Genomic DNA, 54,914 nt, shown 5'->3' with positions numbered 1-54,914 from the left:
ACCAGGAGTACAAGCAGGACATCGAGTTCACGAAGGTGCGGCTGGGCGGTGCCTTCGAGTTGCAGGCGGGGAGCGCGCACACCGTGCCGTTCGGTCTGGAGATCCCCTGGGAGACGCCGGTCACGATGATCGACGGTCAGGCGCTGCGCGGGATGCACATCGGGGTGAGCACCGAGCTGGCGATCGCGCGGGCCGTGGACTCCAGTGACCTGGACCCGGTCAACGTGCACCCGTTGCCCGCGCAGAAGGCGATTCTGGACGCCTTCATCCAGCTGGGTTTCCGGTTCAAGACCGCGGACATGGAGCGGGGTCACATCCGGGGGACGCGGCAGAAGCTGCCGTTCTACCAGGAGATCGAGTTCCAGCCGCCGTCGCAGTACCGGGGGCTGAACCAGGTCGAGCTGACGTTCGTCGCCGATGAGAACGCGATGGACGTCATCCTGGAGATGGACAAGAAGCCGGGCCTCTTCAGTGAGGGCAGTGACACCTTCCGCTCCTTCCAGGTGGGCCAGCACGACTTCCACGGGACCGACTGGGCCGCGTACCTCAACCAGTGGATCTCCGAGGTCGGCAGCAAGCGCAACTGGTTCTAGGCTCGGGACGTACTGAAGATTCCGATCAGGAGGTACCAAGGTGACCGAGCTGAAGCGGCGACCCCTCCCCCATGACTTCCATCCGCCCGTGCCGTCGTTCACGGTGACGAGCGATGACGTCGAGCCGGGGGCGACGCTCAAGGACGCTCAGGTCTACGCGGCCGGCAACACCTCGCCCCAGCTGCGCTGGGAGGGCTTCCCGGCCGAGACCAAGAGTTTCGCCGTGACCTGCTACGACCCGGACGCCCCTACGGGGAGCGGGTTCTGGCACTGGACGGTGTTCGACATCCCGGCCTCGGTGACCGAGCTGCCGACGGGTGCGGGCAGCGGCAAGTTCGAGGGGCTGCCGGAGGGCGCCGTACAGGTGCGGAACGACTACGGGTCGAAGGACTTCGGTGGGGCCGCTCCGCCGCCCGGGGACGGGTCGCACCGTTATGTGTTCACGGTGTACGCCGTGGACTCGGAGAAGCTGGGTCCGGACTCGGACGTGTCTCCGGCGGTCGTCGGTTTCAACCTGCGGTTTCACGCGCTGGCACGTGCCCAGCTGATCGGTGAGTACGAAGCGCCCACGGAAGACTGACGTTCATTGAACGTTTGCCCGCCTCTGGTCTTGGAATTGATCAGGGGCGGGCAGTTTTTATTGCGTTGTCCATCTCGGCGTGCCCGGCCAGAGTTGATCCAAGCCCGCCAGGCGGTGGGCCGATTGCACACGGGAGGTGGGCTGGATGCGGGACACGCTGGTGCTGAACGCGAGCTTCGAGCCGCTGTCGACGGTGTCGTTGAATCGAGCCGTCGTTCTGGTGCTCCAGGACAAGGCTGTCGTCGAGCAGGCCCACCCCGAACTGCGCATGCGCGGAGCCGCGGTTGATATACCGGCTCCCCGGGTGATCCGGTTGTGCAGGTATGTGAGGGTGCCGTTCCGAAGACAAGCTCCGTGGTCGAGGCGGGGTGTGCTGGTCCGGGACCGGCACCGGTGCGCGTACTGCGGCAGGCGGGCGACGACGGTGGACCACGTGGTGCCCAGGGCGCAGGGTGGTCAGGACTCCTGGCTGAACACGGTGGCCTCGTGCGCGGAGGACAACCACCGCAAGGCGGCGCGGACTCCGGAGCAGGCCGGAATGCCGCTGCTGCGGCGGCCGTTCGAGCCGACGCCCGCGGACGCGATGCTGTTGGCGCTGGGGACCGAGGACTTCGACGCGCTGCCGGAGTGGCTGGTGCAGCCGGCGGCGTAGGGCACGTGAACAGAACTGGGGCCCATCTCCCGCGGGAGGTGGGCCCCAGTGTCGTAGAACAGGCCGGTCAGTCGATGGACGGCTTCTCTCGGCGTTCCGAATTGCCGCCCGAGTTGCCGGAGTTGCCTCCGTCGTTGCTCGAACCGCCGCCGAACGGGCCGACGTTGCCCATGGCGCCGGAGAGGCCCTTGAGGGCGTCGCCGATCTCGCTGGGCACGATCCAGAGCTTGTTGGCGTCGCCTGCGGCGATCTTCGGGAGCATCTGGAGGTACTGGTAGGAGAGGAGCTTCTGGTCGGCGTCGCCCGCGTGGATGGCCTCGAAGACCGTACGGACGGCCTGGGCCTCGCCCTCGGCGCGCAGGGCGGCTGCCTTGGCCTCACCTTCGGCGCGCAGGATCTGGGACTGCTTCTCGCCCTCCGCGGTGAGGATGGCCGCCTGGCGCGTGCCCTCCGCGGTGAGGATCGCGGCGCGCTTGTCACGGTCGGCGCGCATCTGCTTCTCCATCGAGTCCTGGATGGAGGTGGGGGGCTCGATTGCCTTGAGTTCGACGCGGTTTACGCGGATGCCCCACTTGCCCGTCGCCTCGTCGAGGACTCCGCGCAGGGCCGCGTTGATCTCCTCGCGGGAGGTCAGCGTGCGCTCCAGGTCCATGCCGCCGATGATGTTGCGGAGCGTGGTGACCGTGAGCTGCTCAATTGCCTGGATGTAGCTGGCCACTTCGTAGGTCGCGGCCCGCGCGTCCGTCACCTGGTAGTAGATGACCGTGTCGATGTTGACGACCAGGTTGTCCTGGGTGATCACCGGCTGCGGCGGGAACGGTACGACCTGTTCGCGCAGGTCGATGCGGTTACGGATGGTGTCGATGAACGGGACGACGATGTTGAGTCCCGCGTTGAGTGTCCGTGTGTAGCGGCCAAATCGCTCCACGATCGCGGCACTTGCCTGCGGGATGACCTGGATCGTCTTGATCAAAGCGATGAAGACCAACACCACCAGGATGATCAAGACGATGATGACCGGTTCCATCGTGCTCCCCGTACCCTTCTCCGCCTCGGCGCTTTCGGAAGATCTTATGGTTGTTGAAGATCTTGCTGGTCGAGTCTGTCAGACCGTCATGCAACTCGTGTGCTGTTCGGTTCAGTTGAGTCCTGCGAGGTCAGATGACGATCGCGGTGGCTCCCTCGATCTCCACGACGTCCACCTCCTGGCCCGGTTCGTAGGCGCGATCGGTGTCGAGTGCGCGGGCCGACCAGACCTCGCCTGCGAGCTTGATCCGGCCGCTGCCGGAGCCGTCGACGCGTTCCAGGACGACGGCCTGTTTGCCCTTCAACGCGTCCACGCCCGTGGCGAGTTGGGGTCGTTGGGAGCGGTGCCGGTTCGCGATCGGCCGTACGACGGCGATGAGGGCGACCGACACGACGGCGAAGACCAGGACCTGGAGGACTACGTCCGCGCCGAGCCCGGCGGTGGCAGCGGCGGCGCCCGCGCCCACGGCGAGCATGCCGAACTCCGGCATCGCGGTCACCACGAGCGGGATCCCGAGTGCTGCCGCGCCGACGAGCCACCACACCCATGCGCCGATGTCGTTCACAAGGTCATGGTAGGGCGGTGGGTCGGGTCGCGGACAGGGCGCATATGCCCGTACGACCCGTATTTTTCAGGGGAGTTCGGTCAGGACATGGGGAGACCGTGTGCGGTCCAGCGGTCGCCGACCTGCTCGACGATCAGCGGGAGGCCGAAGCAGAGGGAGAGGTTGCGCGCGGTGAGTTCGAGCTCCAGCGGACCCGCGGCGAGGACCTTGCCCTGACGGATCATCAGGACGTGGGTGAAGCCGGGGGCGATCTCCTCGACATGGTGGGTGACCATGATCATGGAGGGGGCGATCGGGTCGCGGGCGAGGCGGCCGAGACGGCGTACGAGGTCCTCGCGTCCGCCGAGGTCGAGGCCGGCGGCGGGCTCGTCGAGGAGGAGCAGCTCGGGGTCGGTCATCAGGGCGCGGGCGATGAGGGTGCGCTTGCGCTCCCCCTCGGAGAGGGTGCCGAACTTGCGGTCCAGGTAGTCGCTCATGCCGAGGCGGTCGAGGAAGGCGCGGGCGCGCTGCTCGTCGACGTCCTCGTAGTCCTCGTGCCAGCCGGCGGTCATGCCGTAGGCGGCGGTCAGCACGGTCTGGAGGACGGTCTGGCGCTTGGGGAGCTTCTCGGCCATGGCGATGCCGGCGACGCCGATGCGGGGGCGGAGTTCGAAGACGTCGACCTTGCCGAGGGTCTCGCCGAGGATGGTGGCGGTGCCGCTGCTGGGGAACAGGTAGCTGGACGCGACGTTCAGGAGGGTGGTCTTGCCGGCGCCGTTCGGGCCGAGGATGACCCAGCGCTCGCCCTCCTTGACCGACCAGGAGACCTGGTCCACCAGAGCCCGGCCCTCCCGGACCACGGTTACGTCCTCCAGCTCCAGAACATCGCTCATGAGCGCGCTGTCTCCCATTGCATCGTCGGCCTGTCTCGGCTGTCGCGTGCGCCGGTAGGCGCAGCCCTCGAAGAAATCTACGCCACCGGCCGGGCGGTCCATCCCATCGGTCCGGTCCTTAGGGTGGGGGGCATGCTTTCGGAACCACGTTCAGGGCGGCTCGCCGCCTGGGGAAACGCCCTTTTGGCCGGGCTTGTCTCACCGGACGACGCCGTACTCGCCATCGTGGGCGAGGACGCCGTGCACCGGGTGGAAGGGCTGCCGGGCGAGTCGGCGCCCGTCGGACTCACACTCGCGCTGGGGCGGCTGCGCACCCTCGGGGTGACCGGACTTCGGGTGGCGCTGCCCACCTCGGGACACCCGCTGGGGCTCAGCGGCCCGCCCGCGTTCAACGCGCGGGCCCTGGAGGCCGAGGAGGCGGTGATCTGCTACGGCGCCGCGCTCGGCCTCATTCCCGAGGTGTACGAGGCCGGTCCCCCCGGTGACGTACATGTCGAGGTCGTCTGGCACTGCCTGCCGGTGCGGGAGGCGCCGCCCGCCGATGTGCCCTCGCTCGGGGAGGCCGAGCGGGAGCTCGCGGAGGCGCTGCGGGACGCGACGGCGGTGTTGTCGCGGCTGGACGTGGCCGGGTCGGGGCCGGTCGCGGAGGCCGCGCTCGACGCGTATCGCGCGCGGGCCGAGCGGGGGCGGGAGGTGTTGGCGCCGGGGTATCCGCCGCGCGCGGTGCGGGTGTTGGAGCTGGCGCAGCGGGTGGGGTTGCTGGTGTCCCTGGCTCGTGAGAGTGGGCACGGGGGTGCGGTGAGCGCGTCCGAGATGGCGGTGCGGGCGGAGGCGTTGCGGCCTGTGGAGCGGACGGCTCGGCGGGCGCAGGTCGCGGCGTACAACTCCGTTGTGGAGGAGCGGGAGAAGGGGGTGCGGTGAGCGTCGGTCTGTGTGGTGACCGGTGTTGGTGTGGGCGTCTCTGGGGGCTCCGCCCCCAGGCCCCCGGTCGGCCCTGAGGGGGCCTCGTCCTCAAACGCCGGACGGGCTGATTTTGCGGGCCCGCGTTGAAAGGCACCGGACGGGCTGAAGACACAGAAGAGGCCCCGGGAGTCGTCGTTGACTCTCGGGGCCCTTTCTTACGGCTGTGGGTGTCAGCCGTTGATGCCCTTGTTGCCGAACGCGGGGTTCAGCAGGCCGATGACGTTGATGCTGTCACCGACGACGTTGACGGGGACGTGGACCGGGACCTGGACGACGTTGCCGGAACCGACACCCGGCGACTTCACGGCCGCGCCGTCGGCACCCGCGTCGGCGACAGCGGCACCGGCGGAGGCGCCAGCGGCGATACCAGCGACGGTGAGGGCCACGGCGGCCTTCTTGGCGATGTTCATGAGAAGCGTTCCTCCTGCGATTGCGTGACCGACCCGGCCGCGGGTCGTGCGCTGAACAACGCGGGTGGTGCCGGAAACGGCACGGGAATGCGCGTTTGACTGCCCGATCGGATCATTGGCGCGACAAGCCGACCGAATGACCAGGTGACGAGCGGACCGGCCTCCCAGGGAGCGCCCTGGGAGGCCGGAGGTCACTGTCGCGGAGCGACGTGCGTCAGTGGTTGACGCCCAGGTTGCCGAAGGCGGGGTTCAGGACGCCGATGACGTTGACGCTATTGCCGACGACGTTCACCGGGACGTGCACCGGGACCTGGACGACGTTGCCCGAGCCGACGCCGGGCGAGCCGGCGGCCTGGCCGTTCGCCAGGCTGTCGGCGGAGGCCAGCCCGGCACCGGCGGCTACCAGCCCGCCGGCCACCATCGTCACGGCCGCTGCCTTCTTCAGGTTCTTCACTTCTGAGCCCTCCTAGCGATCACCGCGGCAGGCGCCGCGGCACGCATGGGAGAACGGCGGAGATCCACGAAGGATGCGCCATCCGGGGGACATTCCCACGACGGTATGAATCTCGGCCCGGAACAGGACGCTCCGGGTTGCCGCCGCGCCCCTCCCACCTCGCCGATCCCTATCGCGTCAGGCCGTGACGTACCGCGAACAGTGCGGCCTGCGTGCGGTCCGCCAGGTCGAGTTTCATCAGGATGTTCGAGACATGGGTCTTGACCGTCTTCTCGGAGAGCACCAGGGCGCGGGCTATCTCGCGGTTGGAGCGGCCGTCCGCGATCAGGCCGAGCACCTCGCGCTCCCGCTCCGTGAGCGAACCGCCTCTCCCCTGGCCCGAGTTGGACTCCTCCTGGGACAACAGGACGCCGGCGACCTCGGGTTGGAGCAGGATGTGGCCGGCGTGGACGGAGCGGATGGCGCCGGCCAGGGCGTCCGGGTCCACGTCCTTGTAGACGTAACCGGCGGCGCCCGCGCGCAGGGCGGGTATCACCGTGCGCTGCTCGGTGAAGCTGGTGACGATCAACACACGCGCGGGGTGGTCGAGTTCGCGGAGTCTGCGCAGCGCGTCGATGCCGTCCATGCCCGGCATCTTGATGTCCATGAGGACGACGTCGGGCTTCAACTCCTCGGTGCGGGCGACCCCTTCGGCGCCGTCGGCCGCCTCTCCGACGACCTCGATGTCGTCCTGCACCTCCAGGAAGGTGCGCAGGCCCCGGCGGACGACCTGGTGGTCGTCGACGATCAGTACCTTGATTGCGTCAGCCACCGGGGACCTCCATCTCGATCGTGGTGCCCTTTCCGGGCGCCGATTCCACGGTGAGCGTGCCGCCGACGCCGTTGGTCCGGTCCCGCATGGAGACCAGGCCGAGATGGCGTCCCGCGCGGCGGATCGACTGGGGTTCGAAGCCTCGGCCGTCGTCGGTGATCCGTAGGACCGCGCCGCAGCCGCTGCGCTCCAGGGTCACGGCGACGTGCTCCGCGCCGGAGTGCCGTAGCGCGTTGTGCAGGGCCTCCTGGGCGACGCGGAGCATGGCCTCCTCCTGGGCCGCGGGCAGGGCACGGAAGCCGCGGCCGGTGAAGGTCACGCGCGCGGTGTGGGCGCGGTCGAGGACCTGGATCTGGGTGCGCAGGGTGGCGCTCAGTCCGTCCTCGTCCAGGGCGGCGGGGCGCAACTCGACCACTGCGGCGCGCAGTTCGTCGGCTGCCTCGGCGGCGAGCGCGGCGACCTGCTGGAGTTCGCCCTTGGCGCGGGAGGGGTCGCGGTCGACGAGGGTGGCGGCGGCCTGTGCGGTGAGGCGGAGGGAGAACAGCTTCTGGGCCACCGCGTCGTGCAGCTCGTGGGCGAGCCGGGAGCGCTCCTCGGCGATGGTCAGCTCGCGGCTGCGCTCGTAGAGGCGGGCGTTGGTGAGGGCGATGGCCGCGTGCTGGGCGAGGATCGAGAGGAGTTCCTCGTCCTCCTCGGTGAAGCCGCAACCGCCGTCCGGCTTCGGGCAGTTCTTGTTGGCGAGGAACAGGGCGCCGATGACCTCGTCGTCGTCGCGGATGGGCAGGCCCAGGAAGTCGGACATGTCGGGGTGGGCCGAGGGCCAGCCCTCGAAGCGCGGGTCCTTGCGCACGTCCGCGAGGCGTTCGGCCTTGGCCTCGTGCAGCATCGCGGCGAGGATGCCGTGCTGGCGCGGGAGCGGGCCGATGGCCTTCCACTGGGCGTCGCTGACGCCGTCGACCACGAACTGGGCGAAGCCGCCGTGGTCGTCGGGGACGCCCAGGGCGGCGTACTGGGCGTCGAGCAGCTCGCGGGCCGAGGCGACGATCGTCTTGAGGACGTCGCGCACCTCCAGGTGCCTGCTCATGGCCAGCAGCGCTGAGCTCACCGCCGCGAGGCCGGACCGTGGACCTTGACTCATGTCCTCACGGTACCGGCGGGGTGTGACAACGCGGATCGGGCTGATGGCCGCAGCGTCTGGTCCGGAAGGCCTAGGGCGAAGGACCCCGGTGGACTGCGGCCGACGTCCGACGCGGCGGGGGCGGTCCCGTTCCTACGTTGGGGGCACGCCGACGGAGGCGTAGTGGACGAGGGGACGTGTGTCATGTCGGTAGCGATCATCACGGGGGCGTCGAAGGGGCTGGGGCGGGCGCTCGCCGAGGCGCTGGCCGCGCGGGGCTGGGACCTGGTGCTGGACGCCAGGACCGAGGGGGTGTTGAGGGGGACCGCGGGGGCTGTCGGCGCGTACGGCACGCGTGTGGCGGCCGTCCCGGGGGATGTCACGGACGCGGTGCACAGGGCCGAGCTGGTGGCCGCGGCGGAGAAGCTGGGCGGCCTCGACCTGGTCGTGAGCAACGCGAGCGCACTGGGTGCCGAGCCACTCGTACGGCTCGACGAGCTGCCCCTGGACGGGTTGCGGCGGGCGCTGGAGGTGAACGTGGTGGCCGCGCTGGGGCTGGTCCAGGAGGCGCTGCCGTTGCTGCGGGCCTCGCGGGCCGGTGCGGTGATCGCGGTCAGTTCGGACGCGGCGGCCGAGGCGTACGAGACGTGGGGCGGCTACGGGGCGTCCAAGGCGGCCCTCGACCAGCTCGCGGCGGTGCTCGGCGCGGAGGAACCCGGGCTGCGGGTGTGGGCGGTGGACCCCGGGGACATGGGCACGGACCTGTACGCGGCGGCCGTACCGGACGACGACGATCCGCGGCCGGAACCGGTCGCCGTGGTCCCGGCCTTCCTGCGACTGCTGGACGAACGTCCGGCGAGCGGGCGCTACGGCGCCCCGGCCCTGCTGGAGGAGCGATGACGGTGGCCGTGCGGGTGCCCGAGGAGCTGTCCGCGCGCGTGCCGGTCGAGCAGCGCGGGCCGGGGCTCGACCGGGATGCCGTACGACTGCTCGTGTCGCGGGGTACCGAGGTGTCGCATCACGGGTTCGGGGAGTTGCCGCGGTTGCTGCGGGCCGGGGATCTGCTGGTCGTGAACACGTCGCCGACGCTGGCCGCCGCGGTGGACGGGTGGATCGGGCACGCGCGCGTGGTGGTGCATTTCTCGACCCGGGGCGATGACGGGCGGTGGGCGGTCGAGCTGCGGGAGCCGGACGGGAAGGGCACCTCACGCGCGCGTGCGGGCGGCCCGGCGGGGACGGAGGTGCGGCTGCCCGGGGGCGCGCGGCTGACCCTGGAGGACCCGCTGAGCGCGCGGGGTGAGCGGTTGTGGTGGGCGCGGGTGTCCGGGGTGGAACGGGTAGGGGTGGGCAGGCCCGGGATCGGGCTGCCGGCGGCCGGAGGGGCGGGCCCGGGAACGCCCGAGGCCTCGGCACCGGGGCCGGGGGTCACGCGGCCGGGAGCACCGAGGCCCGTGCCCGGGACGGGAGCCCTGGAGCCGGACGTGTCGCGTCCAAAGGTGTCGGAACCGGAGACATCGGACGCGGCGGAGGTCTCGGGAGCGGGTGTGCTCGCGCTGCTGCGTGAGTACGGGCGGCCCATTCGCTACTCCTATACGGAGCGGGATCAGCCGTTGTCCGTCTATCAGACGGTGTTCTCCTTGCCGTCGGAGGACGGGACGGGCAGTGCGGAGATGCCGAGTGCCGCGCGGCCCTTCACCGCGCGGATGGTGGCGGAGCTGGTGAGTCGGGGGGTGCAGTTCGCGCCGATCACTCTGCACACGGGGGTGGCGTCGGCCGAGGTGCACGAGCCGCCGTATCCGGAGCGGTTCGCGGTGTCGGAGGCGTCGGCCCGGTTGATCAACGCGGTCGGGGCCGGGGACGGGCGGGTGATCGCCGTGGGGACCACCGCGGTGCGGGCGGTGGAGTCCGCGGCCGGGGACGACGGGGTCGTACGCGCGCGTGCCGGGTGGACGGATCTCGTCGTCACGCCGGAGCGGGGGGTGCGGGTGGTGGACGGGCTGCTGACGGGGCTGCACGAGCCGGAGGCCTCGCATCTGCTGATGCTGGAGGCGGTCGCCGGGCGGGCCGCCGTCGACCGCGGTTATGAGGAGGCGCTGCGCGGGCTCTACCTGTGGCACGAGTTCGGGGACGTGCACCTCATCCTCCCGGAGGAGGATCCTCACGCAGCGCGTTGCGCAAGCAACTGCAAGTGAGGTTGCCGTGCCGCCGGTGTGAGCCCGCACATAGGGCGCAGATCACGTACTAGGGCACATAGGAGATAAACCCGACCCGCTTGAGCGGGACAGACGGTCCTGTCTGTCCCGTTTTGCCCTTCCCTGCTCCACTACCGGGGATCGTACGTCACACCTTTGCCACAGGTTTTTGCGACCGCTAAGAATTGCAGCCGTCGCTCAGCGCCGCGGATCCCGTCCGCGGCGTTTGTGCCGGAAGCACCCGCGTCCCCGCCGGACGGTGAGCGACCTCCGCGCCATTCGAAGAGGTCCATCCGCCATGCCCGAGAACACGAACACTCCCGGTCGTAGTCGCCTGACCAAGCTCAACAAGCTGACGAAGCAGCACAGGATCGCGCTCGCCGGTGTCGCCACGCTCGGCGCCGCCGCCCTCGCCTTCTCCGCGGTGCCCAGCGACGCGGGGACGACCACCACGGACGCCGCGTCCACGGCGAAGGTGGCGTACAGCACGGAGCCCATCAAGGGCGTCAGGGCCAGCGTCACCGACCAGCTCGCCGGTGCCAGCCTCAAGACCGAGGCGATCCAGGCGAAGGCCGACGCCAAGGCGAAGGCGGCGAAGGCCAAGGCGGACGCCGCCGCGAAGAAGAAGGCCGCCGAAGCCGCCGCCGCGAAGAAGGCGGAGGCCGCCCGCAAGGCGAAGAAGGCCGCGAGCCGCTCCAGCCAGCGCGTCAAGCTCCAGCCCGTCGCCGCGACGACCTACGCCAACAACCTCAACGGCTGGATCAACCACGCCCTGGCGATCATGAAGCAGAAGGGCATACCGGGCTCGTACTACGGCCTGTACAAGAACATCATGCGGGAGTCCTCGGGCAACCCGAGCGCCGTCAACGGCTGGGACGTCAACGCGGTCAACGGCACCCCGTCGATCGGTCTGCTCCAGGTCATCCAGCCGACGTTCAACGCGTACCACGTCTCCGGTACCTCGATGAGCATCTACGACCCGGTCGCCAACATTACCGCCGCGGCGAACTACGCGGCCGACCGGTACGGCTCGATCGACAACGTCAACAGCGCGTACTGAGACGCGTATCGAGGCCTCCGGCGGACCTCTGGGTCTCGGTATCGACGGCGAAGGGCGGCACCCGTGTGAGGGGTGCCGCCCTTCGGTGTCGTACGGGAACTGCTACTTGCGCATGACCTCGGGCTCGTGGCGGCGCAGGAAGCGGGCCACGAAGATGCCGCAGATGATGCCGAGGGCGATCAGGGCGGCCATGTCCATGCCCCAGGCGCCGACGGTGTGCTCCCACAGCGGGTCGTTGCTGTCGCCGGGCTTGGGCGGGCTGATCTTGTTGAAGTCCAGCGTGGCGCCCGCGGCACCGACCGCCCAGCGCGAGGGCATCAGGTACGAGAACTGGTTGACGCCGATCGCGCCGTTCAGCGTGAACAGGCAGCCGGTGAACACGACTTGGATGATCGCGAACATCACCAGCAGCGGCATGGTCTTCTCGGCCGTCTTCACCAGCGAGGAGATGATCAGGCCGAACATCATCGCGGTGAAGCCGAGGCCCATGATCGGGATGCAGAGTTCGAACATGGTCTGGCTGCCGAGGACCAGGCCCTGCTTCGGGATCTCCCGGCTGGAGAAGCCGATGACACCGACCATCAGCCCTTGCAGCGCGGTGATCACGCCGAGCACGAACACCTTGGACATCAGGTACGCGGACCGGGACAGGCCCGTCGCGCGCTCCCGTTCGTAGATGACCCGTTCCTTGATCAGCTCACGGACCGAGTTGGCCGCGCCGGCGAAGCAGGCGCCGACCGCGAGGATCAGCAGGACCGTGGTCGCCGTGCCGTTCGGGATGATGGTGCCGTTCGCCCTGGCCGGGTTGGGCAGCAGGCTGTTGCCCGAGTCGATGAGCAGGCTCACCGCGCCCAGCACGCCCGGCAGGATCACCATCAGGGCCAGGAAGCCCTTGTCGGAGGCGATCACCGTGACGTAGCGGCGGACCAGCGTGACGAACTGCGACATCCAGCCCTGTGGCTTCGGCGGTTTCATCGCCTGCATGGGCGGCATCTGTACGGACTGCGGTGCGATCGCGTCGATGTCGGCGGCGTACATCTGGTAGTGCTGCGAGCCCTTCCAGCGGCCCGCCCAGTCGTAGTCGCGGTAGTTCTCGAAGGCGGAGAAGACATCGGCCCAGGTGTCGTAGCCGAAGAAGTTCAACGCCTCCTCGGGCGGCCCGAAGTAGGCGACGGCACCGCCCGGAGCCATCACCAACAGCTTGTCGCAGATCGCCAGTTCGGCCACGGAGTGGGTGACGACGAGGACCGTGCGGCCGTCGTCGGCGAGGCCGCGCAGCAGCTGCATGACATCGCGGTCCATGCCCGGGTCGAGGCCCGAGGTGGGCTCGTCCAGGAAGATCAGCGAGGGCTTGGTGAGGAGTTCCAGAGCCACCGAGACACGCTTGCGCTGCCCACCGGAGAGAGAAGTGATCTTCTTCTCCTTGTGGATGTCGAGCTTCAGCTCGCGCAGCACCTCGTCGATGCGGGCCTCGCGCTCGTCGCCGGTGGTGTCGGCGGGAAAGCGCAGCTTGGCCGCGTACTTGAGGGCCTTCTTGACGGTCAGTTCCTTGTGCAGGATGTCGTCCTGCGGGACCAGACCGATGCGCTGGCGCAGCTCGGCGAACTGCTTGTACAGGTTGCGGTTGTCGTAGAGGACGTCGCCCTGGTTGGCGGGCCGGTAGCCGGTGAGCGCCTTGAGGAGGGTCGACTTGCCGGAGCCCGACGGGCCGATGACCGCGATCAGCGACTTCTCCGGTACGCCGAAGGAGACGTCCTTGAGGATCTGCTTGCCGCCGTCGACCTCGACCGTCAAGTGCCGGGCGGAGAAGGAGACTTCACCGGTGTCGACGAACTCTTCGAGCCGGTCCCCGACCAGGCGGAACGTGGAGTGGCCGACGCCGACGATGTCGTTCGGGCCGAGCAGCGCCGAGCCGCCCTTGGTGATCGGCTGGCCGTTGACGTACGTGCCGTTGTGCGAGCCGAGGTCACGGATCTCGAAGCGGCCGTCGAGTGTCGCGTGGAACTCGGCGTGGTGGCGCGACACTTGGAGGTCGGAGACCACCAACTCGTTCTCCAGCGCACGGCCGATGCGCATCACACGGTCCAGCGAGAACTGGTGGAACGTGGTCGGGCTGCGGTCGCCGTAGACCGGCGGCGCCCCCGCGCCGACACCGGCTCCCGGCTGCTGCGGAATCTGCGCGGCGGCCGACGGCTGGAAACGCTGCTGCTCAGGCGTCTGCTGCGGCGGCGCCTGCTGGGCCCAGCCGGGGCCCACGCCCTGTGCCGCGTACGGCTGTTGCCGCGGCTGGGCCTGCGGGCTCGCCACCGCGGCGGCGGCGCCGGACAGGCTCAGGCTCGGGCCGTCGGTCGCGTTGCCCAGATACACGGACGAGCCGGGGCCGATCTCCATCTGATGGATGCGCTGGCCCTGCACGAACGTGCCATTGGTGCTGCCGTGGTCGTCGATGACCCAACTCCGGCCGCTCCAGCTGATCGTGGCGTGCCGCCAGGAGACCCTGGCGTCGTCGACCACGATGTCCCCCTGCGGATCACGTCCGAGGGTGTAGGTCCTGGACGCGTCTAGCGTCCAGGACCGTCCATTCAATTCCAGTACGAGTTCCGGCACTCCATGCCCCACTGAGTAGTCCCCCGAGTTACCCCCATCACAGGGAGTCTAGGGATGTCGAACATCGTCGGGAACTATTTCAGGCTGCACCCCCTGACCGAAAGTCGGGCCTTGTGAAGAGCACGCCGTTACACGTTCGGCGGTTCCGTTGACGGGGTTGAAACCGACCCGGAGAGTGGTAATCCACGCGAGGGGGACATGCGTGGTGTCCGCACCACGCCGTGCCGCGGATCGGGGGGTCTGCCATGAACTCAGCGACGAGTGTCAGGACGGCGCACTACGACACGAGGGTGCCCTGGGGTGACGTCCTGCTGTCCGCGATCGCCGCGGTGAGTTGGGCGTTGATCGGCATGGCGGGCACGGCCGCGCTCGGCCTGCACCTGCTGGGCGCCGACGCGACGGGCTCGCTCGGGCCCATGACCGCGGCGGTGGTGGCGCTCGGCGCGGGCGGTTCGGTCACCCCGACCGGCGACGTCTCCGCCTTCGGCCTCACTGGCGCCCAGGCGACCACGGCCGTCACGATCACCCCGCTGGGCGTGAGCCTGGCAGGAGCACTGCTTCTGTCGTACTTCTTCCTACGGTCCCTGCGGTCGGGGGCAGTTGTGATCGCGCCGGCCGAACTCCTCGCGCGCGCGGGCTCGGTGGTCGCGCTCTTCGTGGCGATGCTCGGCGGCCTGGCCTGGGCCGGGCACGACGTCATCACGATCGACGGCGGCAAGCTGGGCCTCGACAAGATCACGGGCGGCGGCGGTAGCGGCGGCGGGGTGAACATCCCCGGTATCGGCGACATCGGTGACATCGGCGGGCTGTTGCCCGGCAAGATCAGCGACCTGGTCAAGGCGAAGGCCGCGGTCGGCTTCACCGTCGACACGGCACCGACCCTGCTGGGCGGCCTGGCCTGGTCGGCCGGCATCCTGCTCATCGCCCTGCTGGCCTCCCGCCGTACGCCCCTCCCCCGTGGCTGGGAGGCCGTCCACCGTGTCGTACGACCGGCCGTGTCCGCGCTCGTCGCGGTGCTGCTGGTCGCGGTGGCGGCGGGGCTCGCGGCGGCGGCGTACGCGGCGATCGGCGACGACCACCCCAAGCGGATCGCGGGCGCCGCGCTGCTCGGCGCGCCCAACGGGGTCTGGCTCGGCATCCCGATCGGCCTCTTCGTCCCCTGGGACGGCAAGGCGACGGGTGAACTGGCGAAGCTGCTCCCCCATCCCCTCGACGACCTCCTGAGCGCGAAGTCCGACCAGCCGGTGACACTGGGACGACTGGCCGAACTGGACAACCGCGTATGGCTGTTGGGGGTCGCCGCGGCCCTGATGATGCTGCTGGCGGGGGTACTCACCGCGGCACGGACACCACTGGGCGCGAAGGGCCTCGGTGGTGGTCCGGGGGCGCTCGGTTTCGCCGGGCGGTGCACCTTACGACTCGGGGTCGTGACCGCGCTGACGCTGCCGCTGCTGGCCTGGCTGACGGATGTGTCGGTGGACGCCTCGCTGTCGGTGCTGGGATTCGACGCGTTCGGCGCCGGGATCGAGTTGCACGGGCATCTGGGCATGGCGCTGCTGCTGGGCGCGGTGTGGGGCGCGGGCGCGGGAGGCGTCGGCGGGCTGCTCGCGTACGCGACGGGAGCGGCGGGACGACGTGCCGCGCCGCTGGCACTGGGTGACTTGGGGGCGCCGGTTCCGGGGGTGGGGTCGGCGCCGGACGCCGGGGCGCCCGGATACGAAGGCCATCCGGAGCACGCGCGGCCCGCGGGGAGCACGGGACACACCGGCCGCACCGGCTCCACCGGCCCCTACGTGCCGAGCGCGCCGTACCGCGCGCCCAACCCCGCGACCAACCCGTATCTCCAACTGCCCGATGAGCTACGGCAACCCGAGGTCGGCGGGCCGCCGGGGGGTGCGGGGGCGGGAGGCGGGCGGCCCGGTGCCGGTGCTCAGCCTCCTGGCCCTGGGTGGTCGCCGGACTCGGGCCCACCCCAGGAAGGCGCGTGGCCGCCGGGTGCGCGGTCGTCGCACGGCGGCGGTCGGTCGCCCGCCGGAGACTCACGGCCGTCCGGTGCGCCGGGCGGCGCGGGGCGGTCCGGGGCCGTCCCGGCGAACGACGGCACTCGTCCCTACGGCGACCGTCCTTACGGCGACCCGCAGTCCTACGGCGAGCCTCCGTCCTACGGCGACCCGCAGTCGCCCGGCACCCCTGTGCCGCCCGTCGACCTGTACGGCGCTCCGACCATGGCCCAGCCCTACGAGCCGCCGTCCCGGCCACCCCGGCGTCGGCCCGGGGCGCCCTCGCGGGACTGGCCGGGCGACGACTCGGACGACGGACAGCAGCCGCCCCCGCCACCGCCACCGCCTCCTCCGGGGAGGCCCAAGGGGCGCCGATGATCCAGTGGGGACGTCGGTGATCCGCTGCGGTGTCACGCGAACCGTCGCGCCCCACCCTTCGCGCCCCACCCGTCCGGCCGTATCCCCCGCGCCCCGCGCCCGGCGCCGTACCGGTCGCCCGCTGCCCGGCGCCGTACCGGTCGCCCGCTGCCCGGCGCCGTACCGGTCGCCCTCTGCCCGACGCCCCGCCAGCCAGCTCCTGATCGGCAGCGCACCCCACCGCGACCGCCTCGGCGCGTCTCCTGACCGTCCTCGTACCGGCTCGTGACCGCCCACCGGCGCCTTCGTGATCGGCCCGTAAGATTCCCGCCACCGATCCGACACCCACTGTTCCGTGTCCGCTAGGCGGACCTCTGCGGCATAAGGCACTCCGTGCCGGATACGGTGGGTACACCATGAGCGCTTCGCAGACCTCTGACGTACCCACTCTCCTCGTCAAGATCTTCGGCAAGGACAGGCCGGGCATCACGGCCGGACTCTTCGACACCCTCGCCGCCTACTCCGTCGACGTGGTCGACATCGAGCAGGTCGTCACCCGTGGCCGGATGGTGCTGTGCGCACTCGTGACGCCGCCGCCCGCCGGGCTCGAAGGGGATCTGCGGGCCACCGTGCACAGCTGGGCCGAGTCGATGAAGATGCAGGCGGAGATCATCTCCGGCCTCGGCGACAACCGGCCGCGCGGGCTCGGGCGTTCGCTCGTGACCGTGCTCGGCCACCCCCTCACCGCGGAGTCCACCGCCGCGATCGCCGCCCGTATCACCAAGGCGGGCGGCAACATCGACCGTATCTTCCGGCTCGCCAAGTACCCCGTGACAGCGGTCGAGTTCGCGGTGTCCGGGGTGGAGACCGAGCCCCTGCGCACCGCCCTCGCCACCCACGCGGCGGCGCTCGGCGTCGATGTCGCCGTCGTGGCGGCGGGGCTGCACCGGCGGGCCCAGCGACTCGTCGTCATGGACGTCGACTCCACGCTCATCCAGGACGAGGTCATCGAGCTCTTCGCCGCGCACGCCGGCTGCGAGGACGAGGTCGCCGAGGTGACCGCCGCCGCGATGCGCGGGGAGTTGGACTTCGAGCAGTCCCTGCACGCGCGCGTGGCGCTGCTCGCGGGGCTGGACGAGTCGGTCGTCGACAAGGTGCGCAGCGAGGTGCGGCTGACGCCCGGCGCCCGCACCCTGATCCGTACGCTCAAGCGGCTCGGCTATCAAGTCGGCGTCGTGTCGGGCGGGTTCACCCAGGTCACCGACGACCTCAAGGACCGGCTCGGGCTCGACTTCGCCCAGGCGAACACGCTGGAGATCGTCGACGGGAAGCTGACCGGCAGGGTCACCGGCGAGATCGTCGACCGCGCGGGCAAGGCGCGGCTGCTGCGCCGGTTCGCCGCCGAGGCGGGCGTACCGCTCGCGCAGACCGTGGCGATCGGCGACGGCGCCAACGACCTGGACATGCTCAACGCGGCCGGTCTCGGCGTCGCCTTCAACGCGAAGCCGGTCGTACGGCAGGCCGCGCACACGGCGGTGAACGTGCCCTTCCTCGACACCGTCCTGTATCTGCTGGGCGTCACCCGCGAAGAGGTCGAGGCGGCGGACACCCACGACGAGGACTGACCTCGGACCCTTCAGGACCTTCATCAGGACCTTCAGGGGCCCGGCACCGCTCGGTGCCGGGCCCCTTGTCGTGCGGGTCCGCGGGACTGCGGATGTATGGGTCCGCGGGTCTACTCGGACGGCGCCCAGTAGTCGGTCAGGGTCGCCGCGCCCGGCTCCAGCGACTTCCAGGAGCCGTCGAAGGTGAGGACGGCGAAAGCGGCGGTCGAGAAGCCGCGGCGGGTCAGCCGCTCGCGGGCTTCGCCGGTGTCCGGTCCGGAGAGGATCTCGGTCAGGCCCTGGACGCCCGGGTTGTGGCCGATGAGGATCAGGTTCCGCGAGTCGTCGGGCGTCTCGTTCAGTACGGCGATCAGCTCGCCGGGCGAGGCCTCGTAGAGCCTCTCCTCGTAGACGGTTTTCGGCCGGTGCGCGAGTTCGTGGACGGCCAGCTTCCAGGTCTCCCGGGTGCGGGTCGCGGTGGAGCAGAGGGCCAGATCGAAGGGGATGCCGGTGTCGGCCAGTCTGCTTCCGGCGGTGGCCGCGTCCAGGCGGCCCCGCTCGGCGAGCGGCCGCTCGTGATCGGTCACCTCGGGCCAGTCGGCCTTCGCATGCCGGAAGAGGACAATCCTGCGGGGTTCTGCGACGCTCATGGGATCCAGCTTCGCATGAAACAGGCCACGGGGCGCAGGGAGTTGACGGGCGGCTTCGCCCGTGCTCAGCGGGCTATGAGCTGCTGCGCGCGCTCGAAGAGGTGGGTGATCATCGGGTCCGAGGCCGCCGCTTGCGCGTCCGTCGGGTTGAGCATCATCACGAGCAGCACGCCGAAGGCGAGCGCCGGCAGGGCGAGGGCCCACCACGGCAGCCTGATGTCGACGCCGCCCGTGGTCGCCGAGTGGGGCGGGGTGTGCGTTGGGGCCGACATGTGTGCCTCCGCTGGTCTCCGAGTGGTCCGCGATCCGCTTCTCGCGGTCACACTTCGAAGTTACGGAACGCGCGGCCCTCAACCCATCCGGAGATCCACCCACTTGACCCTGAGCCTCGCCCCCTAGGGGATGGTGGGGAGAACCCCACCATCGACTCGGGCGCGTGTGGTCACGGGGACGCGATCGTCGCGATGATGGCGATGACGATGAAGATGGCGAAGAACGAGCCGAAGACGATGAGCATCTTCCGCTGGCCGTTCTGGGGGTTCGGGTCGAGCACTGGCATACGGCAAGTCTCGCACCCCCCGTCCGTGCGACGTCCGCCGGGGCGGGTTCAGCGGGCCGCCTCGTCCTCCACCGTACGGTCGCGGCCCGCGAGGACGCCCACGGCCATCTGCGGGACCATCAGGCCGGCCATGAGGGCGATCGGCAGTCCCCAGCCGCCGCTGTGCTGGTAGAGCACGCCGACCAGGAGCGGCCCCGGGACGGAGATGAGATACCCGGCGCTCTGCGCGAAGGCGGACAGCTGGGCGACGCCCGCGCCGGTCCTGGCCCGCATGCCGACCATCGTCAGGGCCAGCGGGAAGGCGCAGTTGGCGATGCCGAGCAGCAGGGCCCAGGCCCAGGCTCCGCCGGCCGGCGCGAGGTACAGGCCCGCGTATCCGGCGAGACCGCAGACGCCGAGCACGACGACGACCGGCCCCTGGTGGGGCAGCCTGGTGGCCACGCGCGGGATGACGAAGGCCAGGGGCACGCCCACCGCCATGGTGACGGCCAGCAGCAGCCCGGCCGTGCTCGCGGAGACGCCCGCGTCCCGGAATATCTGTGCCATCCAGCCCATCGTGATGTAGGCGGCGGTGGCCTGGAGCCCGAAGAACACGGCGAGCGCCCAGGCGGTACGGCTGCGGGTGATCCGCAGTTCGGGCCGCGCCCGCTCGGTCTCCCCCGCGCGGGAGGGCGGATCCGCGGGCGCCTCCCGGTGCCGCGCGAGAGCGATCCACGGCAGTACGGCGGCCGCGGCCAGCCCCGCCCACACGGCGAGGCCGGAGCGCCAACTGCCGCCCAGGGCATCGGTCATGGGCACGGTGACCGCGGCCGCGGCGGCCGTACCTAGGGCGAGGGCCATCGAGTACAGGCCGGTCATGGAGCCGACCCGGTCGGGGAACCAACGCTTGACGATCACCGGCATCAGGACGTTGCTCACCGCGATGCCCATGAGCGCGAGCGCGCTGCCGGCCAGGAAGCCCGCCGTACCGCCGACGTACGGCCGTATCAGCAGGCCCGCGGTGATGGCGACCATTCCGGCGCAGACCACCGTGCCCGGGCCGAAGCGGCGGGCGAGGCGCGGGGCCATGACGCCGAAGGCGGCGAAGCACAACGGGGGTACGGACGTGAGCAGTCCGGCGACGCTGCCGCTCATGCCGAGGCCGTCGCGGACCTCTTCGAGGAGGGCGCCGAGGCTGGTGATCGCGGGACGGAGGTTCAGTGCGGCCAGCACGATGCCGACGACGACCAGACGCGTCGTCCACGCGCGCGTGGACGGTCCTCCGCTTGATGTTGCAGGGTCGCTTGATGTCGCGGGGTCGCTCGCGGCCGGGCCGCCGGTGTTCGTCGTCGTGGACTTCGGTGTCCGGGTTTCCTCGCTCGCCATGCCGCCCATCATAGAATCATGGGATGATTGGTTGTCCATCCCCGGGTGGCCCGTTCCCGCCCCGCACATGCGAAGGTGTGCCATGCCCCTGAGCCACCCCCGTCGTTCGGCGCTGTCCGAGCAGGTCATCGCCGCGCTGCGGAACGAGATCACCTCGGGCGAATGGCCGGTCGGCTCCCGGATCCCGACCGAGCCGGAGCTGGTCGAGCAGCTCGGGGTCGCCCGCAACACGGTCCGCGAGGCCGTCCGCGCGCTCGCGCACAACGGTCTGCTGGACATCCGCCAGGGCTCCGGCACCTACGTCGTGGCGACCAGCGAGCTGGCGGGCGTGATGCACCGCCGGTTCGCGGACGCCGACCCCCGGCACATCGCCGAACTGCGTTCCACCCTGGAGTCGGCGGCTGCGCAGCTGGCGGCCGAGCGGCGCACCGAGAAGGACCTCAAGCAGCTGGACGCCCTGCTCGTACGGCGCGAGGAGGCGTGGGCGTCGGGGGACGCGGAGGCCTTCGTGACGTCCGACGCGACCCTGCACCTGGCCGTGGTGGCCGCCTCGCACAACGACGTCATGACGGCGATGTACGCCGACCTCGGCGAGGTGCTGCGGGACTGGCTGCGCGCGGACGTCGGCGAGGAGCTGACTCCGGAGTCGTACATGGACCACACGCGGCTCGTGGACGCGATCCGCGCGGGTGACGCGCGGGCGGCCGCCGCGGAGGCCGCGGGCTATCCGTTCCTGTGCCGCCCTGGGCGGTTGGACCCGCCCGCTCCCGAGGGGCTCAGCTCGCCCGCTTCTGGTGGCTGACCCACACCGCGCGGACGTCCTCCCAGCAGCGGCCTGCCAGCCGTACGGTCTGCGCCGGACCCGCGTCGATGCCGGTGCCGTCGCTGTCGATGTCCCACCAGCGGTCGCACTCGATGTGCAGGGCGACGCGGTCGGTCAGGGGGTACGGGTTGTGGCAGTACGCGATCACGTGCGAGCCGTGGACCGCGGTGCGGCACGCGGCGCCGAACAGTTGGGGGGCGGCGGCCGGTTTCCGGGCCTCCACGCGTGCGTGGGGCATCGCCTCGTACGCCAGGGAGATGACGAGCGCGACGGCGGCGGTCACTGAGGCCAGGCTGCGGGACAGGCGCACAAGGGGAACCTCCTCGGTGGTGCTGGGGAGGGAATCGCGTGGTGAACGCGTAATCCAGAGTGCGCAGTTGTGGCCCGACCCCGCCCGGTCTACGGGGCCGAACGGGTGACGCCCCGCTGCCCGCGCGGTGCGGGAAACGGGGCGTCGACGCGGTGGGAGAAGTCGGGCCGGGAGATCAGGCGCCGATGGCGTGCAGACCGCCGTCCACGTGGATGATCTCGCCCGTGGTCTTCGGGAACCAGTCGCTCAGCAGGGCGACGATGCCCTTGCCGGCCGGCTCCGGGTCCTTGAGGTCCCACTCCAGGGGGGAGCGGTTGTCCCACACGGCGGCCAGCTCGCCGAAGCCCGGGATGGACTTGGCGGCCATCGAACCGAGCGGGCCCGCGGAGATGAGGTTGCAGCGGATGTTCTGCTTGCCCAGATCACGGGCGAGGTAGCGGCTGGTGGCCTCCAGGGCGGCCTTGGCCGGGCCCATCCAGTCGTACTGCGGCCAGGCGAAGGACGCGTCGAAGGTGAGGCCGACGACCGAGCCGCCGTTCTGCATCAGCGGCAGGCAGGCCACGGTCAGCGACTTCAGGGAGTACGCCGAGACGTGCATGGCCGTGGCGACCGACTCGAACGGCGTGTTGAGGAAGTTGCCGCCGAGCGCGTCCGGCGGCGCGAACCCGATGGAGTGCACGACGCCGTCCAGGCCGCCCAGTTCCTCGCCGACGACGTCGGCGAGACGCGCGAGGTGCTCGGCGTTCGTCACGTCGAGCTCGATGACCTTGGTGGGCTTCGGCAGCTTCTTGGCGATGCGCTCGGTCAGCGTGGGCCGCGGGAACGCGGTCAGGATGATCTCCGCGCCCTGCTCCTGGGCCTGCTTGGCGGCGTGGAAGGCGATGGAGGACTCCAGCAGCACACCGGAGATCAGGACGCGCTTGCCCTCAAGAATTCCGCTCATGGTGATCAGTGACCCATTCCCAGTCCGCCGTCAACAGGGATGACGGCTCCAGTGATGTACGAGGCGTCGTCCGAGGCGAGGAACCGCACCGTCGCGGCGATCTCCTCGGGCTGCGCGTAACGGCCGAGCGGCACCTGCTTCACGATGCCCTCGCGCTGCTCGTCGGTGAGCACCTTGGTCATGTCGGTGTCCACGAAGCCGGGCGCGACGACGTTGAAGGTGATGTTGCGCGACCCCAGCTCACGGGCGAGCGAGCGCGCGAAGCCGACCAGGGCCGCCTTGGAGGCGGCGTAGTTCGACTGGCCGGGACCGCCCATCAGGCCGACGACCGACGAGATCAGGACGACACGGCCCTTCTTGGCGCGCAGCATGCCGCGGTTGGCACGCTTGACGACGCGGAAGGTGCCGGTGAGGTTCGTGTCGATGACCGAGGTGAAGTCCTCCTCGGACATGCGCATCAGGAGCGTGTCCTTGGTGACGCCCGCGTTGGCGACCAGGACCTCGACGGGGCCGTGCGCGGCCTCGATCTCCTTGTAGGCCTGCTCCACCTGCTCGGTGTCGGTGATGTCGCACTTCACCGCGAGGAAGCCGGCCGGCGGCTCACCCGAGCGGTACGTGATCGCGACCTTGTCGCCGGCGTCGGCGAACGCATGGGCGATGGCGAGGCCGATGCCCCGGTTGCCTCCGGTGACGAGAACCGAGCGGCTCAACGGATCACCCTTTCGATAGCTGTCCTGCGCGCCTGCCCGGTGCACCCTGGTCGACAGACGGCCTTATCGAAAACCTATCGGTCGGCCCGCGCCACGGGACAATCGGGCACCGACAGTGGCTTGGGGGACTCGCTGTCGGGTCTCTACAGAAAGTGCCGACGCCGAGCGGAAACGTGTGGTCCCCGCACCTGTCCGCGCGACATGATCGGACTCCACAGGCCACGACAGCAGGGAGACCTCCGTGCCTCATTCCATCGACGAAGCCTTCACGGCGCTTCCGCTACGCGCCCTGGCCGACGCCGCGCTGGCACGCGCGCGTGCGCTCGGTTCCGAGCACGCGGACTTCCGGTTCGAACGGGTGCGCAGCGCGTCCTGGCGGCTGCGGGACGCCCGCCCGGCCGGTACGTCGGACACCACCGACCTCGGGTACGCGGTGCGGGTCGTGCACGGCGGCACCTGGGGCTTCGCGTCGGGCGTGGACCTGAGCCTCGACGCCGCCGCGAAGGTCGCCTCGCAGGCGGTGGCGATGGCGAAGCTCTCCGCCCAGGTGATCAAGGCGGCCGGGTCCGACGAGCGCGTCGAGCTGGCCGCCGAGCCCGTGCACGAGGAGCGGACGTGGATCTCGTCGTACGAGATCGATCCGTTCTCGGTGCCCGACGACGAGAAGGCGGGGCTGCTGGCGGACTGGAGCGCGCGGCTGCTCGCGGCGGACGGCGTCAACCATGTGGACGCGTCGCTGCTCACCGTGCACGAGAACAAGTTCTACGCCGACACCGCCGGGACGGTGACCACCCAGCAGCGGGTCAGGCTGCATCCGCAGCTGAACGCGGTGTCGGTCGACGAGTCGAGCGGTGAGTTCGATTCGATGCGTACCATCGCGCCGCCCGTGGGCCGTGGCTGGGAGTACCTGACGGGTACCGGCTGGGACTGGGACGAGGAGCTGGCGCGGATCCCCGAGCTGCTCGCCGAGAAGATGCGGGCGCCGAGCGTCGAGGCGGGCCTCTACGACCTCGTCGTCGACCCGTCCAACCTCTGGCTGACGATCCATGAGTCCATCGGCCACGCCACCGAACTGGACCGCGCGCTCGGCTACGAGGCCGCCTACGCCGGCACCTCCTTCGCCACCTTCGACAAGCTCGGCAAGCTCAAGTACGGCTCCGAGCGGATGAACGTCACCGGCGACCGCACCGCCGAACACGGCCTCGCGACCATCGGCTACGACGACGAGGGCGTCGAGGGCCAGTCCTGGGACCTCGTCAAGAACGGCACCCTGGTGGGCTACCAACTCGACCGCCGCATCGCGAAGTTGACCGGCTTCGACCGCTCGAACGGCTGCGCCTACGCCGACTCCCCCGGCCATGTGCCGGTGCAGCGCATGGCCAACGTGTCGTTGCAGCCGGACCCGGCGGGGCTGTCCACGGAGGATCTGATCGGCGGGGTCGACCGCGGGATCTACGTGGTGGGCGACCGGTCGTGGTCGATCGACATGCAGCGCTACAACTTCCAGTTCACCGGACAGCGGTTCTTCAAGATCGAGAACGGGCGGATCACCGGACAGCTGCGGAACGTCGCCTACCAGGCGACGACCACCGACTTCTGGGGGTCCATGGCGGCCGTCGGCGGTCCGGGGACCTACGTCCTGGGCGGCGCCTTCAACTGCGGCAAGGCCCAGCCGGGCCAGGTCGCGGCGGTCTCGCACGGCTGCCCCTCGGCCCTCTTCACGGGCGTCAACATCCTCAATACCACGCAGGAGGCCGGTCGATGAGTCCTCGTACGAACAAGCCGCACGAGATCGTCGAGCGCGCCCTCGAACTGTCCCGGGCCGACGGCTGTGTCGTCATCGCCGACGAGCAGTCGACCGCCAACCTCCGCTGGGCGGGCAACGCGCTGACCACGAACGGTGTCACGCGCGGGCGCACGCTCACCGTCATCGCGACCGTCGACGGCAAGGAGGGCACCGCCTCGGGGGTCGTGTCCCGGTCCGCCGTCACCCCGGAGGAGCTGGAGCCGCTCGTACGGGCCGCCGAGGCAGCCGCGCGCGGGGCCGCGCCCGCCGAGGACGCACAGCCGCTCGTCACGGGCGTGACGGCGTCGCCCGACTTCACGGACGGCCCCGCCGAGACCTCGTCCTCCGTGTTCACCGACTTCGCGCCGGCGCTCGGCGAATCGTTCGCACGCGCGCGTGCGGGCGGTCGCGAGCTGTACGGCTTCGCCAACCACGAGCTGGTCTCCAGCTACCTGGGTACGTCGACGGGCCTGCGCCTGCGCCACGACCAGCCCAACGGCACGCTGGAGCTGAACGCCAAGTCCCCGGACCGTACGCGCTCGGCGTGGGCCGGCCGCTCGACCCGGGACTTCAAGGACGTCGACCCGGCCGCGCTGGACGCCGAGTTGGCCGTACGGCTGGGCTGGGCGGAGCGGAAGATCCAGCTGCCCGCGGGCCGGTACGAGACACTGCTGCCGCCTACCGCGGTCGCGGACCTGTTGATCTACCAGATGTGGTCGGCGTCGGGGCGGGACGCGGTCGAGGGGCGCACGGTGTTCTCCAAGCCGGGCGGTGGCACCCGCGTCGGCGAGAAGCTCAGCGAGCTGCCGCTGACGTTGCGCAGCGACCCGAACGAACCGGGCCTGGAATCCGCCCCGTTCGTGCTCGCGCACACCTCCGGGGGCGACCAGTCGGTGTTCGACAACGGGCTGCCGCTGACGGCCACCGACTGGGTGCGCGAGGGCGAGCTGCGGCATCTGTTGACGAGTCGGCACAGCGCGGGGCTCACCGGGCTGCCGGTGGCGCCGTCGATCGACAACCTGATCCTGAGCGGGGGCGAGGACCGCTCCCTGGAGGAGATGGTCGCGAACACCGAGCGCGGGCTGCTGCTCACCTGCCTCTGGTACATCCGCGAGGTCGACCCGGCGACCCTGCTGCTCACCGGGCTCACCCGGGACGGCGTCTACCTCGTCGAGAACGGCGAGGTGGCGGGCGAGGTGAACAACTTCCGGTTCAACGAGTCGCCGGTGGATCTGCTGGGGCGGGCGACCGAGGCCGGGCGCACGGAAAAGACGCTGCCCAGGGAGTGGAGCGACTGGTTCACCAGGGCTGCGATGCCCGCGCTGCGGGTGCCGGACTTCAATATGAGCTCTGTCAGTCAGGGCGTATAACCTCGTACCTGATTCACGTCATACGTGCATCACGAGATCGAGAGACCACTCAAGGAGATACGAGAACCGTGACGGACATCGTCGACGAGCTGAAGTGGCGCGGGCTGTTCGCCCTGTCCACCGACGAAGATGCTTTGCGCAAGGCGCTCGCGGACGGTCCCGTCACGTTCTATTGCGGTTTCGACCCCACCGCGCCCTCCCTCCACCTGGGACACCTGGTGCAGGTGCTCACCGTGCGCCGGCTGCAACAGGCCGGCCACCGGCCGCTGGCGCTGGTCGGCGGCGCCACGGGTCAGATCGGCGACCCCCGCCCGACGGCGGAGCGCACGTTGAACGACCCGGAGACGGTCGCCGGCTGGGTCCAGAAGCTGCGCCACCAGATCGAGCCGTTCCTGTCCTTCGAGGGCGAGAACGCGGCGGTCATGGTCAACAACCTGGACTGGACGGCGAACCTCTCCGCGATCGAGTTCCTGCGGGACATCGGCAAGCACTTCCGCGTCAACAAGATGCTGACCAAGGACTCCGTCGCCCGACGTCTGGAGTCCGACCAGGGCATCAGCTACACGGAGTTCAGCTACCAGATCCTCCAGGGCATGGACTTCCTCCAGCTCTACCGGAGGTACGGCTGCACCCTCCAGCAGGGCGGCAGCGACCAGTGGGGCAATCTCACGGCGGGCCTGGACCTGATCCACCGCCTGGAGCCGGACGCCACGGTGCACGCGATCGCGACCCCGCTGATGACCAAGGCGGACGGCACGAAGTTCAGCAAGTCCGAGGGCACGGCCATCTGGCTCGACCCGGAGATGACCACGCCGTACGCGTTCTACCAGTTCTGGCTGAACACGGACGACCGGGACATCACCACGTACATGCGCATCCTGTCCTTCAAGTCCCGTGCGGAGCTTGAGGAGTTGGAGCAGCAGACCGAGGAACGCCCCCAGGCCCGTGCCGCGCAGCGCGCGCTGGCCGAGGAGCTGACGACGCTGGTGCACGGCGCCGAGCAGACGGCCGCCGTGACCGCCGCGTCCAGGGCCCTCTTCGGGCAGGGCGAGCTGGCGGAGCTGGACGAGAAGACGCTGGCCGCGTCCCTCTCCGAGGTCCCGCACATCCAGGTGGCCGAACTCGGCCCGGTCGTCGACCTGTTCGCCGAGGTCGGCCTGGTGGCGAGCAAGTCCGCCGCGCGGCGGACCGTGAAGGAGGGCGGGGCCTACGTGAACAACGCGAAGGTCACCGCGGAGGACGCCGTGCCGGGCACGGAGGATCTCCTTCATGGACGGTGGCTGGTGCTGCGGCGGGGGAAGAAGAATCTGGCGGCCGTGGAGGTCACCGGCGCGTGAGCACAGGGCGAAGGGGCGGTTTCCCGGTTCGGGAGGCCGCCCCTTCGTCGTACGGATGTCAGGCTCGTTGTTTGTTCTTGCCGATGGTCGCCATGTAGGCCATGTCGACCACGAAGACGATGATGATCGCGGCGATGAGCTGGAACGCGTGGCGGCTCCAGTCGATGCCGCTGGTCGCGTCGACGCCGGCCGCTCGCGCGATCGCGTTGCCGACGATGGCTCCGAGAATCCCGCAGATGGTGGTCAGCCAGAGCGGACTGTGCTGCTTGCCCGGGATGATCGCCTTCGCGATCAGGCCCAGCACGAATCCCACGATGATCGCCCACAACCAGCCCATGGCTGCCTCCTTGTACGGCTCGACGTGAGCATTACGCCAAGTGTGGGCCCGGTCGCGGTACGCCGCATGTCGGGTGCGGCCGTACGTGGTGCGGCGCAGTCCGCTCGCCCGGACCCGGGGTGCCCCGGTCTCGAAGGCGGCGCAGGCGCGGCGTAACGTTGGAGGTGTCGGGGCCCGGTTCCCGGATCGGGTGCGAACCGGGGTCGCGGGCCGGGGAGAGTCCGATGCGGGCGGATGGTGGAATGTGATGCGGAAGCTGCACGGCGAAGGCAACGCCCAGGTGTTCCGGATCACCGGAGCCCGGACGGGACTCGCGGAGGATGTCCGCGGTCGGCAGCGCCGGTATGTCATCTCGATGTCGATCCGTACGGTGTCGGTGATTCTCGCCTGTTCGCTGTGGAACGTCGAACGGCACGTCGCGATCGTCGCGTTGGTGCTCGGTGTGCTCCTCCCCTATGTCGCCGTGGTGATCGCGAACGCCGGGCGGGAGAACGCGCCCGGTCTGCCGTCGACGTTCGTCACCGCGCCGCCGCGGCCGATGATCATGCCGCCGCGGTCGGACGAGGGGGTCGCGGAACCCGTCCCGGAAGAGGTCGTACCCGAGCCTACGCCGGGTGTCCGGGGCGAACCGCAGGGCCGGTCGTGACCATGGCGAACGTGCCACAAACGGAAGTCGGCTCCGCACCAAGCTCAAGAAAAGCTCAGATCAATCATGTTGTTCCGGTGCCGAGCGAGCGGTCACCCATGACATACTTCGTACGCGCTCCGCATCCCCCGTCGGAGCGACAGACCGACGCCGGGCAGCTCCCCCCGTGGCTGCTCGGCGTCGCCTTTTCAGCGCATCTGTGAGACGGATTCCGTGAGTTCCCGTGAGTGACGAGACGCCCATCTGCTCCGCGAAGGGCTGCCGCGCCGACGCCGTGTGGGTCCTCGCGTGGAACAACCCGAAGGTCCACACGCCGGAGCGGCGCAAGACGTGGCTCGCGTGCGAGGAGCATCGCGAGCATCTGTCCCAGTTCCTCGGTGTGCGCGGGTTCCTGAAGGACGTCGTCAAGTTCGAGGACTGGGAAGCGCCCGAGATCCCGTAGGGCTCACCTCATCGGAAGTTTCGTAGCGCTCCTTCGTCCACGACCGCTGGTCAGCCGCCGATCGCCGACATCGGTCGGTCCGGCTGGAGGAACGACGGGTCGTCCAGGCCCGAGCCCGCCTTCTTGCCCCACATCGCCAGGCGCCAGATGCGGGCTATCTCCTCGTCCGGGGCGTCGGAGCGCAGGGCGGTGCGGAGGCTGGTCTCCTCGCGGGCGAACAGGCAGCTGCGTATCTGGCCGTCGGCGGTGAGGCGGGTGCGGTCGCAGGCTCCGCAGAAGGGGCGGGTGACCGAGGCGATGACGCCCACGCGGTGCGGGCCGCCGTCCACGATCCAGCGTTCGGCCGGGGCCGAGCCGCGCTCGTCGGTGCCTTCGGGGGTCAGCTCGAAGCGGGTGCGGAGGGAGGCGAGGATGTCGCCGGCCGTGACCATGCCCTCGCGCTTCCAGCCGTGCTGGGCGTCCAGGGGCATCTGCTCGATGAAGCGCAGTTCGTAGTCATTGGCCACGGCCCAGGCCAGCAGGTCCGGGGCCTCGTCGGCGTTGAGTCCCGGCATCAGCACCGAGTTGACCTTGACCGGGGTCAGGTCGGCCTCGCGGGCGGCTTCGAGGCCGTCGAGGACGTCCTGGTGGCGGTCGCGGCGGGTGAGGGTCTTGAAGACGTCCGGGCGCAGGGTGTCCAGCGAGACGTTGACCCGGTCCAGGCCCGCCTTCTTCAGGGCGGTCGCCGTGCGCTTGAGGCCGATGCCGTTGGTGGTGAGGGACATCCGGGGGCGGGGCTCCAGGGCCGCGACCCGCTCGACGATGCCGGCCAGGCCGGGGCGCAGCAGGGGCTCGCCACCGGTGAAGCGGACCTCCTCGATGCCGAGGGAGGTGACCGCGATGTCTATCAGGCGGACGATCTCGTCGTCCGTGAGGAGGTCGGGCTTCGCCAGCCATTGCAGGCCCTCCTCGGGCATGCAGTACGTGCACCGGAGGTTGCACCGGTCGGTCAGCGAAACCCTCAGGTCGGTGGCCACTCGGCCATAGGTGTCGATGAGCACGTGGGCCTCCTCCCTCGATTCGGATCGCATGTTTTCCGACACCTGCGAGCGTACGCGACACCTCTGACAACGAGAGCGGCCCGATCCCACGAGGTACGACGAGGCCGCGTCGTAGGGATCTACGACGCGGCCGTCGGTGTGCGGGGGCTCAGTGGGCTCCGGTGCCGGTCAGGGACCGTACCTCCAGCTCCGCGAACTTGGCGGTGTCGGGCTCCTCCTTGGAGAGGATCGTGCCGAGCCAGCCCAGCAGGAAGCCGACCGGGATGGAGATGATGCCCGGGTTCTCCAGGGGGAACCAGTGGAAGTCGACGTCCGGGAACATCGAGGTGGGCTTTCCGGAGACGACCGTCGAGAACAGGACCAGGCCGACCGCGGTGACGAGGCCGCCGTAGATCGACCACAGGGCCCCGGACGTGGTGAAGCGCTTCCAGAAGAGGCTGTAGAGGATCGTCGGGAGGTTGGCGGAGGCGGCGACCGCGAAGGCGAGGGCGACCAGGCCGGCGACGTTCAGGTCGCGGGCGAGGGCGCCGAGGAGGATGGAGACGGCGCCGATGCCGATCGTGGCGTACCGGGCGGCGGCCATCTCCTGTTTCTCCGTCGCCTGTCCCCGCTTGATGACATTGGCGTAGATGTCGTGGGCGAAGGAGGAGGACGAGGCCAGGGTGAGGCCGGCGACGACCGCGAGGATCGTGGCGAAGGCGACCGCCGAGATGGTGGCCAGGAGGATGGCGCCCCAACTGGAGTCGACTCCGCCCAGATGGAGGGCCAGGAGGGGGGCCGCCGTGTTGCCCGCCTTGTTGGAGGCGATGATCTCGTCCGGTTTGATCAGTGCCGCGGCACCGAAGCCGAGGGCCAGCGTCATCAGGTAGAAGGCGCCGATGAGGCCGATGGCCCAGTTGACGGACTTACGGGCGGCCTTGGCGGTGGGCACCGTGTAGAAGCGGATCAGGATGTGCGGCAGGCCCGCGGTGCCGAGGACCAGGGCGATGCCCAGGGAGATGAAGTCCAGCTTGGTCGTGCCTGTGGCGCCGTACTTGAGGCCGGGGTTCAGGAAGGCGGAGCCCTTGCCGCTGTTGTCGGCGGCCTTGCCGAGCAGGTCGGAGATGTTGAAGTTGAACTTGAGCATCACCAGGAAGGTCAGCAGCAGGGCGCCGGCGATGAGCAGGCAGGCCTTGACCATCTGGACCCAGGTGGTGCCCTTCATGCCGCCGATGGTGACGTACACGATCATCAGGACGCCGACCAGGGCGACGATGCCGATCTTGCCCGCGTCGGATGTGATGCCCAGGAGCAGGGAGACCAGGACGCCCGCGCCTGCCATCTGGGCCAGCAGGTAGAAGATCGACACCACGATGGTGGACGTACCGGCCGCCGTGCGGACCGGGCGCTGGCGCATGCGGTAGGCGAGGACGTCGCCCATGGTGTAGCGGCCGGAGTTGCGCAGCGGTTCGGCGACCAGGAGCAGGGCGACCAGCCAGGCGACCAGGAAGCCGATCGAGTACAGGAAGCCGTCGTAGCCGAAGAGGGCGATGGCGCCGGCGATGCCGAGGAAGGACGCGGCGGACATGTAGTCGCCGGAGACGGCCAGGCCGTTCTGGAAGGCGGTGAACTGCCGGCCGCCCGCGTAGAAGTCGGCGGCGCTCTTGGTCTGGCGGCCCGCCCAGACGGTGATGACGAGCGTCGCGGCGACGAAGACCGCGAACAGGGTGATGATCAGCGGCCGGTGCTGGCTTGCTTCTCCGGCGGCCAGGGTGATCGCGGGGCTCATGCGCCGCCCTCCATCCGGGACTTGATGGCTTCGGCCTTGGGGTCGAGCTTCGCGGCGGAGTACCGCGCGTACCACCAGGCGATGAGGAACGTGGTGAGGAACTGGCCGAGGCCCAGGACGAGGGCGACGTTGATGTTGCCGACGACCTTGGTGTCCATGAAGTCGTCCGCGTAGTTGCACAGCAGGACGTACAGGAGGTACCAGGCGATGAAGGCGACGGTCAGCGGGAAGGCGAAGGAGCGGTGGGCGCGGCGCAGTTCGGCGAACTCCGCGCTCTCCTGGACCTGTTCGAACTCCTCGGTACTGGGGAGTTTGTGTTCGGCATTCGAGGGCGGTGGTGTCTCGGTGGCCACGGTGTCTCCTCGCGTTGCGGACATGCTGGTTGCGACCTCACAGACCTACGGATCACGCCACCAGGAGTGATCGGGCGACTCCCTTGCGCGACATCGAGGGGTCCTCGATCCTGCTGGCGCTTCCTGCCCAGGGTCACGGCGCCACGCGTGGACCGGTTCAACTCCTTTGACTTCTTTCAGGACTCGCCTTTGGGAAGTCATTGCTGGCCAGCCCTCGCGGGAGATAACTTCAGCTGGCACCACTCGTCATGTACCTGCCCGGGAGGCACCACGTCTCGGGCCTTTTCGTTTCCGGATGATGTGGAGATCCCATGGCTCATCTGCGCCCCAGACACCGGCTCGCCCTCGCCGTACCGGTCGTGCTGTCGCTGACCGCCTCGCTCGGTTTCCTCCCGTCGGCGGCTTCGGCGGTCCCGATCACGGAGACCACCGCGCAGACCGCCGACGCACCCAACCTCGCCTATGTGGTCAACACTCGACTGGACCACCGGACGATCAACACGGTCAAGAAAGCGATCAACGCGGCCGGCGGCACCATCGTGGTGACGTACGAGAAGATCGGTGTGATCGTCGTGCACTCGGCGAACCCCGGCTTCGGGCCGATCATCCGCAAGGTGCCCGGTGTGCAGTCGGCCGGTGCCACGCGCACCGCGCCGCTGAGCCCCGCCTCGACGACCGACGAGGGCGCGGTGCAGTACCTCTCCAAGGAGCAGGCCGCGAAGGCGGCGAAGGCCTCCGCCGCGGCCGGTGACAGCGAGCCCCTCGAAGCCGACCAGTGGGACCTGCCCGCGATCGGCGCCGACAAGGCCGCGAAGATCAACCCGGGCAGCAAGAGCGTGACGGTCGCCGTCATCGACGTCGGCGTCGACGACACCCACCCGGACATCGCCCCGAACTTCTCCCCCTCGCAGTCCGCGAACTGCGTGGGCGGCAAGGCGGACACGACGTACGGCTCCTGGCGCCCCGTGGACTCCGCGCACTACCACGGCACACATGTCGCCGGTGAGATCGCCGCCGCCCGCAACGGAATCGGTGTGGCGGGGGTCGCGCCGGGCGTGAAGGTCTCCGGGATCACGGTGGCCGAGCCCGACTCGACCCAGCTGTTCTACCCGGAGAGTGTGGTCTGCGCGTTCGTGTTCGCCGCGGATCACGGCGTGGAGATCACCAACAACAGCTACTACGTTGATCCTTGGCTGTACAACTGCATGGACGACCCCGATCAACGTGCCATCGTCGACGCGGTCAACAGGGCCCAGCTGTACGCCCAGAGCAAGGGCACGCTCAATGTCGCCGCGGCCGGCAACTCCAACGACGACCTCGACTCCCACGCCCTGGTCGACGCGTCCAGCCCCGACGACTCGACCGCGACGACCCGTACGGTCGACCCGCACGAGTGCTTCGACGTACCGACCCAGCTGCCCGGTGTCGTGACGGTGAGCTCGGTCGGCGTCACCAAGGCCAAGTCGTACTTCTCCAGCTACGGCAAGGGCGTGATCGACGTGTCGGCGCCGGGCGGGGACGCCCGGCAGATCCCGGACACCCCGTCGAAGAACGGCCGCATCCTGTCCACGCTGCCGAACAACACGTACGGCTACCTCCAGGGCACATCGATGGCGACCCCGCACGTCGCCGCCGTCGCCGCGCTGCTGAAGTCCACGCACCCGCACGCCTCTCCGGCCCAGTTGCAGGCGCTGCTGAAGGCCGAGGCGGACAACCCGGGCTGCCCGACCGGCGTGTACGACACCAACGGCGACGGCATCGCGGACGCGACCTGCGTCGGCGGCAAGCGCGTCAACGGCTTCTACGGGTTCGGCATCGTCAACGCACTGCGGGCGGTCAAGTAACCCGTACACCTTCTCTGCTGACGCGGGCCGGGCGGATCTCCGCCCGGCCCGTTCGTGTCTGCATCGCCATCTGTATCGCCACCCCAGATATATTGATTGAATCAATAATGCATAGTGCAGTCATGACTGACATCAAGGTGGCATGGGCCGCGCTGGGCGGCGATCCCTCCCTGGCCCCGCGTGTCTCGACCGTCGCGCGCCAAGGAGCCCTCGAAGCACGGCTTCCCGTACGGGAGTTGGCGCGGGCCTGTGTGGGAGCGTGTGCGCTGGCCGCCGCCGAGTTGGGGGCGCGGCGGGCCGGGCGCACGGAGGTGCCCGGGGTGCGGGTGGACGACGGGGCCGTCGCCACGGCGTTCGTCAGTGAGCGGCATCTGCTGATCGACGGGCGGGCGCCGGTCTCCTTCGCGCCGCTGTCGCGGTTCTGGCGGACGGCCGACGGCTGGGTCCGCACCCACGCGAACTATCCGCACCACCGGACAAGACTCCTGGGCGCGCTGCGGCTGCCGGGAGACGCCTCCGTGGACAACGTGGCCGACGTGCTCGCCGAACGGTCCGCGTCCGAGGTGGAGGAGACCGTGTACGGCGCCGGAGGCCTCGCGGTCGCGCTGCGGACGGCGGCGGAGTGGGCCGTACACCCGCAAGGGGTCGCGGTGGCCGGGCGGCCTCTCGTCGAGCGGGAGCGGCTCGGCACGGCACGCGCGCGTGCGCTGCCGCCGCTGAACGGAGATCCGTTGTTGCCTGCCGCCGGGCTGCGGGTGCTCGATCTGACCCGGGTGATCGCGGGCCCAGTCGCCACCCGCACGCTCGCGCTGCTGGGCGCGGACGTGCTGCGCGTGGACGCCCCGCGGTTGCCGGAGGATCCCGACGCGCACGCGGACACCGGTTTCGGGAAACGGTCGACCCGGTTGGATCTCGGGGTGGCGGCGGACCGGCGGACCTTCGAGGAACTGCTCGGGCGGGCCGATGTGGTCGTCACCGGGTACCGGCCGGGCGCCCTGGACCGGTTCGGCCTCTCCCCCGAGGCGCTGGCCGACCGGCGGCCCGGGCTGATCGTGGCGCGGTTGTCGGCGTGGGGCGCGTACGGGCCGTGGGGCGGGCGGCGCGGGTTCGACAGCCTGGTGCAGGTCGCCACCGGCATCGCGGCGATCGAAGGGTCGCCGGAGCGGCCCGGAGCGCTGCCCGCGCAGGCCCTCGACCACGGGACCGGGTATCTGCTGGCGGCCGCGGTGTTGCGAGCGCTGACGGAACAGACGGAGCAAGGTCATGGCCTCGTCCTGCGACTGGCGCTCGCACGAACCGCCGCCTGGCTGATGACACCCGGAGGAGTCGGGCCCTCGTACGAGGAGTACGAGGAGAGTGGGACGGCGTACAACCAGCCGGATGCCTGGCTGGTCGAGACGGACAGCGGTATCGGGCGGCTGCGGCACGCGCTGTCGCCGGTCTCCTTCACCGGCGGTCCCGCGAACTGGGCGCGTCCGCCGGGCCGTTGGGGCACAGACCCGGCTCGTTGGGCTTGATCCGAGGGCGGACCGGAAACGTAACTATGAGCGGAATCCGGTTCCGCCAGTTGTTTTGTTGCACTTGCCCGGTTCTGTGACGGCTGGTGAAGATCTTGGGGTGACCTTGATACGACCGACTGTCGAAGCGGCCGACACCAGTGGCCCCGGGCGGCGCCCCGGTATCCGCCGGGCCGTCGCCGTACTGGCCCTGGTGCTGCTCGCCGCGCTGATCCCGCTGCTCGGCCCGTCCGCCGCGCTGCACGGCACCGGGGAGGCCGCCGCGCCCGGTGTCGGCGGCATCGCGCTGCTGCGGGCGGTGTTGTTCGCCGCGCTGTGCGTGCCGTTGGGCGAGTTGTTCGTGAACCGGCTGGCGCGCACCGTGCCCGGCGCTCCCCCGAACGGCCCCGGGAGTTGGGCCCTGTACGCGGCCGGTGCCGGATTCGTCGCGGCGCTGGGGCTCGCGTCGGTCGTGGCGACGGGCAATCTGGTGCCGCACAGCCTCGCCGAGATCGACGTCGGCGGCCTCTACCAGTCCCGCGACGGAAAGCTGGCGCTCCTGGAGGTCAACGCGTTCGCCGTGGCGGCCCTGTGCGCCCGGTCGCGCCGACCCGCCGTACAGGTGTGGCCGCTTGCCGCCGTGGTCCTCGCGGAGGCACTGCGCGCGCACCCGGTGGGCGAACACAGCCCGCTGGTCGGCTCGGAGCTGACCTTGGTGCATCTGACGTGCGCGGCGCTGTGGGTCGGCGGGCTGCTGCATGTGCTGCGGACGCTGCGGGAGTGGCCGGGCACCGAGGCGGGGGCCGCATTGTTGGGCCTCTACGCGCGCGTGGCCGCCGTGCTGCTCGCCGCGATCACCGCCACAGGGGTGTGGAGTTCGCTGCGCAGGATGCCGGCCGGCACGATCCTGGACCAGCTGACGACGACGGCGTACGGGCGCACCCTGCTCGCCAAGGTGCTGCTCGTCGCCACCGTCGCCGTACTCGCGCTGTGGGCGCGCCACCGGCTGCGGCGGGCCACCGATCCGTTGGCCGCCTGCTCACCCGCGCGGGCCGAGGTCGTCGTCCTGGGGGTGGTGGTCGTGGTCTCCGGACTGTTGACCGCATTGCCGGTGCCGATCCGCTGGCATTGATCGAATCCAGTGTTGACCGGCACCGGCATTGATCAACCTGGCATCGATCAACTGTTGACGACCAGGACCTTCAGGGCCGTGCGCTCGTCCATCGCCTTGTAGCCGTCGGGTACGCCCTCCAGGTCGACCGTCAGGTCGAAGACGGGCGAGGGGTCGATGGCGCCGTCCAGGATGTCGGGCAGCAGTTCCGGGATGTACGCGCGGACCGGCGCGACCCCGCCGCGCAGCGCGATGTTCCGGTCGAACATGACCCCGAGGTCGAGGCCGGTGCCGCTGCCGTGCGGCACGCCGACGAAGCCGATGGCCCCGCCGTCGCGCGTGATGTTGACGGCCGTACGCATGGACTGCTCGGTGCCGACGGCCTCGACGACGGAGTGCGCGCCCTGGCCCCGGGTGAGTTCGCGGACGGCCTCGACGGCGGCCTCGCCGCGTTCGGCGACGACGTCGGTGGCGCCGAAGTCGCGCGCGATGGCCGTGCGGGCCTCGTGGCGGCCGAGGGCGATGATCCGCTCGGCGCCGAGGCGCTTGGCGGCGAGCACGGCGCACAGGCCGACCGCTCCGTCGCCCACGACGGCGACGGTGGCACCCTTGCGGGCGCCCGCGCCGAGGGCCGCGTGGTGGCCGGTGCCCATGACGTCCGACAGGGTCAGCAGCGCGGACAGCAGGCGGTCGTCGGAGGCCGCCTCCTTGGGGAGCCGTACGAGCGTGCCGTCGGCGAAGGGGACGCGTACCGCCTCGCCCTGGCCGCCGTCGTAGCCCACGGCGCCCCAGAAGCCGCCGTGCACGCAGGAGGTGGTGAGGCCCTCGCGGCAGTAGGCGCAGACGCCGTCGGACCACATGAAGGGCGCGACCACGAGGTCGCCGACCCGGACACCGTTCACCTCGGAGCCGGCCTCCTCGACGATCCCGAGGAACTCGTGTCCGATCCGCTGGCCCGGCTGCCGGGCCGCCTCGCCGCGGTACGCCCACAGGTCGCTGCCGCAGATGCAGGCGCGCAACACCCGGACCACGGCGTCGGTGGGCAGTTGCACCATCGGCTCGGGCACGTCCTCCACGCGCATGTCGAACGGGGCGTGGATGGTGGTGGCGCGCATGGCGAGGGTCCTTCTCGTCGCTGGTCTGCTTGGTGCGGTGCGCTCAGGGGGTGGTCGAGCGCACTTCACGGTACGCCGCCGCCGGTGCGGGCCGCGCATCGAGGGCGCCCCGGACCAGCAGGAACTGCGCTGCCGCATAGGTGAGCATGATCCAGAAGTCGGGCCGGGGCGGCTGCGGCCAGTCGGCGACGCCGGTCGCGATGAGGGTGTCGGAGAGGACGAAGAGCGCCCCGCCGAGCCCGGCGACCGGGCCGAGCCTGGTGGCCGCGGTGTACGCCATGGCGGTCAGGAGGGTGCTGTAGCCGGCGACGGGGACGCGGAGGCCGGTCGGCAGGCCGGGCCACAGCAGGACGACCAGGGTGACGAGGGCGACGGCGTAGCCGACGGCGAGCAGACCCGCACGCGCGCGTGGCGGACCGTGGCGCCGGAACAGGACGAGGTAGCAGACGTGACCGGCGGCGAAGGAGGCCATCCCGGCCATGAACGCGGGGTCGGTGTCGGAGAGCAGCAGGACGTCGCCGCCCCAGCCGCACAGCAGGGCGGCGACCAGGAGCCGGGGACCGCCCGCGCGGGCGGCGAACGCGGCGAGCAGCGGCACGATCAGCGGCTTGGCGACCAGATGGCCGATGTGGAAGCCCGCGGCGAGGGAGACGAGGTCGAGGGCCGTGGCGAGGACGAAGGCAGCCAGGAGCGCCCGGGACGCTCTCACGCGGCCACGGACTGCTCGGTCTGCTCCACCGCGACCGCAGGCTGCCAGCCCGGTCCGCGGAACACCCGCCCCGCGCGCTCGCGCCAACTGGTCGCCGCCTTCAGGTCCTTGGCGATGGCGACGTACTCATGGGTGGCGACCTTGATCGGGTTGAACGTGTTGATGTTCTTCGTCAACCCATAGACGGGCCGATCAACCTCGGGGACGAACGACCCGAAGAGCCGGTCCCAGACGATGAGGATGCCGCCGAAGTTGCGGTCCAGATAGCCGCCCTGGGAGGCGTGGTGGACCCGGTGGTGGGACGGCGTGTTGAAGACGAACTCGAACCACCGGGGCATCCTGTCGATCCGCTCGGTGTGGATCCAGAACTGGTAGACGAGGTTCACCGAGGAGCAGAACGCCAGCGCGGCGGGATGCACGCCCAGGGCGACGAGCGGGACGTAGAACGGCCATACCGTGAGGGTCGTCCAGGGCTGGCGCAGGGCCGTCGTCAGGTTGAACCTGCGGCTGGAGTGGTGGACGACGTGGCAGGCCCAGAGGATGCGGATCACGTGGTGGCCTCGGTGGGACCAGTAGTAGAAGAAGTCCTGCCCGAGGAGCATCAGCGGGATCGTCCACCACAGCACGGGCACGCGCAGCGGGGTGAGTTCGTAGATCGCCGTGTAGATCGCGACGATCGGGATCTTCCAGAGGAAGTCGAAGACGAGGCTCCCTAGGCCCATGCCGACGCTCGTGGCGGCGTCCTTCGCCTCGTAGCCCGCCGCGTCCTCGTCGGGGTGGACGCGCACGCTGATCATCTCGATCACGGTGAGCAGCACGAAGGCGGGGATCGACCAGAGCACGGCATCGGGCAGGTTCGGCATGGATGAACCGTAGGACCACGAATCGGTCACGACTAGACGTTGTTACCCACAAGTATTTCCTGGGGTACGCGCTTGCTTGTTGGCGATCTCCGCCAACCGGTCACGCGCCCGCCGCCCCCAGCAGCGTTCCCGCCGCATACGTCACGGCCATCGCCAGCGCGCCCCCGGCCACGTTCCGCACCATCGCCGTCCTCGGACCGGCCGCACCGAGCCGTGCGCTGGTCCAGCCGGTGAAGACCAGGGCGGCCAGGGACGAGACCACGGTGACGCCGAGGCGCCAACCGGCCGGGGGCAGGACGATCGCCAGGAGGGGCAGCAGAGCACCGGCCGTGAAAGACAGGAAGCTCGCCCAGGCCGCGTGCCAGGGGTTGGTGAGGTCGTCGGGGTCGATGTTGAGCTCCACGCGCGCGTGGGCGCGCAGGGCGTCGCGTTCCGTGAGCTGGGCCGCCGCCTCCATGGCCACCTCACGGGTCAGACCGCGGTCCTGGAGGAGTTCGGTCAGCTCCTCCAGCTCGGCCTCCGGCTGCTCCCTCAACTCGCGCTTCTCCAGAGCCAGTGCGGCCTTCTCCGAGTCGCGCTGGGTGGAGACGGACACGTACTCCCCCGCCGCCATCGACATCGACCCGGCGAGGAGACCGGCGAGGCCGGCCGTCAGCAGTGCCGAGCGGTCGTCCGTGGCGCCGGCCACGCCGACGACGAGACCGGCGGTGGACAGGATGCCGTCGTTGGCGCCGAGGACCGCGGCCCGCAGCCAGTTCAGCCGCGAGCCGAGGCTGCCGCCGTGCGCCTCGGCGTGGGACTCGCCGTTGGTTTCAGTCACCCCCGGAGGATTCCATCCCCGGCCTCACCACACCCGTACCGACGCCCCCCGCGCGAACACCGGGCTCGTGGCGTCCGCCGGCGGTTCCGCGAGCGGCTCGGCGATCTCCGCCACCGTCGGTCCCACCCTCGCCGCGATCGGGTCCAGGAGGTCCAGGTCGAAGCCGTACACGCGGGCCGCGTTGCCCCCGAGCATCGCGGCGACCTCGTCGCTCGGCACGCGCGCGTAGGCGAAACGCAGGCCCTCCCTGGAGTACGGGTAAGTGCCCTCGTCGTGCGGGTAGTCGCTGCCCCACATGATCTTCTCGACGCCGATGCGGTCGCGCAGGGGCACCTCGTGCGGGCGCATGAAACTGGCTCCTACGAAGCAGTTGTCGCGCCATACCTCGGAGGGACCCTTGCCCATCGAAGTGGCGAGCCCCGCGCCGAACTTGGACTCCGCCGTGGCCGCCTTCGACGCCGCCGCGACCAGGCGCCCGTGGTAGTAGTCCAGCATGTCGAGCACCCCGGGTATCCAGCCGGAGCCCTGCTCGGTCAGCACCAGCTTCAGGTCCGGGTGCCTGCGGAAGGCACCGCCGAAGATCAGGTGCCACAGGGCGCGGTGCGAGAACCAGGTCGTCTCGACCATGTACACCGCGCGGGCGGCCGGTTCCTCGCCGAGGGGCGGGGCGGCCGAGCCCGCGTGATGGTTGACGGGCACGCCGAGTTCCGCGCACACGGCCCAGATCGGGTCGTACGTCGACGAGTACAGCTCCGGCAGCCCCGAGCCCGGTGGGGTGCCGGGGAGCAACAGGCCGCCCTTGAGGCCGACTTCGACCGCCCACCGGATCTCCTGGACGGCCTCCTGGACGTCGTTCAGGAGGATCTGGAAGACACCCACCCGCCGGCCCGGCGCGGCCGCGCAGAAGTCCGCCAGCCAGCGGTTGTGGGCACGCAGGCCGGCCCAACGGCGCTGGAACTCCTCGGCGGTGGGCGCCGGTGCCATCAGGGAGCCGGACGGGAAGAACGGCGGGACGGTGTTCGGGAAGACCACCTCGGCGACGATCCCGTCCTGCTCCAACTCCGCGATCCGCCGCGCGGAGTTCCAGTTCCTGTCCGCCGTGTCGGCGACCAGGTCCTCGTACGGGTTGACGTACGTGGCCGCCCACGCGTCGAACTCGTCGTGGTAGCGCTTCTCCAAGTAAGGCCGGTAGTCGAGGAGATCGGCGCCCGCGTGGCAGTCGGCCGAGATCACCGTGTACCGGTCCTCGCTCGCGGGCCTCACGGCTCCTGTGGCGGTCATGGCGTCGCCCCCAGGACCGGGAAGTCGTGGTCGGTCAGCCAGTGCCGCCCCACCTCGCGGGAGCGCGCCCAGGACGCCGTCACGGCCTCCTGGTCGTCCTGCTGGCCGAGTTCGGCGGGGGTGGGACCGATCCGGCGGGCCAGGGGCTCCAGGGCCGCCACGTCGAAGCCGAAGGCGTCGGCCGCCGCCAGGCCCAGCATGCGGCGGGTCTCGTCGACCGGGATGTCATGGAACGTGCGCTTCAGCCACGCGCGCGTGTCGGGCCAGGTGCCCTCGGGGTGCGGGAAATCGCTGCCCCAGAGGATGTTGTCGACGCCGATCTCGTAGCGCTGCGCCAGTTCACGGCGCTTGGTGTTGGTGGCGCAGATGAACACCTGCCGGTCGAGGTACTCGCTCGGCGGCCGTTTCAACTCCGCGAAGGGCGACAGCTTCTTGCCGCCGTGAGCACCCAGGTAGAGGCGGTCCATGAACCACAGCTGGTTCGGCAGCCACCAGCAACCCGACTCCGCGACACCGAACTTGAGCCCCGGGTGGCGTTCGAAGACCCCGGACCAGAGCAGGAACCAGAGCGGCCGGGCGGGCCACCAGGTCACCTCGCTGACGTAGATGCCCAGGTGGTCGCCGTACTCGTGGCGGGGCGCCGCCCCGGAGTGGGTCAGTACGGGCATCGCGCACTCGGCGGCGGCAGCCCACACGGGGTCGTAACGGCGGTCGTGGTAGGGCTCCTTGTCGACCCACATGGAGGGGATCATCAGGGCGCCGAGGCCCGACTCCTTGGCGCGGTGGATCTCCGCGACGACCTTCTCCGTAGGGGCCGTCACCGGCAACAGGGCGACCCCGCAGTGCCGTTCGGGGTTCTCGGAGACGAACTCGGCGAGCCAGCGGTTGTGCGCCCGCGCGCCCGCCATGCCCAACTCGGGGTCCTGGTCCCCGGAGAGGCCGAGTCCGACCCCGAAGGGCGCGGCCGTCCGGCTGTCCACGGCGTCGGCGTCCGGGAAGACCACCTCGGCGGCCACCCCGTCGCCGTCCAGCTCCTTGAGGCGCTGCGCGGTGTCCCAACCCCCGCGCAGGCCCTCCTCGTTGTCGTGGAACCACTTGGTGGCGAACGCCTCGTTGCGGATGCCGAGCCGGGTCATCTCCTCGCGGCGCCGGTCGCGTCCGGCGAGGAACTCGTCGAAGTCCCGGTGGAACCGGGCGTCCAGATAGGGCCGGTACTCCTCGGTGGGCAGTCCGGCGTGGCAGTCGGAGGAGATGATCAGGTACGGCTCCTGGTCGGTCACAACAGCCCCCTCAGTCCAGGATGAAGCTTTCGAGGTACGACGGGTTCGCCCGGTCGAGCATCGAGGCCGCCCGGGCCCGGATCTGGGCGTCGCTGTGCTCGCTCTCGGGGAGTATCCAGAAGCGGTCCGCGCGGATGCCGTCCACGACGAGGTCGGCGACCTCCTCGACGGGCGTGAAGGCGACCTCCTTGCCCGCCGCCTTCATCGCGCCCTCCCACTGGTCGAGGCTGCGATAAGGGGTCCTACGGGGGCGCTCTTTGGCGTACCGGTCGGGCCGGTTGCGGTGCGACTCCCACAGACCCGTGCGCAGCATGTGCGGCCCCGGGAAGAGCACCGAGGCACCCACGCGCGCGTGCTCCGCCTTCAGGTGGGCGTACAGGGACTCGGTCATCGTCACGACGGCCGCCTTGGTGACCGCGTACACGGAGGCAGTGGGCAGCGGGGCGATACCGCCGTCCCCGGAGGACGTGTTGACGACATGACCGGGTTGACCCGACTTGATCATCCTCGGCACGAACGCCTGGATGCCGTTGAAGACGCCCCACACATTGACGGCGAACGCCCATTGCCAGTCGTTGGGTTCGTGCTCCCACATCCGGCCCTCGGCGCCCGAACCGACCCCCGCGTTGTTGCACAGGACATGGACGGCGCCGTACGTGTCGTACGCCGACTCGGCCAGATCCAGGACCTGTTGGCGTACGCCGACGTCAACCACGCGCGCGTGCACGTCGGCGCCGTCGGCGCGCAGATCGGCGGCGGCCTTGTCGAGGGCGCCCTGCTCGACGTCGGCGAGGACCACCTTGAGTCCGTCGGCGGCGAACCGCCGTGCCATCGCGAGCCCGATCCCGCTAGCGGCCCCGGTGACGACGGCGACCTGACCCTCCCTCAGCTCCATCAGACGCTCCCCTCCGGCGGGCCGTCATGCACCTGTTGCGGGTCGTCGTAGCGCTGGTGGATGTACGGCAACAGGGCCCGCGCGTCGACCCGTTCGACGACCCTGCCGCGCTGGTCGCTGGTCTTCTCGCCGATGGTGATGTCGACGAGGGTGCGTACGGGGAGGTCGGCGACCGGGTCGTACATGGACTCGCGCAGAACGACGTCCCCGGTGACGCGTTCGAGGCGGCGGACCTTCTCGTTGCGCAGGCAGTGCACGAGCACCGGGTCGGCGTCGAAGCCCGAACCGTCCACCGCGGGAAGGAACTTGAAGTAGAAGTCGGTCTTCTGCGTCGGCCCCGGGAGGGGCAGTTGCTCACTGACCGCGCCACGGACCTCGACGAAGGCGATGCCGTGCCGGGCCAGGGACGCGTGCACGACGAGGCCCACGCGGTCGACGGTGACCTCGCCGAGCTTCTTGGGTTCGCCGAAGACCTCACGGCCGCCGGTGAGGGCCCGTTCGTGGGTCATCGGCATGACCAGCGGGTACCAGCCCTCGACGCCGTCGTGCGCGGCGGCGACCGCGAACGAGCCCGCGCCCAGGGGGTATCCGGTCAGTTCGACCTTGCTGATGTTCACCCGGACCAGGGGCCGCCCGGTGGGCTTGAGGGGCGGCGGGAGGACCGCCGCGACCGCGTCCGGGTCGCTCTCCCAGACGGCCACCACACCGGTGGACCAGATGTCGGGGAGCTTCGCGCTCGCGGTGCGTGCGGCGGCGATCTCCGCCTCGGTCCGTGCGCCGTACCGTACGCGTGCCATACGCCGTACCGCCCTTCGTAGGCCGTCATCCGTCAGGCGGGCAGCACGCTTGCACCGGGCGGGCAAAAGGTCCATAGCCACGCGCGCGTGCGTTCGGCGGACCCGAACGGGCGGGCGGGACAAGGCACCTGAGGGACAGGGCTGTCAGTGACGGCCCGTATCCTCAATGACCATGCTCGAAGACCACTCGCCCGCAGTGTCCGCAGCCGCTCCGTGGCCGGCCGCGTATCCCCAGGGGTATGCGGTAGTTGACGTGGAGACCACCGGTCTGGCCCGGGACGACCGGATAATCTCCGCGGCCGTCTACCGGCTGGACGCGCTCGGCGAGGTCGAGGACCACTGGTACACGATGGTCAACCCGGAGCGCGATCCCGGCCCCGTGTGGATCCACGGTCTGACGAGTGACGTACTGGAGGGCGCGCCCCTCTTCAAGGACATCGCCGAGGAGTTCGCGACCCGCCTGGAGGGCCGGGTGCTGGTCGCGCACAACGCGGTCTTCGACTGGCAGATGATCGCGCGGGAGTACGCGCGCGTGCAGATCGAGCCCCCGGTCCGGCAGCGGCTGTGCACCATCGCGCTGTCGAAGGAGCTGAGCCTCCCGCTGCCCAACCACAAGCTGGAGTCCCTGGCGGCGCACTTCGGTGTCGTGCAGCAGCGCGCGCACCACGCGCTGGACGACGCGCGCGTGCTCGCCGAGGCGTTCCGGCCGAGCCTGCGGGCGGCGGCGAGCAGCGGCGTACGGCTGCCGCTGCACGAGTGCCGGCCGCTGACCGAATGGACCGCCGACCGGCCCGCGCCCCGGATCGGCCAGCAGTCCGGGGGCTACAGCGGCTACGGGGCGGGCAGTTGGCGTCCCGCGCGCAAGCGGCCCGCGTGCCCGTACCCGAACCCGGGGCGGTTCGAGGACGGCAAGCCGCTCAAGCAGGGGATGCGGATCGCGTTCTCCGGGGACACGTCGATCGAGCGAGAGCTGCTGGAGGACCGGGCCGTGGAGGCCGGGCTGCATGTCGCCACGAGCCTGTCCCGGCTGACCAGCCTGCTCGTGACGAACGACCCGGACTCGGGCACCTCGAAGGTGGTCAAGGCCCGCCAGTTCGGCACACCCGTGGTGGACGAGGCGGCCTTCGGGCAACTGCTCCGGGATGTCGAGCAGGCGGACTGAGCGCGCCGCGGAGAGCCGTACGGACGGGTGATTGGGGCGCGACTCGCCCCGCGTCCGCTCGCCCGTGCCGGGCGGACGGCCCACCCTGTGGCGCATGGCGAGATGTGAAGTGTGCGGCAATGACTACGGCATGAGCTTCGAGGTGCACGCGCAGGGCGCGGTACACGTCTTCGACTGCTTCTCGTGCGCGATCCATCGCATGGCCCCGATCTGCGAGCACTGCCGGGTGCAGATCATCGGCCAGGGCGTGGAGGTCGAGGGCCACTGGTTCTGCGGCGGCCACTGTGCGCGGGCGGAGGGGATGGTGGGGATCGTCGACAAGGTGTGAGCGTGCTCCCCGCCTGCGCGGGGGTGATCCACGGTAGACCGCTCGACCGTGCGACTCGGTCGCGTGCTCCTCGCCGCTGCGGGGCTACGGCCCTCGACGGGACCCTCCCGTCGAGGGCCGATCCGTGCCAGGTACCGTCAGTGTGGTGTACCGCTTCCTGATGTCCCGGCAGTGGGTGATCCTCGCGTTGATCACCCTTCTCCTGATCCCCACGATGATCAGGCTGGGCATCTGGCAGATGCACCGCTACGAGATGCGCAGCGCCCGCAACCAGTTGGTCGCGAACGCGCTGCACGCCAAGCCGGTCCCCGTGGAGCAGATCAGCACCCCCGGGCACGCGGTGACCCGTACGGAGAAGTACCGCACCGTCACCGCGACGGGCACCTTCGAGACCTCCAAGGAAGTCGTCGTCCGGCGCCGCACCAATGACGACGACGAGGTCGGCTTCCATGTACTCACCCCGTTCGTATTGACGGACGGCAAGGTGGTGTTGATCAACCGTGGATGGATCCCGGCGACCGGCGCACAGACCGCCTTCCCGAAGATCCCCGCGCCGCCGAGCGGCAGGACCACGATCACCGGGCGTCTGATGGCCGACGAGACGACCGCGGCGAGCGGCATCAAGGACATCAAGGGCCTGCCCGACCGCCAGATCATGTTGATCAACAGTGCGGAACAGGCGAAGCGGCTCGGCGCCCAGGTGCTCGGCGGCTATGTCGAGCAGACGGCGCCCGAGGCGAAGGGCGGCACCCCGGAGCAGATCTCCGACCCGGGCAAGGAAGACGCCCCGCTGAACTACGCGTACATGATCCAGTGGTGGCTGTTCGCGGCGGCCGTCCCGGTCGGCTATGTCGTCCTGGCGCGGCGCGAGGCCCGCGACCGCCGGGAGGCGGCGGCCAAGGAGCAGGACACGGAGCAGGCCGAACCGGCGACGGTCTGACCCGCCGCTCGTCACCCGCCCGGCCCCGAACCTTGATTGCGTGGTCCATACTCCGGGAACCCGCACCCCGTGCACCCACGTATCGAGGACTACGCCCTCATTGGCGACGAACAGACCGCGGCCCTGGTCGGCATGGACGGCTCGGTCGACTGGCTGTGTCTGCCGCGCTTCGACTCGGCGGCCTGCTTCGCCCGACTGCTCGGTGACGAGGACAACGGCCACTGGCGCATCGCCCCCAAGGGCGCCGACCGCTGCACCCGCCGCGCCTACCGCCCCGACACCCTGGTCCTGGACACGGAGTGGGAGACCGCCGAGGGGGCGGTGCGCGTCACCGACCTGATGCCCCAGCGCCACCGCGCCCCCGACGTCGTACGCGTCGTCGAAGGCCTGAGCGGCAGGGTCACCGTCCGCAGCACGCTCCGCCTGCGCTTCGACTACGGCGCGGTCGTGCCGTGGGTGCGCAGGTCCGACGGGCACCGGGTGGCCGTCGCGGGCCCCGACTCGGTGTGGCTGCGCAGCGAGCCGGAGGTGCGCACCTGGGGCGAGGACTTCAGCACCCTCTCGGAGTTCACCGTGGAGGCCGGGCAGAAGGTCGCCTTCGTCCTCACCTGGCATCCCTCGCACGAGCCGCGTCCGCCGCTCGTCGACCCGTACAAGTCGCTGCGGCACAGTGTCGCGGACTGGGAGCGCTGGGCGGCCCGCTGTCGCTACGACGGCCCCTACAGGGACGCTGTCGTGCGTTCCCTGATCACCCTCAAGGCCCTCACCTACCGTCCGACCGGTGGCATCGTCGCCGCGGCCACCAGTTCGCTGCCCGAGGAGATGGGCGGGGTACGCAACTGGGACTACCGCTACTGCTGGCTGCGCGACTCCAGTCTCACCCTCGGCGCCCTCGTGGCCGCGGGCTACCACAAGGAGGCCGAGGCCTGGCGCGACTGGCTGCTGCGCGCGGTCGCGGGCGATCCGGCGGACCTTCAGATCATGTACGGCGTGGCGGGCGAGCGGCGGCTGCCCGAGTTCGAGCTGCCACACCTGACCGGCTTCGGCGGCTCGGCCCCCGTACGGATCGGCAACGGCGCCGTCAACCAGCTCCAACTCGACGTCTACGGGGAGGTGATGGACTCCCTGTGGCTGGCCCGGCGCGCGGGTCTGTCGCCCAAGCCGCACATGTGGTCATTGCAGAGCGTCCTCCTGGAGTGGCTGCGCGCGCAGTGGCAGCAGCCCGACGAGGGCCTCTGGGAGGTGCGCGGCGGGCGCCGGCACTTCGTGCACTCCAAGGTCATGGTGTGGGTGGCCGCCGACCGGGCCGTACGCACTCTGGAGGAGTACGCCGACCTCCCGGGGGACCTGTCGGGCTGGCGCGAGCTGCGGGACGCGGTGCACAAGGACGTGTGCGAGAAGGGCTTCGACCCGGTGCGCAACACGTTCACGCAGTACTACGGGTCGCAGGAACTCGACGCGGCCCTGCTGCTCATCCCCCGCTTCGGTTTCCTGCCGCCCGACGACCCCCGGGTCGTCGGCACGGTCGACGCGGTCCGCGCGGCGCTGGGCCACGACGGCTTCGTACGCCGCTACGACACCGCGGCCGACACTCCCGTGGACGGGCTGCCGGGCGACGAGGGCGCCTTCCTGGCGTGCTCGTTCTGGCTCGTGGACGCGCTGCACCTGACGGGCCGTACGAAGGAGGCCCGGGTGCTGTTCGAGCGTCTGGTGGGGCTCGCGAACGACGTGGGGCTGCTGGCGGAGGAGTACGACCCGGTGGCCGGCCGTCAACTGGGCAACTTCCCGCAGGCGTTCAGCCACATCGGGCTGGTGAACACCGCCCTCGCCCTGTTCGGGGACGAGAAGGCAGGATAGGAACCATGGATCTTGGACTGAAGGACCGCGTGTACGTCGTCACCGGGGCCACCCGTGGACTGGGCAACGCCGCCGCGCGCGAGCTGGTGGCCGACGGCGCGAAGGTCGTCGTCACCGGGCGGGACCAGCAGCGGGCCGCCGAGGCGGCGGCCGGACTGGGGCCGAACGCGGTGGGCGTGGCTGTCGACAACGCCGACGAGGACGCGCCGGCCCGGCTGATCGCCGCCGCGCGGGAGCACTTCGGGGGCTTCGACGGCATCCTCGTGAGCGTCGGCGGGCCGCCGCCCGGGTTCGTCGCGGACACCACCGACGAGCAGTGGCAGGCCTCGTTCGAGTCGGTGTTCCTGGGCGCGGTACGGCTCGCCCGCGCGGCGGCCGGGGAACTGGAGGCGGGCGGGGTCATCGGCTTCGTGCTGTCCGGTTCGGTGCACGAGCCGATCCCCGGGCTGACGATCTCGAACGCGCTACGGCCCGGCCTGGCCGGTTTCGCCAAGTCCCTCGCGGACGAGCTGGGCCCGCGCGGCATCCGTGTCGTCGGACTGCTGCCCGCCCGCATCGACACGGACCGCGTGCGCGAGCTGGACGGCCTCTCCGCGGACCCGGAGGCCACCCGCGCGGCCAACGAGTCGCGGATCCCGCTGCGGCGCTACGGGACGCCGGACGAGTTCGGGCGTGCGGCCGCGTTCCTGCTGTCGCCAGCGGCGTCCTATCTGACGGGGATCATGCTGCCGGTGGACGGCGGGATACGGCACGGATTCTGACGCACCGTCAACTGACCCGCTCCGCGCGGTGCTTGACCCCCGTCAGCTGTACCTCCGTAGGGAGTGCGTCCAGGCCCGCCGAGTCGCGGGCGTGGGCCAGGGCGTTGGCCGTCAGGTGATCGAGGGCGACTCCGGGGTCCACGTGGGGTTCCAGGCTGAGCTGGACGCGGGCCTCGGGTGCCGTGCGGGTGCCGGCGAGCCGCACGTGCGCGTGGGCCACGCCGTCCAGGTCGCCCGCGTCGGTGGCGAGGACGCCTTCCAGGGCCCGGCCCCTCAGCAGCGCACCCTCGCCGTCGCCGGTGCGGACGGCGACCTCGGTGAGCCGACGCCGCCGTAGCACCGCGACGAGCCACCACAGGGCCAGCAGGACGAGGACCGCGAGCGCGGCGAGGACCGTCGGCCACCACCAGCCGTCGGACCGCCAGCGGGTCCGCTGCGCGTCACTCAGCAGGACGTCGTGGCGCCCGTCGTGGATCCACCACGACGGTGGCTTCACGCCGAGTCCTGCGGCCAGCACGGAGCCGCCGAGCACGAGCAGCGCGAGCCCCACGACACCGATCACCACGCGGTTGACGACCCTCAGCACCGCGCTCACCCCTTCCGTCCGGGATGGCCCACGTGCAGCGACAGGGCGAGCGGCCGGGCCAGCCCGAGCCCGGTGATCGCGTCGCTGAGCACGGCGTCCAAGTCGGCTCGTACGTCGTCGAGTTCACGGAAATGGGACACCGCGCGGACATCGGCTTTCGTCCGGCTCGTCCTTACTCGGACCGACTGCACGCCCGAGACCTCCATGGCCCGGTCGCGCAGCACCATCGCGGCGGCGGCGCGTCGCAGGCCGGCCCGGACGTCGGCGTGGGTGCGGCGCATCGGCAGCACCTGGCGCAGGCCGGGCGTGAGTGCGAGCACGATCAGCCAGAGGCCGAGAGCGGCGGCGATGCCGGCGCCGACGAGGACCCAGGTGTCGTCCAGGGGCCGTTCGGCGAGTTGCCGGGTCAGTTCGCGGCGCCAGTGCGCGGCGGGCCGCTTGGCGCGCACGGCGGTGATGTCGTAGAGCAGGGCGCCCGCGCCGACGAGCAGCAGGACGGCAACGATCCCTGCGGGGACGCGGCGCGTCGACCAGAAGCGGCCGTCCTTGCCGCCGCCGTCGACCAGGGGTGCGGGACCGCGGTCCGCCGCCGGGTCGTACCCGCCGTGTCCGGGGTCGGTCTCCTTCTCGATGACCGGTAGTCGTTGGGTCGTGCCTTCGGAGCCCTGGGGCTCGCTCATCGCGTCCTCCCCTGTGCCGCGCGGTGTGTCTGTGCCGGATGCAGCCGTTCCACCTGGACGGCGACCTCGGGCACCTCCATGCCCACCAACGCGCGTACCCGCTGAACCACCTGTCGACGCACCCGAAGACAGCGGTCGCCGATGTCGCAGGGATAGTCGAGTTCGAGGTGCACGCGCACGCGTGCCGTGTCGTGGTGTACGACCACGGTGGCGTGCGGCGGCGCGGCCTCCGGGGGCAGCGGTCCCAGCGCCTCGCGTGCGGCCTGCGCGGCGATCTTCGCCACGACCCGGTCGGCGATCCGGGTGGCGCCCCGCTCACCGCGCGGGACGGCCGCCAGGGGTCTGCCGCGTTCGTCGACCGCGCCGTCCCCGCCGCTCACGGACGTCACCGCCGCCGGTCGTCGCGCGAGCGGAAGAAGTCGCCGAGTTCCAGGTCCCCTTCGAGGAACCGGCCGACGACGAACCCGATGGCGCCCAGGGCGGCCACCAGCAGGAACGCGCCGAACCCGCCGAAGTATCCGGCGAAGCCCAGCGCCATTCCGGCGATCATGCCGACCACGGCCCTGCTCATCCTGCGCTCCTCAGCTCGTTCGTCGGCCCGCTGTCCATGGGTTCATCCGTCGGTTCGGTCACTGGAGACGGGGCTCCGGCTCGTCGTCCTCCTCGTCGGGCAACTTCACGTCGCTGACCGCGATGTTGACCTCGACGACTTCGAGGCCGGTCATCCGCTCCACGGCCGCGATGACGTTCTCCCGTACGGCCCGGGCCACATCCGCGATCGACACCCCGTAGTCGACGACGATCTCCAGATCGAGGGCGGTCTGCACCTCGCCGACCTCGGCCTTCACGCCCCGGGACACCGACTTCGAACCGCCGGGCACCCGGTCGCGCACGGCTCCGAAGGTGCGGGACAGCCCGCTGCCCATGGCATGCACGCCCAGGACGTCCCGGGCGGCCAGCCCGGCGATCTTCTCCACGACCCCGTCGGCGATGGTGGTACGCCCTCGGGACGCCGGGTCGCCTCCGCCGCGTTTGGTGGGGGTCTTCCGGGTCTGTAGGGGCTCCCTCTCGCCGTCGGGGTCCTGCGTCCGGTTCCGCTCCGTCATGTCGGTCATCGCCGTACGTCCCTTTCGGTCGTCGTCCTTCGACCACGGTAAGTGCGGTTGCATTCTCCCGCGCCGGGGATGCGGCAGGCTGGAGGAATGACGGCGGACGCGTGGACTGGGAATCAGGGGCGGCGCGCAGCGCCTTCGAACAGGGCGGTGGTGGGCGACGGGCGGGCGGTACGGCAGCAGTTGGGGCTCGGCAGGCTGTTGCCCCTGGGTGACCGGCGGGACGGCGCGTGGATCGCGGAGCGGGCGGCGGAGGCCGTGCTGCGGGGCGTGGCGGAGCACGTACGGGGCGTGCGGCTGGGCGCGCTGCGCGTCGCGCTCGCCGATCCGGAGGACGTGTACGAGCCCGCCGTACCACCACCGCCGGGGGCCCTGCCGCCCGGGCCGCTGCGGATCACGGCCGACTTCGCGGCCGTGGCGACCGACCCTCTTCCGGCGACCGCTTCCCGGCTGCGCGCGGCGCTGGCGACGGCCGCGGCTGAGCGGCTCGGGCTGGTGGTGACGGAGGTTGATCTACAGGTGACAGCCCTGCTGGACCACATGGACGATGTTGACCATGTGGACGATGTGGATCATTCCGCCGCCGACATTGACCACATTGATGAAATCGACCTGATGGTCAATGTTGACGACGGCGGCGAGTCCCTGATCGTCGCAGCCGTGCTCCGCGCCCCCGGCGTGGTCCGGCTGACCGGTGCGTTGGGCGGGCTGGGGCGGGCGGTGCACATCGAGGAACGGCAGGGTGAAGGCGCGCTGCCACGCCTGCACGCGCGCGTGGAGATCGCCGTACGCGCGGACCACCGGGCCCTGGATGTGGCCCGGGAGGTCCGCGCGAGGGCCGGCGAGGTGCTGCCCGGTCACCCGACCGTGGCGGTGCTCGTCACGAAGATCGACTGAACCAGGATCGGCCGAGGACTTAGAGGACTTATTCGCCGACGCCGGCGAGGTCCCGCAGCCGTCGGGCCTGGGCGGCGCGCTCGGCGGCGCGCTGGTCGTCGTACGCACGCCCCTGGACGCCCTGGAGCAGCGCCTTGGTCTCGATGACGGCGTCGCGCGGCGCGGCCAGCAGGGCTGTCGCCAGATCGCGTACGGCGTCGTCGACCTGGTCGGCGGGCACGGCGATGTTGGCCAGGCCGGTGCTCACCGCCTCCTCGGCCGCGACGAAGCGCCCGGTCGCGCAGATCTCCAGCGCGCGGGCGTAGCCGACGAGCCCCACCAGGGGGTGGGTGCCGGTCAGGTCGGGCACCAGTCCGAGGCTGGTCTCGCGCATGGCGAACTGCACATCGTCGGCGACGACGCGCAGGTCACAGGCGAGGGCGAGCTGGAAGCCGGCCCCGATGGCATGCCCCTGCACGGCGGCGATGGACACGATGTCGCTCCGTCGCCACCAGGTGAATCCCGCCTGGTACCCGGCGATGGCCTCGTCCAGCACGGCGTCACTGCTGTGCGCGAGGTCGATGAACGACGGCTCGCCGTCGAAGCCCTCGGGCGTGAACGCCTGCCGGTCGAGTCCGGCCGAGAAGGACTTGCCCTCGGCACGCAGCACCACGACTCGGACGGAGCCCGGCAGCAACCGCCCGGCCTCCGCCAACGCCCGCCACAGAGCAGGACTTTGAGCGTTGCGCTTGGCCGGGTTGGTCAGCGTCACCGTGGCGATCGCGTCGTCGACGGTGAGCCGTACGCCGCCCTTGTCGAGTACGGGACCGAGGTCCTTGTCGTCCTGTTCGGGCGAAGCCATGGGGCGCCTCCGATGTGTGCGGTCAACAGAGCAGAGCTAAGTGACTGCACAGTAACCACCCGGCCGGTCAGTCATCCGACCGGGTGGTCACCATCGAAGCCGTTGAGCCGCTCGGGGTCAGGCCGAAGCCTTCTTGCCCCGGGTCGCCCCGCCACGCCCACGGAGCGTGACGCCCGACTCACTGAGCATCCGGTGGACGAAGCCATACGAGCGGCCGGTTTCTTCGGCCAGCGCCCGGATGCTCGCACCGGAGTCGTACTTCTTCTTCAGGTCTGCCGCGAGCTTGTCGCGCGCGGCGCCGGTTACCCGGCTGCCCTTCTTCAGAGTCTCGGCCACCCGTGCCTCCTCATGGGAAGTGCGCTCTTGGTCTCCTCATGATCACCCCTCCAAGCGTTCATGGCCACCCATTCGGCAAGGTCCGTGAGACAAGGTTTTGACGACAGGAGCGCGTCCCCACAAGTGGAATGTGAAATTCCATACGGCCGTATCCGCACGGTCGAACGAGTTGCTCCGCGAAATACCTGGTCAGAGACGCGGAACGGCCGAGCCCTTGTCGATAAAGGACTCGGCCGGAAAATCGATGTACGACACACCTCGGTACGAGGAGATCTCACACAGATGGTGGATCACCGGTAGGCCGAATGATCCATACGCCGTGGATCAAGCATTCGATCAAGCCGCTTCGATCAGGCCAGGGCGATGAGATCCGCGTAGTCCGCGCCCCACAGGTCCTCGACTCCGTCCGGCAGCAGGATGATCCGCTCCGGTTGCAGCGCCTCCACGGCACCCTCGTCGTGGGTGACGAGAACGACGGCACCCTTGTAGGTGCGCAGCGCCCCGAGGATCTCGTCGCGGCTGGCCAGGTCGAGGTTGTTCGTCGGCTCGTCCAGGAGCAGGACGTTCGCCGAGGACACCACCAGGGTGGCGAGCGCGAGGCGGGTCTTCTCGCCGCCGGAGAGGACCCCGGCGGGCTTGTCGACGTCGTCGCCGGAGAACAGGAACGAGCCGAGCGTCTTGCGGACCTCGACCAGGTCCAGGTCGGGGGCGGCGGAGCGCATGTTCTCCAGGACCGTGCGCTCCGGGTCCAGGGTCTCGTGCTCCTGCGCGTAGTAGCCGAGCTTGAGGCCGTGCCCCTCGATGACCTCGCCGGTGTCGGGCTTCTCGACACCGCCGAGGAGCTTCAGGAGGGTCGTCTTGCCGGCGCCGTTCAGGCCGAGGATGACGACGCGCGAGCCC

Annotated in this window: 59 protein-coding genes (2 of these 59 running past the window's edge); 24 read left to right on the top strand and 35 right to left on the bottom strand. The window is 70.5% G+C overall.

The genetic code is table 11. The features are described 5' to 3' along the window. From ACWIHT_RS19095 to ACWIHT_RS19085, 3 genes are all read left to right on the top strand, one after another. On the top strand, window positions 1-593 hold the 3' portion of the coding sequence (locus ACWIHT_RS19095) for a sporulation protein (protein ID WP_456169266.1). 190 nt of this gene lie to the left of the window's left edge; 593 of the gene's 783 nt are visible here — the last part of the coding sequence; its start codon lies off the left edge, out of view; the stop codon is at window positions 591-593. Between the two features lie 40 nt (window positions 594-633). Beyond that, window positions 634-1,173 carry a YbhB/YbcL family Raf kinase inhibitor-like protein gene (locus ACWIHT_RS19090; protein ID WP_456169265.1) on the top strand — a complete coding sequence of 180 codons (540 nt, stop codon included), beginning with the start codon at window positions 634-636 and terminating at the stop codon, window positions 1,171-1,173. Window positions 1,174-1,318: 145 nt separating this feature from the next. After that, window positions 1,319-1,825 (top strand): HNH endonuclease, encoded by a 507-nt coding sequence (locus tag ACWIHT_RS19085; protein WP_427923343.1) that lies wholly within the window; start codon window positions 1,319-1,321, stop codon window positions 1,823-1,825. Between the two features lie 67 nt (window positions 1,826-1,892). Here ACWIHT_RS19085 and ACWIHT_RS19080 read toward each other — a convergent pair whose 3' ends face one another. The 3 genes from ACWIHT_RS19080 to ACWIHT_RS19070 form a co-directional block, all read right to left on the bottom strand. After that, entirely contained in the window at window positions 1,893-2,852 is a 960-nt protein-coding gene (locus ACWIHT_RS19080; protein WP_456169264.1) for an SPFH domain-containing protein, read from the bottom strand. Window positions 2,853-2,982: 130 nt separating this feature from the next. Next, window positions 2,983-3,417: an NfeD family protein gene (locus tag ACWIHT_RS19075; RefSeq protein WP_456169263.1), complete on the bottom strand. Its 435-nt coding sequence runs from the start codon at window positions 3,415-3,417 to the stop codon at window positions 2,983-2,985. Between the two features lie 80 nt (window positions 3,418-3,497). Beyond that, a complete protein-coding gene (locus ACWIHT_RS19070) occupies window positions 3,498-4,289 on the bottom strand; it encodes an ABC transporter ATP-binding protein (RefSeq protein WP_019067387.1) in 792 nt (263 codons plus the stop codon). A gap of 132 nt (window positions 4,290-4,421) precedes the next feature. Between ACWIHT_RS19070 and ACWIHT_RS19065 the strand changes: the two genes are divergently transcribed. Beyond that, window positions 4,422-5,210 carry a hypothetical protein gene (locus ACWIHT_RS19065; RefSeq protein WP_456169262.1) on the top strand — a complete coding sequence of 263 codons (789 nt, stop codon included), beginning with the start codon at window positions 4,422-4,424 and terminating at the stop codon, window positions 5,208-5,210. Between the two features lie 212 nt (window positions 5,211-5,422). On the opposite strand, the gene ACWIHT_RS19060 is transcribed toward ACWIHT_RS19065, so the two are convergent. The 4 genes from ACWIHT_RS19060 to ACWIHT_RS19045 all read right to left on the bottom strand — a co-directional run bounded on the left by ACWIHT_RS19060 (window position 5,423) and on the right by ACWIHT_RS19045 (window position 8,065). Next, complete coding sequence (locus tag ACWIHT_RS19060) at window positions 5,423-5,662, bottom strand: chaplin family protein (RefSeq protein WP_456169261.1); 240 nt, start codon at window positions 5,660-5,662, stop codon at window positions 5,423-5,425. A 214-nt stretch (window positions 5,663-5,876) separates the two neighbouring features. Beyond that, window positions 5,877-6,116, bottom strand: coding sequence for a chaplin family protein (locus ACWIHT_RS19055; protein WP_456169260.1), 240 nt, complete (start codon window positions 6,114-6,116; stop codon window positions 5,877-5,879). Window positions 6,117-6,285: 169 nt separating this feature from the next. Then, entirely contained in the window at window positions 6,286-6,927 is a 642-nt protein-coding gene (locus tag ACWIHT_RS19050; RefSeq protein ID WP_456169259.1) for a response regulator, read from the bottom strand. Continuing rightward, window positions 6,920-8,065 (bottom strand): GAF domain-containing sensor histidine kinase, encoded by a 1,146-nt coding sequence (locus ACWIHT_RS19045; protein WP_456169258.1) that lies wholly within the window; start codon window positions 8,063-8,065, stop codon window positions 6,920-6,922. Before ACWIHT_RS19045 ends, ACWIHT_RS19050 begins: the two co-directional genes overlap by 8 nt. A gap of 183 nt (window positions 8,066-8,248) precedes the next feature. Here ACWIHT_RS19045 and ACWIHT_RS19040 point away from each other — a divergent pair, with 183 nt between their 5' ends. The 3 genes from ACWIHT_RS19040 (at window position 8,249) to ACWIHT_RS19030 (ending at window position 11,296) form a co-directional block, all read left to right on the top strand. Continuing rightward, window positions 8,249-8,944, top strand: a complete 696-nt coding sequence (locus ACWIHT_RS19040) for an SDR family NAD(P)-dependent oxidoreductase (RefSeq protein WP_456169257.1) — start codon at window positions 8,249-8,251, stop codon at window positions 8,942-8,944. Continuing rightward, entirely contained in the window at window positions 8,941-10,236 is a 1,296-nt protein-coding gene (locus ACWIHT_RS19035; RefSeq protein WP_456169256.1) for an S-adenosylmethionine:tRNA ribosyltransferase-isomerase, read from the top strand. Before ACWIHT_RS19040 ends, ACWIHT_RS19035 begins: the two co-directional genes overlap by 4 nt. Window positions 10,237-10,534: 298 nt before the next feature. Next, complete coding sequence (locus ACWIHT_RS19030) at window positions 10,535-11,296, top strand: transglycosylase SLT domain-containing protein (RefSeq protein ID WP_456169255.1); 762 nt, start codon at window positions 10,535-10,537, stop codon at window positions 11,294-11,296. A gap of 102 nt (window positions 11,297-11,398) precedes the next feature. On the opposite strand, the gene ACWIHT_RS19025 is transcribed toward ACWIHT_RS19030, so the two are convergent. Then, entirely contained in the window at window positions 11,399-13,903 is a 2,505-nt protein-coding gene (locus ACWIHT_RS19025) for an FHA domain-containing protein (RefSeq protein WP_456169254.1), read from the bottom strand. Window positions 13,904-14,148: 245 nt separating this feature from the next. Here ACWIHT_RS19025 and ACWIHT_RS19020 point away from each other — a divergent pair, with 245 nt between their 5' ends. Then, window positions 14,149-16,281 carry a streptophobe family protein gene (locus ACWIHT_RS19020; protein ID WP_456169253.1) on the top strand — a complete coding sequence of 711 codons (2,133 nt, stop codon included), beginning with the start codon at window positions 14,149-14,151 and terminating at the stop codon, window positions 16,279-16,281. 395 nt (window positions 16,282-16,676) lie between these two features. Then, window positions 16,677-17,885 carry a phosphoserine phosphatase SerB gene (gene serB / locus ACWIHT_RS19015; protein WP_456169252.1) on the top strand — a complete coding sequence of 403 codons (1,209 nt, stop codon included), beginning with the start codon at window positions 16,677-16,679 and terminating at the stop codon, window positions 17,883-17,885. 110 nt (window positions 17,886-17,995) lie between these two features. Here the strand turns inward: serB and ACWIHT_RS19010 are convergent, their stop codons facing one another. From ACWIHT_RS19010 to ACWIHT_RS18995, 4 genes are all read right to left on the bottom strand, one after another. Beyond that, entirely contained in the window at window positions 17,996-18,514 is a 519-nt protein-coding gene (locus ACWIHT_RS19010) for a SixA phosphatase family protein (protein WP_456169251.1), read from the bottom strand. Window positions 18,515-18,579: 65 nt separating this feature from the next. After that, window positions 18,580-18,786 (bottom strand): hypothetical protein, encoded by a 207-nt coding sequence (locus tag ACWIHT_RS19005; RefSeq protein ID WP_456169250.1) that lies wholly within the window; start codon window positions 18,784-18,786, stop codon window positions 18,580-18,582. Window positions 18,787-18,956: 170 nt separating this feature from the next. Beyond that, complete coding sequence (locus ACWIHT_RS19000) at window positions 18,957-19,073, bottom strand: SGM_5486 family transporter-associated protein (protein WP_019060691.1); 117 nt, start codon at window positions 19,071-19,073, stop codon at window positions 18,957-18,959. Window positions 19,074-19,121: 48 nt separating this feature from the next. After that, window positions 19,122-20,438, bottom strand: coding sequence for a CynX/NimT family MFS transporter (locus tag ACWIHT_RS18995; RefSeq protein ID WP_456169249.1), 1,317 nt, complete (start codon window positions 20,436-20,438; stop codon window positions 19,122-19,124). An 82-nt stretch (window positions 20,439-20,520) separates the two neighbouring features. Here ACWIHT_RS18995 and ACWIHT_RS18990 point away from each other — a divergent pair, with 82 nt between their 5' ends. Next, window positions 20,521-21,240 (top strand): FadR/GntR family transcriptional regulator, encoded by a 720-nt coding sequence (locus ACWIHT_RS18990; RefSeq protein ID WP_456169248.1) that lies wholly within the window; start codon window positions 20,521-20,523, stop codon window positions 21,238-21,240. Here ACWIHT_RS18990 and ACWIHT_RS18985 read toward each other — a convergent pair. From ACWIHT_RS18985 to fabG, 3 genes are all read right to left on the bottom strand, one after another. Then, entirely contained in the window at window positions 21,215-21,571 is a 357-nt protein-coding gene (locus tag ACWIHT_RS18985) for a hypothetical protein (protein ID WP_456169247.1), read from the bottom strand. The two genes, ACWIHT_RS18990 and ACWIHT_RS18985, sit on opposite strands and share 26 nt — an antisense overlap. Before the next feature lie 175 nt (window positions 21,572-21,746). Further along, window positions 21,747-22,514, bottom strand: a complete 768-nt coding sequence (fabI, locus tag ACWIHT_RS18980; RefSeq protein ID WP_456169246.1) for an enoyl-ACP reductase FabI — start codon at window positions 22,512-22,514, stop codon at window positions 21,747-21,749. Window positions 22,515-22,519: 5 nt separating this feature from the next. Continuing rightward, window positions 22,520-23,224, bottom strand: coding sequence for a 3-oxoacyl-[acyl-carrier-protein] reductase (gene fabG, locus ACWIHT_RS18975; RefSeq protein ID WP_456169245.1), 705 nt, complete (start codon window positions 23,222-23,224; stop codon window positions 22,520-22,522). Window positions 23,225-23,465: 241 nt separating this feature from the next. Here fabG and ACWIHT_RS18970 point away from each other — a divergent pair, with 241 nt between their 5' ends. From ACWIHT_RS18970 to tyrS, 3 genes are all read left to right on the top strand, one after another. After that, a complete protein-coding gene (locus tag ACWIHT_RS18970; protein WP_456169244.1) occupies window positions 23,466-24,989 on the top strand; it encodes a TldD/PmbA family protein in 1,524 nt (507 codons plus the stop codon). Next, window positions 24,986-26,380, top strand: a complete 1,395-nt coding sequence (locus ACWIHT_RS18965) for a metallopeptidase TldD-related protein (protein ID WP_456169243.1) — start codon at window positions 24,986-24,988, stop codon at window positions 26,378-26,380. Before ACWIHT_RS18970 ends, ACWIHT_RS18965 begins: the two co-directional genes overlap by 4 nt. Before the next feature lie 68 nt (window positions 26,381-26,448). Further along, window positions 26,449-27,717 carry a tyrosine--tRNA ligase gene (tyrS, locus tag ACWIHT_RS18960; protein WP_456169242.1) on the top strand — a complete coding sequence of 423 codons (1,269 nt, stop codon included), beginning with the start codon at window positions 26,449-26,451 and terminating at the stop codon, window positions 27,715-27,717. Window positions 27,718-27,775: 58 nt separating this feature from the next. On the opposite strand, the gene ACWIHT_RS18955 is transcribed toward tyrS, so the two are convergent. Further along, on the bottom strand, window positions 27,776-28,054 hold the full coding sequence (locus ACWIHT_RS18955; RefSeq protein WP_043685229.1) for a GlsB/YeaQ/YmgE family stress response membrane protein: 279 nt from the start codon (window positions 28,052-28,054) through the stop codon (window positions 27,776-27,778). Between the two features lie 247 nt (window positions 28,055-28,301). Between ACWIHT_RS18955 and ACWIHT_RS18950 the strand changes: the two genes are divergently transcribed. Continuing rightward, window positions 28,302-28,700, top strand: a complete 399-nt coding sequence (locus ACWIHT_RS18950) for a DUF3099 domain-containing protein (RefSeq protein WP_456169241.1) — start codon at window positions 28,302-28,304, stop codon at window positions 28,698-28,700. 223 nt (window positions 28,701-28,923) lie between these two features. After that, window positions 28,924-29,142: a hypothetical protein gene (locus ACWIHT_RS18945; protein ID WP_456169240.1), complete on the top strand. Its 219-nt coding sequence runs from the start codon at window positions 28,924-28,926 to the stop codon at window positions 29,140-29,142. Window positions 29,143-29,192: 50 nt separating this feature from the next. On the opposite strand, the gene moaA is transcribed toward ACWIHT_RS18945, so the two are convergent. The 3 genes from moaA to ACWIHT_RS18930 all read right to left on the bottom strand — a co-directional run bounded on the left by moaA (window position 29,193) and on the right by ACWIHT_RS18930 (window position 32,303). Continuing rightward, window positions 29,193-30,182 (bottom strand): GTP 3',8-cyclase MoaA, encoded by a 990-nt coding sequence (moaA, locus tag ACWIHT_RS18940; protein ID WP_456169287.1) that lies wholly within the window; start codon window positions 30,180-30,182, stop codon window positions 29,193-29,195. A gap of 148 nt (window positions 30,183-30,330) precedes the next feature. Then, the gene (locus ACWIHT_RS18935) at window positions 30,331-31,950 is read right to left on the bottom strand and encodes a solute symporter family protein (protein ID WP_456169239.1); all 1,620 of its coding nucleotides are present in this window, start codon (window positions 31,948-31,950) and stop codon (window positions 30,331-30,333) included. Continuing rightward, window positions 31,947-32,303 (bottom strand): DUF485 domain-containing protein, encoded by a 357-nt coding sequence (locus ACWIHT_RS18930; protein WP_456169238.1) that lies wholly within the window; start codon window positions 32,301-32,303, stop codon window positions 31,947-31,949. The genes ACWIHT_RS18935 and ACWIHT_RS18930 overlap by 4 nt, the downstream gene beginning before the upstream one ends. A gap of 311 nt (window positions 32,304-32,614) precedes the next feature. Between ACWIHT_RS18930 and ACWIHT_RS18925 the strand changes: the two genes are divergently transcribed. The 3 genes from ACWIHT_RS18925 to ACWIHT_RS18915 all read left to right on the top strand — a co-directional run bounded on the left by ACWIHT_RS18925 (window position 32,615) and on the right by ACWIHT_RS18915 (window position 36,775). Then, window positions 32,615-34,147, top strand: a complete 1,533-nt coding sequence (locus tag ACWIHT_RS18925; protein WP_456169237.1) for a S8 family serine peptidase — start codon at window positions 32,615-32,617, stop codon at window positions 34,145-34,147. A gap of 122 nt (window positions 34,148-34,269) precedes the next feature. After that, window positions 34,270-35,664 (top strand): CoA transferase, encoded by a 1,395-nt coding sequence (locus ACWIHT_RS18920; RefSeq protein WP_456169236.1) that lies wholly within the window; start codon window positions 34,270-34,272, stop codon window positions 35,662-35,664. Window positions 35,665-35,764: 100 nt separating this feature from the next. Further along, complete coding sequence (locus ACWIHT_RS18915) at window positions 35,765-36,775, top strand: CopD family protein (protein ID WP_456169235.1); 1,011 nt, start codon at window positions 35,765-35,767, stop codon at window positions 36,773-36,775. Window positions 36,776-36,822: 47 nt separating this feature from the next. Here the strand turns inward: ACWIHT_RS18915 and ACWIHT_RS18910 are convergent, their stop codons facing one another. The 8 genes from ACWIHT_RS18910 to ACWIHT_RS18875 all read right to left on the bottom strand — a co-directional run bounded on the left by ACWIHT_RS18910 (window position 36,823) and on the right by ACWIHT_RS18875 (window position 44,514). Continuing rightward, window positions 36,823-37,869, bottom strand: a complete 1,047-nt coding sequence (locus ACWIHT_RS18910; protein ID WP_456169234.1) for a zinc-dependent alcohol dehydrogenase family protein — start codon at window positions 37,867-37,869, stop codon at window positions 36,823-36,825. A 43-nt stretch (window positions 37,870-37,912) separates the two neighbouring features. Then, window positions 37,913-38,578, bottom strand: coding sequence for a lysoplasmalogenase (locus ACWIHT_RS18905; RefSeq protein WP_456169233.1), 666 nt, complete (start codon window positions 38,576-38,578; stop codon window positions 37,913-37,915). Next, the gene (locus tag ACWIHT_RS18900) at window positions 38,575-39,441 is read right to left on the bottom strand and encodes a sterol desaturase family protein (RefSeq protein WP_456169232.1); all 867 of its coding nucleotides are present in this window, start codon (window positions 39,439-39,441) and stop codon (window positions 38,575-38,577) included. Before ACWIHT_RS18900 ends, ACWIHT_RS18905 begins: the two co-directional genes overlap by 4 nt. Window positions 39,442-39,541: 100 nt before the next feature. Further along, complete coding sequence (locus tag ACWIHT_RS18895; protein WP_456169231.1) at window positions 39,542-40,261, bottom strand: VIT1/CCC1 transporter family protein; 720 nt, start codon at window positions 40,259-40,261, stop codon at window positions 39,542-39,544. Between the two features lie 24 nt (window positions 40,262-40,285). Then, window positions 40,286-41,542 (bottom strand): amidohydrolase family protein, encoded by a 1,257-nt coding sequence (locus ACWIHT_RS18890; protein WP_456169230.1) that lies wholly within the window; start codon window positions 41,540-41,542, stop codon window positions 40,286-40,288. Further along, on the bottom strand, window positions 41,539-42,822 hold the full coding sequence (locus ACWIHT_RS18885; RefSeq protein ID WP_456169229.1) for an amidohydrolase family protein: 1,284 nt from the start codon (window positions 42,820-42,822) through the stop codon (window positions 41,539-41,541). The genes ACWIHT_RS18890 and ACWIHT_RS18885 overlap by 4 nt, the downstream gene beginning before the upstream one ends. A gap of 10 nt (window positions 42,823-42,832) precedes the next feature. Continuing rightward, window positions 42,833-43,717, bottom strand: coding sequence for an SDR family NAD(P)-dependent oxidoreductase (locus ACWIHT_RS18880; RefSeq protein WP_456169228.1), 885 nt, complete (start codon window positions 43,715-43,717; stop codon window positions 42,833-42,835). Continuing rightward, on the bottom strand, window positions 43,717-44,514 hold the full coding sequence (locus tag ACWIHT_RS18875; protein ID WP_456169227.1) for an acetoacetate decarboxylase family protein: 798 nt from the start codon (window positions 44,512-44,514) through the stop codon (window positions 43,717-43,719). The genes ACWIHT_RS18880 and ACWIHT_RS18875 overlap by 1 nt, the downstream gene beginning before the upstream one ends. A 172-nt stretch (window positions 44,515-44,686) precedes the next feature. Here ACWIHT_RS18875 and ACWIHT_RS18870 point away from each other — a divergent pair, with 172 nt between their 5' ends. The 5 genes from ACWIHT_RS18870 (at window position 44,687) to ACWIHT_RS18850 (ending at window position 49,562) form a co-directional block, all read left to right on the top strand. Beyond that, the gene (locus tag ACWIHT_RS18870) at window positions 44,687-45,676 is read left to right on the top strand and encodes a DEDDh family exonuclease (RefSeq protein WP_456169226.1); all 990 of its coding nucleotides are present in this window, start codon (window positions 44,687-44,689) and stop codon (window positions 45,674-45,676) included. 94 nt (window positions 45,677-45,770) lie between these two features. Beyond that, window positions 45,771-46,004 carry a hypothetical protein gene (locus ACWIHT_RS18865; RefSeq protein WP_456169225.1) on the top strand — a complete coding sequence of 78 codons (234 nt, stop codon included), beginning with the start codon at window positions 45,771-45,773 and terminating at the stop codon, window positions 46,002-46,004. Window positions 46,005-46,149: 145 nt separating this feature from the next. Then, complete coding sequence (locus ACWIHT_RS18860; protein ID WP_456169286.1) at window positions 46,150-46,944, top strand: SURF1 family cytochrome oxidase biogenesis protein; 795 nt, start codon at window positions 46,150-46,152, stop codon at window positions 46,942-46,944. A 69-nt stretch (window positions 46,945-47,013) separates the two neighbouring features. Then, on the top strand, window positions 47,014-48,801 hold the full coding sequence (locus tag ACWIHT_RS18855) for a glycoside hydrolase family 15 protein (protein ID WP_456169224.1): 1,788 nt from the start codon (window positions 47,014-47,016) through the stop codon (window positions 48,799-48,801). Window positions 48,802-48,806: 5 nt separating this feature from the next. Next, a complete protein-coding gene (locus ACWIHT_RS18850; protein WP_456169223.1) occupies window positions 48,807-49,562 on the top strand; it encodes an SDR family oxidoreductase in 756 nt (251 codons plus the stop codon). Between the two features lie 7 nt (window positions 49,563-49,569). Here the strand turns inward: ACWIHT_RS18850 and amaP are convergent, their stop codons facing one another. From amaP to ACWIHT_RS18825, 5 genes are read right to left on the bottom strand one after another with little or no spacing between them, the layout of a single operon-like run. After that, window positions 49,570-50,148 (bottom strand): alkaline shock response membrane anchor protein AmaP, encoded by a 579-nt coding sequence (amaP, locus tag ACWIHT_RS18845; protein WP_456169222.1) that lies wholly within the window; start codon window positions 50,146-50,148, stop codon window positions 49,570-49,572. 5 nt (window positions 50,149-50,153) lie between these two features. After that, the gene (locus ACWIHT_RS18840) at window positions 50,154-50,828 is read right to left on the bottom strand and encodes a DUF6286 domain-containing protein (protein ID WP_456169221.1); all 675 of its coding nucleotides are present in this window, start codon (window positions 50,826-50,828) and stop codon (window positions 50,154-50,156) included. Continuing rightward, window positions 50,825-51,217, bottom strand: a complete 393-nt coding sequence (locus ACWIHT_RS18835) for a hypothetical protein (RefSeq protein WP_456169220.1) — start codon at window positions 51,215-51,217, stop codon at window positions 50,825-50,827. Before ACWIHT_RS18835 ends, ACWIHT_RS18840 begins: the two co-directional genes overlap by 4 nt. Further along, window positions 51,214-51,399 carry a hypothetical protein gene (locus ACWIHT_RS18830; RefSeq protein ID WP_019060657.1) on the bottom strand — a complete coding sequence of 62 codons (186 nt, stop codon included), beginning with the start codon at window positions 51,397-51,399 and terminating at the stop codon, window positions 51,214-51,216. Before ACWIHT_RS18830 ends, ACWIHT_RS18835 begins: the two co-directional genes overlap by 4 nt. Window positions 51,400-51,457: 58 nt before the next feature. Next, window positions 51,458-51,943, bottom strand: coding sequence for an Asp23/Gls24 family envelope stress response protein (locus tag ACWIHT_RS18825; protein WP_019067435.1), 486 nt, complete (start codon window positions 51,941-51,943; stop codon window positions 51,458-51,460). An 87-nt stretch (window positions 51,944-52,030) separates the two neighbouring features. Between ACWIHT_RS18825 and ACWIHT_RS18820 the strand changes: the two genes are divergently transcribed. Next, window positions 52,031-52,837 (top strand): nucleopolyhedrovirus P10 family protein, encoded by an 807-nt coding sequence (locus ACWIHT_RS18820; RefSeq protein ID WP_456169219.1) that lies wholly within the window; start codon window positions 52,031-52,033, stop codon window positions 52,835-52,837. 28 nt (window positions 52,838-52,865) lie between these two features. Here the strand turns inward: ACWIHT_RS18820 and ACWIHT_RS18815 are convergent, their stop codons facing one another. The 3 genes from ACWIHT_RS18815 to ACWIHT_RS18805 all read right to left on the bottom strand — a co-directional run. After that, a complete protein-coding gene (locus ACWIHT_RS18815; protein ID WP_456169218.1) occupies window positions 52,866-53,678 on the bottom strand; it encodes an enoyl-CoA hydratase/isomerase family protein in 813 nt (270 codons plus the stop codon). Window positions 53,679-53,795: 117 nt separating this feature from the next. Beyond that, on the bottom strand, window positions 53,796-54,014 hold the full coding sequence (locus ACWIHT_RS18810) for a helix-turn-helix domain-containing protein (RefSeq protein ID WP_019060653.1): 219 nt from the start codon (window positions 54,012-54,014) through the stop codon (window positions 53,796-53,798). A gap of 350 nt (window positions 54,015-54,364) precedes the next feature. Next, a protein-coding gene (locus ACWIHT_RS18805; protein WP_262061918.1) for an ABC-F family ATP-binding cassette domain-containing protein crosses the window boundary here: on the bottom strand, window positions 54,365-54,914 show its end. 1,049 nt of this gene lie beyond the right edge of the window; the window shows 550 of its 1,599 coding nt (coding positions 1,050-1,599); the start codon falls outside the window, past its right edge; the stop codon is at window positions 54,365-54,367.

It is taken from the genome of Streptomyces sp. NPDC002276 (genome assembly GCF_053891435.1).
This window is presented reverse-complemented; position numbering and strand designations above follow the sequence as displayed.

Excerpts from the sequence above, each read along its gene's own strand:
- ACWIHT_RS19085 (WP_427923343.1), top strand. The coding sequence starts at position 1,319 with ATGCGGGACACGCTGGTGCTGAACGCGAGCTTCGAGCCGCTGTCGACG.
- ACWIHT_RS19080 (WP_456169264.1), bottom strand. The coding sequence starts at position 2,852 with ATGGAACCGGTCATCATCGTCTTGATCATCCTGGTGGTGTTGGTCTTC.
- ACWIHT_RS19070 (WP_019067387.1), bottom strand. The coding sequence starts at position 4,289 with ATGAGCGATGTTCTGGAGCTGGAGGACGTAACCGTGGTCCGGGAGGGC.
- ACWIHT_RS19065 (WP_456169262.1), top strand. The coding sequence starts at position 4,422 with ATGCTTTCGGAACCACGTTCAGGGCGGCTCGCCGCCTGGGGAAACGCC.
- ACWIHT_RS19060 (WP_456169261.1), bottom strand. The coding sequence starts at position 5,662 with ATGAACATCGCCAAGAAGGCCGCCGTGGCCCTCACCGTCGCTGGTATC.
- ACWIHT_RS19045 (WP_456169258.1), bottom strand. The coding sequence starts at position 8,065 with ATGAGTCAAGGTCCACGGTCCGGCCTCGCGGCGGTGAGCTCAGCGCTG.
- ACWIHT_RS19040 (WP_456169257.1), top strand. The coding sequence starts at position 8,249 with ATGTCGGTAGCGATCATCACGGGGGCGTCGAAGGGGCTGGGGCGGGCG.
- ACWIHT_RS19035 (WP_456169256.1), top strand. The coding sequence starts at position 8,941 with ATGACGGTGGCCGTGCGGGTGCCCGAGGAGCTGTCCGCGCGCGTGCCG.
- ACWIHT_RS19030 (WP_456169255.1), top strand. The coding sequence starts at position 10,535 with ATGCCCGAGAACACGAACACTCCCGGTCGTAGTCGCCTGACCAAGCTC.
- ACWIHT_RS19020 (WP_456169253.1), top strand. The coding sequence starts at position 14,149 with ATGAACTCAGCGACGAGTGTCAGGACGGCGCACTACGACACGAGGGTG.
- serB (WP_456169252.1), top strand. The coding sequence starts at position 16,677 with ATGAGCGCTTCGCAGACCTCTGACGTACCCACTCTCCTCGTCAAGATC.
- ACWIHT_RS19010 (WP_456169251.1), bottom strand. The coding sequence starts at position 18,514 with ATGAGCGTCGCAGAACCCCGCAGGATTGTCCTCTTCCGGCATGCGAAG.
- ACWIHT_RS19005 (WP_456169250.1), bottom strand. The coding sequence starts at position 18,786 with ATGTCGGCCCCAACGCACACCCCGCCCCACTCGGCGACCACGGGCGGC.
- ACWIHT_RS19000 (WP_019060691.1), bottom strand. The coding sequence starts at position 19,073 with ATGCCAGTGCTCGACCCGAACCCCCAGAACGGCCAGCGGAAGATGCTC.
- ACWIHT_RS18995 (WP_456169249.1), bottom strand. The coding sequence starts at position 20,438 with ATGGCGAGCGAGGAAACCCGGACACCGAAGTCCACGACGACGAACACC.
- ACWIHT_RS18990 (WP_456169248.1), top strand. The coding sequence starts at position 20,521 with ATGCCCCTGAGCCACCCCCGTCGTTCGGCGCTGTCCGAGCAGGTCATC.
- fabI (WP_456169246.1), bottom strand. The coding sequence starts at position 22,514 with ATGAGCGGAATTCTTGAGGGCAAGCGCGTCCTGATCTCCGGTGTGCTG.
- ACWIHT_RS18965 (WP_456169243.1), top strand. The coding sequence starts at position 24,986 with ATGAGTCCTCGTACGAACAAGCCGCACGAGATCGTCGAGCGCGCCCTC.
- ACWIHT_RS18955 (WP_043685229.1), bottom strand. The coding sequence starts at position 28,054 with ATGGGCTGGTTGTGGGCGATCATCGTGGGATTCGTGCTGGGCCTGATC.
- ACWIHT_RS18950 (WP_456169241.1), top strand. The coding sequence starts at position 28,302 with ATGCGGAAGCTGCACGGCGAAGGCAACGCCCAGGTGTTCCGGATCACC.
- ACWIHT_RS18935 (WP_456169239.1), bottom strand. The coding sequence starts at position 31,950 with ATGAGCCCCGCGATCACCCTGGCCGCCGGAGAAGCAAGCCAGCACCGG.
- ACWIHT_RS18925 (WP_456169237.1), top strand. The coding sequence starts at position 32,615 with ATGGCTCATCTGCGCCCCAGACACCGGCTCGCCCTCGCCGTACCGGTC.
- ACWIHT_RS18920 (WP_456169236.1), top strand. The coding sequence starts at position 34,270 with ATGACTGACATCAAGGTGGCATGGGCCGCGCTGGGCGGCGATCCCTCC.
- ACWIHT_RS18910 (WP_456169234.1), bottom strand. The coding sequence starts at position 37,869 with ATGCGCGCCACCACCATCCACGCCCCGTTCGACATGCGCGTGGAGGAC.
- ACWIHT_RS18900 (WP_456169232.1), bottom strand. The coding sequence starts at position 39,441 with ATGCCGAACCTGCCCGATGCCGTGCTCTGGTCGATCCCCGCCTTCGTG.
- ACWIHT_RS18890 (WP_456169230.1), bottom strand. The coding sequence starts at position 41,542 with ATGACCGCCACAGGAGCCGTGAGGCCCGCGAGCGAGGACCGGTACACG.
- ACWIHT_RS18880 (WP_456169228.1), bottom strand. The coding sequence starts at position 43,717 with ATGGAGCTGAGGGAGGGTCAGGTCGCCGTCGTCACCGGGGCCGCTAGC.
- ACWIHT_RS18875 (WP_456169227.1), bottom strand. The coding sequence starts at position 44,514 with ATGGCACGCGTACGGTACGGCGCACGGACCGAGGCGGAGATCGCCGCC.
- ACWIHT_RS18870 (WP_456169226.1), top strand. The coding sequence starts at position 44,687 with ATGCTCGAAGACCACTCGCCCGCAGTGTCCGCAGCCGCTCCGTGGCCG.
- ACWIHT_RS18865 (WP_456169225.1), top strand. The coding sequence starts at position 45,771 with ATGGCGAGATGTGAAGTGTGCGGCAATGACTACGGCATGAGCTTCGAG.
- ACWIHT_RS18850 (WP_456169223.1), top strand. The coding sequence starts at position 48,807 with ATGGATCTTGGACTGAAGGACCGCGTGTACGTCGTCACCGGGGCCACC.
- ACWIHT_RS18840 (WP_456169221.1), bottom strand. The coding sequence starts at position 50,828 with ATGAGCGAGCCCCAGGGCTCCGAAGGCACGACCCAACGACTACCGGTC.
- ACWIHT_RS18830 (WP_019060657.1), bottom strand. The coding sequence starts at position 51,399 with ATGAGCAGGGCCGTGGTCGGCATGATCGCCGGAATGGCGCTGGGCTTC.
- ACWIHT_RS18825 (WP_019067435.1), bottom strand. The coding sequence starts at position 51,943 with ATGACCGACATGACGGAGCGGAACCGGACGCAGGACCCCGACGGCGAG.
- ACWIHT_RS18820 (WP_456169219.1), top strand. The coding sequence starts at position 52,031 with ATGACGGCGGACGCGTGGACTGGGAATCAGGGGCGGCGCGCAGCGCCT.
- ACWIHT_RS18815 (WP_456169218.1), bottom strand. The coding sequence starts at position 53,678 with ATGGCTTCGCCCGAACAGGACGACAAGGACCTCGGTCCCGTACTCGAC.